A 56,779-nucleotide genomic window follows, 5' to 3' on the forward strand; every position below is an offset into this window, starting at 1 on the left:
TTGCACGTGGAGGACCACTGCCGGGGCGTCGAGCTGGTGCTCCGCCACGGCGTGCCCGGGGAGGTCTACAACATCGGCGGCGGCACCGACCTGACCAACAACGAGCTGACCGCGCTCGTCCTGCGGGCGTGCGGGGCCGACTGGGACTCGGTCGACTACGTGGCCGACCGCCGGTCCAACGACATCCGGTACTCCCTGAGCTGGGAGAAGATCGCGAACGACCTGGCCTACCTGCCCGTCACCTCGTTCGCCGACGGCCTGGTGGAGACGGTGGACTGGTTCCGCGCGAACCCGGACCGGTGGGCGCCCACCCGGCCGAGGGCGAACGCGGACCGGCTCCCGGCGATGCGCGGGCCGGGGCCGGACGCGGGGTGAGGGGACCGGCCGACATACGGCGGACCGCTGACCGCGTCCGAGGCCCTGCCGGCGCGGTCGCGGTGCCAAGGCCCTGCCACAAGCACGATCGCGCAGGGTCGAGGCCCTGCCGGCGCGGTCGCGGCAGGGCCTCTGACGCGGTCAGCCGAGAACCCTGACCTCCGCGCCGATCCGGTGGGCCTCGCGCAGGACGGCGTCCCCCCAACGCCCCCACAGCTCCCCCAACCTCGGGGTGATGACGACGAGGTCGACGGAGTCGTCCGGCAGCGGGGTGCGAATCCCGATCGCGTGGCGCACCCCGTGCCCGGCCGCGGCGACCACCTCCGGGTCGAAGTCGAACAGCACCGCCGACGCCGGCCACGCCCGGAGGTCGCGGCCGCAGCCGAAGACCGCGACCTTCCGGCCGGCGGGCGCGGTGAACGGGTCGGCCGCCCCGCCGACGTCGGCCGAGCGAGACCTGTCGAGCGCGTCGAGGAAGAGCAGGTGCTCGTCCTCCACGTTCCACTCGTGGTCGACCACCAGCCCGGCCCGGGGCCGGGTGAACCAGGCCCACAGCAGCTCGACCACCGGTTCGGGGTGCAGGCGCAGGAACAGCAGCACGTTCGCGGCGTTGCTCTCCGGGTTCGACGAGCTGTCCTTGGGGTGGGGGGCCTCGACCGCCCAGGCGTCCCGGCTCACCTCGAAGCCCACCCCGTGGCGGAAGAGGCGGAAGGCGAGCTCCAGGTCCTCGCCGCCCCAGCCGCGGAACCCCTCGTCGAAGCCGCCGACCGCGTGGAAGTCCTCCGCGCGCACCGAGCAGTTCACCGACCAGAACCACTGCCACGGCACCGTGCAGCGGCCCAGGTCGAACCCGAAGCGCTCGAACGCGAGGTGGCGGGCGTCCCGGAAGTCGGGCGCGTCGCGGTGGTGGCGGACCAGCTCCTCGGGGGACGTCGGCCCCGCGCCGGTGGCCGGCGCCGGTTCGTCGGGCCGGTAGCCGAAGGTGTAGCCGATCACGGCCGCGGGCCTGCCGGGGTCGGACTCGTGGACGGCCAGGTGCGCGGCCAGGAAGTCCGGTCCGGGCACCACCCCGGCGTCGACGAAGACCAGCACCGGCGCGGTCGTGAGCCCGACCCCGGCGTTGCGGGCGGCGGCGGCCCGGAAACCGAGGTCCTCCTGGAAGGAGTACCGGACCCGCAACCGGTCGGCGAACCCCTCGACCACGCCGCGCGTGCCGTCCGACGAGCCGTCGTCGGACACGACCACCTCGAACTCGCTCGCGGGCACCCCCTGCCGCGTCAGGGCTTCGAGGGTGGCGCGCACCAGGGCCTCGCGGTCGTAGGTCGGGACCACCACCGCGATGCGCGGCCCGTTCGCGCTCTGCGACGACATCGTTCCCCCGGTCCTCACCCTCGACGCGCGCGGTCGGGCCGCGTCGCGTGCACGACGAACGTCCGGATCTCCTCCGGGATCAGCGGCGACGGCCGCGCGGCGACCTCGAAGCCCCGCGCGCGCAGCAGCGCGTCCACCTCGGCCAGCCGCCCGTCCAGGTCCTGCACCTCCAGCACGAGCCGGTCGATCAACGCCCACTGGCCGGGGTCGACCCCGCGCAGCACGTCCAGCTCCGCGCCCTCGACGTCGACCTTCACCAGGTCGACGCGCTCGCCGGCGGTGAGGAACGAGGACAGCCGCCGGACGGGCACGCGCACCGGTTCGCCGACGTAGTGCGAGCGCACGTGCTCCTCGGCGCCCAGCCGGGACAGCACCGCGATCTGGAGCTCCTTGTCCGCCGGGTAGCGGGTGGAGTTGCCGGGCGCGAGCGGGTAGTAGTGGAACAGCACCTCGTCCTGGTCCTCGCCGCCCAGGGCGCACTCCTCGACCACCACGTCCCGCAGGCCGTGGCGCGCCACGTTGCGGCGCAGCGCCCGCACCGGCGCGGGCATGGGTTCGAAGGCCCGGACGCGGGCCGCCGGGTGGTCGCGCTTGAGGAAGTAGGTGAACAGCCCGATGTTGGCCCCCACGTCGAGCACCAGCGCGTCGGGGCGCAGCCGGATGCCGTCGTAGCAGCCCTGGTCGAAGATCTCCTCGTACTGCCAGCGCGCCTCGTCCGCGTGCGGCGTCCAGAAGTCCAGGCCCTCGTCGAGGGGGATGTCCAGCAGGTCCGTCATGCGTGTCCTCCCGGGTGCGGCGGTCGGGTCCGCCGGGTTCACGGCGCGGCGAAGGTGGTGGTGGCGTCGAGGTAGCCGGTGGGGTCGGCGATCCCGGCGTCCCGGAACGCCTCGCGCCGCTCGTAGCAGGTGCCGCAGAGCCCGCAGTGCACCTCGCCGCCCTTGTAGCAGGACCAGCTCAGCTCCAGCGGCGCGCCCAGCGCGGCCCCGTGCGCGGCGATCTCGGCCTTCGTCCAGGCCATGAAAGGTGCCTGCACCTCCGGCGCGGGGAAGCCCTCGTTGGCCACCGCGACCAGCCCGCGCAGCGCCTCGACGAACGCGGGGCGGCAGTCCGGGTAGATGAAGTGGTCGCCGGAGTGCATCCCGAGCGCCACCACGCCCGCGCGGCGCGCGACCGCGATCGACACCGCCACGTTGGCCAGCACCGCGTTGCGGTTGGGCACCACCGTGGCGCGCATCGACTGCTCCGCGTAGTGGCCCTCGGGCACCTCCACCGCGCTGTCGGTCAGCGCGGAACCTCCCAGCAGCGCCCCGAACCCGCTCAGGTCCACCACCTGGTGGACCGCGTCGTAGTGCGCCGCGACCCGGCGGGCCGAGTCGATCTCGCGCCGGTGCCGCTGCCCGTAGTCCACCGTCACCGCGACGATGTCCTTGCGGAGTGCGGCGTAGTGCGCCATGAGGGTGGTGGAGTCCATGCCGCCGGACAGGACGACCACCGCGACGAACGGGTCCGACCGGCTCTCGTCGTGTTCCATCTGACCTCCTGGTGCGGGGTGGGCCGGTGCGCCCCCGGCGCCGGTGCGGCGGGGCCCGGCACCCGAGTGTGGTTCGCGGGCGGGGTCCGGCACATCACGGACGGGGCCGAGAGACCCGGACCGCGACGCCGAGATCCGCGACGCCGAGGTCCACGCCACCGGGAGCCACGCCACCGGCCGCCGCGCCGTCGGTGAGCAGCTCCCACACACCGGGGTGGCCCAGCACGTCCGGGAGGTCGTCGCGGCCGGTGATGTCGAGCTTGCGGTAGGCGCTGGACAGGTGCAGCTCCACGGTGCGGCGGGTGATCCGGCGGGCCGCCGCGATCGCCTTGTTGGTCAGGCCGCGCACCGCGTCGAGCAGGATCTCGCGCTCCCGGCGGGTCAGCGCCACCACCCCGCGCAGCGGCACGTGCTGCACCGCGTGCCCGCCCGCGGCGCGCAGGTGCCGCCGCGCCTGCTCGCCCAGCGCGACCGCGCCGCAGTGCTCCGCCCGCCGCACCGCCTCGGTCAGCGCGGTCACCGCGTCCTGGTGCCTGCCGGCCCGCGTGAGCAGCCGCCCCAGGTCGCAGTACGCCCGAGCCGGTTCCCAGCCGCCGGGGGCCTGCTGGAGCAGCGCGATGCCCTCGCGCAGGAGCCGCTCGCCCTCCGCGCCGCCGCGCACCCAGCCCCACACCCGCAACGCGCGCCCGCGCTCCTGCGGCGAGCCGGCGTCCTCGGCGTGGCTGACCTGCTCGGCCGCCGCCCGCGCGGCCTCCTCCGCCGAGCCCAGCGCGTCCAGCAGGGCGACCCCGTGCAGCCGCCACAGCAGCGAGCCGACCCGGGGCAGCTCCAGGGCCTCGTTGAGCGCGTGCAGCTCGGCCAGGTCCCGGCGGGCGCGGGGCGGGTCGCCCTCGGCGATGCGCAGCCGGGCGCGGACCAGCAGCACCTCCCGGTGGTACCAGGCGGGGCGCAGGGCACCCGCGTACCCGTGGTGCTCCAGCACCGCCGCGGCCCGCTCCCGGTCACCGCGGCTCAGCCACACGTCCGCGGCCAGCGCCACCAGGTTCGCCCGGACCGGGGCCAGCGCACCGGCCGTGCGGACCGGCAGCGCGTCGAGCCCGTCGGCCAGCCGCCGCCGCGCGGTGTCCAGGTCGCCGTCGGACACGGCGATCCTCCCGGCCACCAGCGCCAGGCCGGCGCGCAGGGCGGTGGACGGGCGCGGCACGAGCTGCCGGAGCCGCCGCACGCACGCCCTGGCCTCCTCGCGCTGCCCGCCTTCGACCAGCACGGCCAGGACCGCGATCAACGCCACCGGGTGCGGGGTCAGCTCGTCGAGTTCGCGGTCGAGCACCCGGTGCGCCCGCCGCAGCGCCTCGTCGGGGTCGCGGTCGAGCAGGTGCAGGCACAGCGCGCTGACCGCGACGACCGCCGGGTGCGGTTCCACCCCCGGGTCGGCGTCGGCCAGGAAGCGCTCGGCCAGCTCCACCGCCGTCGCGGGCGGGCTGTCCAGGACCGCCGACAGGAGGCGGTGCAGGTCGGACCAGCCCTGCGACTCGGTGCCGGTCACGGCCACCGCCACCCGGCGCAGCACGTCCTCCTCGGTGTCGCCGACCTGGAGGGTGCCGGCGATGCGGGCCAGCAGCCCGCGCCGGGTCGGCTCGTCCGGGGCCTGCCCGAGCGCGGCCACGGCCAGGTCCAGGCCCGCAGCCCGGTCGAGGCGCAGCCGGGTGTCGACCAGCTCCAGGCAGGCGTGGCCGCGCTCGTCGCCCGACGCGGCGCGCACGGCCGCCTCCAGGTAGCGCACGGCGTCCTCGTCCCGGTCGGCGGCGCGGGCCGCGCGCAGCAGGACCCCGGCCGACCAGTTCCCGGTCGGGGGCACCGTGGAGGCCACCAGGTGGTCCGCGACCCGGTCCGCCGGCGCGCCGCGCTCGTGCAGGTGGGCGGCCGCGGCGAGGTGCACGGCGTTGCGCGCCACGAGGGTCGTGGCGGCGGCGACGGTGTTGCGCAGCAGCGGGTGGCGCAGCACCACCGCGTCGTCGTCGGTCACGATCCCCATGCGGGCCAGGACGTCCAGCGCGTCCAGCGCGCGGTGCTGGTCGAGCCCGCTCAGGCGCACCAGCACCGAGGTGTCGGTGCCGCGGTGGCGGTCGACGAGGGCCAGCACCTCGACCAGCCCCCCGGCGTCGGAGTCGACCCGGTCCACCCAGTCGAGCACCCGCTGCACCACCTGCGGCAACACCGCCGCGCGCACCTCCAGGGGGGTGCGCGTGCCCTCCGGCCCGGCCGCCACCCAGGCCGCCAGCCCGACCAGCAGGAGGGGGTTGCCCGCGCTGAGCCAGTGGCACTCCGCCACCAGCCCGTCGGGCCGGCGCGCGCCCGTGCGGGCCTCGAACAACTGCCCGGCCTCGGACCGCGACAGCCCGCCCAGCGCCACCCGCCTGGCCCCGTAGAGCAGCTCCCCCAGCTCGGGCACGACCGCGCCCGGTCTCAGCGAGGCGACCAGCAGGACCGGCAGGTCGGAGCACGCGGCCAGCACGCGGTGCAGCAGCGCCGGCCCGCCGGTCCCGGCCTGGTCCAGGTCGTCCACGGTCACCACGAGGCAGGACCCGCCGGCCGACGCGACCACCGCCTCGCGAACCGCCGCCACCAGCCCGCAGGTCGGCTCCGCGCCCGTGGCACGAGCGTCGTGCCACGCCGCGCGCAGCCGTCGCGCCACCTCGTCCGGGCACAGCTCTGCCAGGTCGCGCAGCAGGTCGTCCACCAGGGCCGCCGGCCCGCGCCGGTCGCGCCACCGCCCGCTCAGGCGCACCGCCGCGTTGCCCCGGGCGAGGGAGTCGGTGGCGAAGGCGTCGAGCAGCGCGGTGCGCCCCATCCCGGGTTCGCCGGTCACGACGCAGGTGACCAGCCCGTCCCGCGTGCTGTCGGCGCGCGCCGAGGCCAGCGCGCCGAGCTGCGCCCGCCTGCCGACGAACACCGCGGGCGGCCGATCCCTCACGACGGGGTTCCGGGACGGGCCACCAGCACCGTCGCCTGGTCCCCGATGGCGTGCGAGCGGTGCCGGAAGTGGCGGTGCACGCGGGGCCGCAGGGCCTCGCGCATCTCCTCGACGCGGGGGTGCCCCTCGTACCAGAAATCGCCGAGCACGGCGCAGGCGGCGTCCACCCGCTCGTCGACGGAGGGTTCCGGGAAGTGCAGCGCGGCCTCCGTGCGGTGCAGCGAGAAGCGGCCGAACCCGGAGTCGGCGAACACCGCCGCGGCGGTCGCCAGCAGGTAGCCCTGGTGGTCGGGCTCCTCGCCGGCCAGGGGGACGCAGACCTCGTTGAGCACCGAGACCAGCTCGTTGTCCGGGGAACCGCCGATGAGCACCACCTTCGCGCCGGGGTCCGACGCGTCGCACACCCGCGCAATCTCCCGCGCGGCCCGCTCCGGGTCGTCCACGTACGGCAGGACCCAGGTGGCGTACACCGCGTCGAAGGCGCCGTCCTCGAACGGCAGCGACTCGGCGTGCCCGGGGTGCACGTCGACGACGCCGTGGCCGGAGTCCTGCAACGAGGCCACCCGGTCGGCGTGGGGCTCGACGGTCGTGCACCGGCCCACCTGCGCGGCCACCGCGCGGGCGATCTCCCCGGTGCCGCCGCCGACGTCGAGCACCCGCCGGTTGTCGGCCACGGCGGCGCGGATGATCGCGACCTCCTCCCCGCGTTCGAGCCTGGTCACGAAGTTCACCCACCCGTCCCGGCCCAGGCCGTGCGGACCGCGGTAGCGGGTGGGCATCCGGTCCGCGGGACCGCACCACGGGTGCTCCCTGACCTCCGTCGCGGTCAGGCCCCGGGTCGGCGCGGACAGAACTGGTTCCCTCGTCGTCACGGTGTCTCCAGGTGTGGGGAGGTTCGACGGTTCTCCGGCGCGCACACCGCATCACTGCGCGCGATGGGGTTGGCGCCGGATTCGAGACCGATATTTTCACAACTACTTAATGGAGTATGCGGTGTCAATGCCGGGCAGCACCTGAGCGGCTTCGCGAAATTCGTGGATCCCGCCGGCCGCACCCTGATATACTTCCTCCCCCGCCGTCGTGAACCACATCTACCAATCGACTAGCCCGGCCGGAGCAGGGAAAATGCCGTCCACCGGCCCCTCGATCCGCAGTTTCGGCAGGCCGGCCGCCGAATTTCCCGCTCGGCCGGAATTACCGTTGACGTAATTGTGGCGCACCACTGCGGCACCAAGGCTGCCCTTTGAGGCAAAACAGCCCTGCCCGGATCGAGCGGTGTGATCATGGGGCCAATGAATTGAGACACCGAAACCACGACCGGCGGCCGTTCGTGTGGTCTTGCGGCGATTCCCCGCGATCCGCGGTGCGGAACCGCTGTGCACGTCCGCAGGGGGTGTGGTCGTGCGGTTGTGCTTGCCGGGTGAGGTGGCCGTCCACGTGGACGGCCGGTAGGCGCGTCGGGCCGGTCCCGGCCGCCGCCGCTTGCAGCCCTCGCCCCGCCCCGACCCCAGGGGCGCGGGCCACCCTTTCGGCCCATCCGCCTTCCGTGATTCTGACTGTGCGTAGCTTGGTGTTGCTGCGTTGGAGTGACCCTCTTCACCGGCGTGCGGTTCACGGATGCGGTCATTAGTTTCGGACGTGCCGGTGCCCGAGGGTGCGCCGGGTGTGTGCCGGACGCCGGGGGTGTCCGGTTCCGTGAGGGGGAATCGTTGTGAGACGCAGTCTTCTGCGTGGTTCTGCGCTGCGCGCGTTCGGCAGCACCGTGATGGCCGTGGCGCTGGCGGCGGGTGTGGTGACGGGTGTGGCGGAGGCCCAGCCCGCAGCGGGTGAAGTGGTGCAGGCGCCGCAGACGTGGACGCCGCCGGCGGAGGTGAACCGGACTCCGACGGGCGGCCTGCCGCCCGAGGTCCCGGCCGCGCGGGAACAGGGGCAGGTCGGGACCAGGACGGTCCAGTGCAGCTCGTCGGGCGACCGACCGGGTGCGCTGCCCTCCTACCCGATGGAGCGCCACCGCATCAGCGACCGCCTGGAGTTGGCGGTCAACCTGAACAACGGCAACCTGCTCGTCATCGCCCGTGACCTGACGCTCAAGGGCACCGGGATGAACCTGTCGATCGACCACGTCTACAACAGCAACAACTGGGGGACCAACGGCTTCGACAACTGGCAGTTGAACACCGGCCGCGGCGTGTACCTGTCCCTGTGGGACAGCGGCTCGGTGGAGATGCACGGCCCCAACGGCTACTGCGTGCTGTTCAGCCCCAACACCGACGGCAGCTACAAGCGCGTGCCGGGCCTGAACGCCGCGCTGACCAAGGGCTCCGACGGCACGTTCACCCTGGTGTTCGACTCCTCGCAGGAGAAGTGGCGCTTCAACGCCAACGGCTGGCTGCTCTCGCAGTCCGACCGCAACGGCAACACCAACACCATGGCCTACACGGCCGACGGCAACACCGCCTCGATCACCGACTCCCAGGGGCGGGTCACGACCTTCGGCCACAACTCGCACCGCATCAGCTCGATCACCGACCCGGCGGGGTTGACCTTCGGCAACTTCACCTACACCGGTGACAAGCTCACCGGCTACACCGACCGCGACGGCAAGGTGGTGTCGCTGACCTACCACGGCACCACGCGCCTCAAGTCCATCACCGACCCCCGTGGCGGCACTTACACCATCGGCTACACCGACGACTACCGGGTCTCGTCCTTGACCAAGCCTCTCGCCGGCGGGACGACGGCCACCACCACCTACGCCTACGACCGGCCCAACCGCAAGACCACGGTCACCGACGCCAACGGCAACCCGGCGGTGCACGAGTTCGACGACAAGGGCCGCCAGATCAAGGCCACCGACGCGCTCGGGCACGAGCAGTCGCGGACCTGGACGGCCAACAGCGACGTCAACACCACCACCGACAGCCTGTCGCACTCCACGACCTACTCCTACGACCCGCTCAACAACCTCATCGGCACCCAGTTGCCGACCGGCGCGAAGAACGTCGTGGGTTACACCAGTTCGGCGCACCCGCACCTGCCCACCCAGGTCACCGACGCCTCGGGCAACCAGGCCACCCGCGAGTACGACACCCGCGGCAACCTGACCAGGACCCGCTCCACCGGCCTGAACGCCGACATCGAGACCTACACCTACGACAACCGCGGCCTGGTCACCACGCGCAAGGACGGCAAAGGCGCGACGACGACCTACACCTACGACACCGCGGGCAACCTGACCAAGGCCGCCCCACCCGCGCCCGCCGGCGCGACCACCTACACCTACGACTCGCTGTCGCGGATCACCAGCGTCACCGACGGCAACGGGGTCAAGATCGACTACGGCTACGACAAGCTCGACCGCGTCGTGTCGGCCGAGCACGGGGCGACCGTGGTGCAGGCCAACGACTTCGACGCCAACGGCAACCTCACCTCCACCCGGGTCCCCGGCGTCACCCGGACGCTGGCCTACGACCCGCGCAACCAGCTGACCAAGGTCACCCGCGGCACCGAGGTGGTGTCCTACACCTACGACGAGGTCGGCAACCTCAAGACCCTGACCACCCCGACCGGCACCGCGACCTACGCCTACGACGTCGCCGACCGGCTGACCTCGTTGGCCGACGCCTACAGCGGCACCACGACGTTCGGCTACGACAACGCCGACCGGCGCACCACCACGAACTTCCCCGGCGGCGCGGTGCAGACCACCGGCTACGACAACGCCGGGCGCCACACCTCCATCACCGTCACCAAGCCCGGCGCGGAGCTGCTCAAAGCCACCTACCGCCACACCCGCCCCGACGGCAGCGACACCGACAAGCTCCAGTCCAAGACGATCAAGGGCGTCACCACCGACTACACCTACGACGGGCTGGGCCGCCTGACCAAGGCGGGCACCGGCTCCTACACCCTGGACAACGCCGCCAACCTGCTGTCCGGCGAGGGCCGCACCTACACCGTCAACGCCGCCGACCAGTACACCAGGTCCAACGAGACGACGGTGGCCTTCGACGGCGCGGGCAACTACGAGTCCACCACCAACCCCGACTCCGCTGTCACGCACAGCCCCACCAACCAGCTGCTCACCGGCAACCTGGGCACCACCGAGGTGCTCGACTTCCGCTACGACACCAGCGACCAGACCCAACCCCGCACGGTCACCGAGACCCTCACCAGCGGCACCACGACCACGCACGTGTTCACCCGTACGGCGCTCGGGGTAACAGAGACCGTGGACAACGGGACGCGCTCCAGCTACACCCGCGACACCGAGGGCCTGCTCGTCGGCCTGAAGGACAAGGTGGGTTCACGCTACGGCGCGATCACCGACCACCAGGGCAGTGTCCTGGCGCTGGTCGACACCAACGGCAACCTCGCCGCGGAGTACAGGTACACCCCTTACGGCGCGGTGACCGCCACCGGCGCTGCGGCGGCGTCCAACCCGTTCCGCTACCTGGGCGCCTACCAGCTCCAGCGCGGCCACTACCTGCTCGGCTACCGCGTCTACGAACCGAGCTACGCCCGCTTCTTCTCACCCGACCCGACCGGCCAGGAACCCAACCCGTACAACTACGCGGGGGGCGACCCGATCAACAACAGCGACCCCACCGGCGGGAGCTTCAGCTCGAGCGGTGGTGCCACCATCGGCGGCGGTGTCGGCGGGCTCGCGGCAACGGCATTCGTCACCGCCGCCTGCGGCACCGGCGTGGGATGCCTGCCGGCCTTCGCGCTCATGGGCGGCTTCCTGGGCGGAGCCGGAGCGGCGATCGGGTCCCAGGTGGCCGGCGGAACGCAGAGCGACGTTTCCACCGATGGCTTCTGGGGCGTTGTAGGCGGGGCGGCGTTCACCTCACTGGGCGCCGGGTTGGGCAGGCTCGTCAAGCCCGCACAACAATAGTTTCGCCACATCGCAGGGGGTCCTCCGGTGGTTCACGCGGTCACTCCGGAGGACCCCCCGCGCGCGGCACCGTCGTCAGCCGAGGACGGACCCGTCGATCCCGAGGAGGGTGTCCCGTGGTTGTGAAGCGCCTGCTGCTCGGAGCGTTCTGGCTCGTGCTGCTGATCCTCGCCGTCGTCTTCCGGCACGAGGCACCCGGTGCGCTACCGGCCGTCCTGGCCGGAGGACTGATCCTGCTCGGCGCGGGAACGGTCATGCGCGCCGTCGAAAAGCGGAAGAACCGGTCCCCGGGTCGCTGATGACGGCGACGGCGGGCGCGTTCGACGGCGGCGCTGCTCGGGCGCTCACACGACGGTTGACCGGCGAGGTCCACCTCCCTCCGGTCGCCGGGGACAAGGCGTACTCCAGTCGCGCCAACCGGAAGAAGGGCCGCCGGCTCCAGGCAGCCCTAGTGGTGCGCGAGCCGGTAGCCGCTCCACCCGGAGCCGACCTGCACGGCCACGGCGAAGCCGCCGGTGCCGTTGCCGAGCCAGCGCCACAGGGTGTTGTCGTCGGTGCGCACGGCGACGAGGTCCGCCTTGGCGTCACCGTTGATGTCCATGACGTTGAACGGACCGAATCCGCCCCACCCGGAGCCGACCTTCCGGCTGCTCGAGAACGTCCCGTTGCCGTTGCCCTCCCAGAAGTAGAGCTCGCCCGCCGCGTTCGTCCCCCACAGGTCACCGTCGCCGTCACCGTCGGCGTCACCGCCCGCGAACTCGGGGAACGTCGCCCAGCCCTCACCGACGAACGCCCGCTCGGAGAACGCGCCCCTGCCCTTGCCCGGGTACCAGTACAGCCTGTCGCCGTCGCGACCGACGACGTCGGCGCGGTTGTCACCGTTGACGTCGAGCACCGCGAACCACTCCACCGTGTGCCAACCCGAGCCGATGTCGGGTATGCGCTCGAACGTGGCCTGACCGGAGTTGTGCCAGTAGTGCAGCGACCCGTCCGCCTTCGTCGCGAGGATGTCGGCGGAACCGTCGGCGTTGGTGTCACCGACACCGATGCGGTTGTACGGCGACCACCCCGGGCCGATGTCGCTGGAGCCGCCGAACGTCCCGGTGGCCGTGCCCGGGTAGATGCGCAGCGTGCCATCGGGGTCGACCGCGAGCAGGTCGTCGTACTTGTCGCCGTTCACGCTCTCGGCGGCGAGGCTGCGCGGCGTGGACGTCCACCACGTGGTCTGCTTGCGCGCACCCGCCCAGCTGAAGCTGAAGTGGATGTGGTCGGTGTGGGGGTTGGCGCCGGTGTAGGTCTGCCAGCCCTTCGACGACTCGTACGCCCGCCAGATCTGGTGGTTCCAGATGATGTACATGATGCCGAACCGGCGGACCCTCGCATGGGTGTTGCCGTGCTGGTCGGTGGCGAAGAGCCAGTTGAGCACCTCGGCGGCCTGCGCCTTCTGCGTGGCGTTGGTCGCGTCGAACCAGGCGTCGAGCGCGCGGCCCTCCTTGTGCTCGCTCTGCCCACCCTGGTCGCACTCGCGGCTGATGCCGCCACCGCGCCCGTACTCGGCCGTCAGGATGTCGCGGAACCCCACGACGCCCGGCTTGGCGTCCGGGTCGCACGTCGACTGCCCCACGTACTGGGCGTAGGCGTCGATCGCCGACCCGAACGCCGGCGCGGGCAACGCCGCCGACGCGGGCGGCGTGAGCAGGACCACCATCATGACGGCGGCGCCCAGTACTGCGAAGAACCTTCTCATCATTCCCTCCCTTTTGCGCGACCGGCGGCTGACCGATGCCGCGCACGAGACGATCCCGACCGCCAACGACCTGGACCTGCACGGGAACAAGACCTTGAGAACGCACGGAATCCACTCCTGTGGCAACCCTGCGAGCGCACCCCGCTGTCACGCACCACAGTCGACGTGGTCTTACCCGGATAGAGCCACGCGAAATTCCGTCTCATGACGAAGATGCGGAATCGCAGGTGCGGGTGATCGACCGCAACACCGGCAGACCGTGCGCTTCCCCGAAAGCGCACAGGGATTGCGGAGGCCCCCCTCGCGACGCCCGACGGTCGGGCAGTCACCCCATACTGGGCGGTGCCCTTATGTCGAACAATCTGCCGTTCGAGTGAAGCAGTCACAACCTCTGGGTTCTACGCCCGCAACATCACGGCGGCGGCCAGCTTCAAGGTTCCCGACCTTGAATCACCCCGCCTGCACCCTGATCCGCCTTGTCGGAGAAGGTGGCGGCGAGCAGATCAACTTCTTCCCGGACGTATCGACAGGCGGTGCTGGAGGAGATGCCGAATCCGGCGGCCAAGCGGGCGGGCGTGTTCCCGGTCGGGGCGTCGGATCTTGGTCGACTGCCGCATCCGGAACACCGGACACCCGGGCGATCACGCGTCGGTGGGCAGCCATTCCTCCCGGTACCCGGGGTGATCACGGAACGACACGGACAGCCTCCGCAGAAGGCTTTCGGCCAGTAGGCGCTCATCGGCCACACCCGTGTACAGGTCCAGCGTCGAGACGAGTTCCTCCAGGACACCGCTGTACCCGTCGTACAAAGCCCGGAAGCCACCGGTGCCGACCTCGGACGCCCCCACTCCCTGCCCGTGTTCGTGAGCGAGCTGGTCAAGTCTGGCACGCAACCACTCGGCGAGATCCTCCACGACGGATACCGTACGCCCGTTCGAAGCCGGTGATGGAGCGGCTGCTCAACGCGGCGAGTTGGGATGTCGACGGCATGCGGGACGATTTACGAGCGCAGCGGCAGTGCTCCGGCACCGCAGGCCGGTGGAGAACCGCCAGGTCGGAGTGTTTCTCGCTTACGCCACAACGGCAAGCCACACCCTGATCGACCGGGAACTCCGCCTGCCCAGGTCCGGGACCGCCTACCGTGCCAGGTGCCGGGCAGCGGCCGTCTCGGACACGGTCCCCTTCGCCACCAAGGCGACCCTCGCCCGCCGCACGCCGGAACGGGCGTTCGCGGCAGGTGTCCCGGCCCGGTGGGTGACTGCCGACCCGGCGAAAACGGGTAGCGCCCGCCGACGGCCTTGGTCGACAGTGGGGTGGTGCGGCTGGACGACGGGGAGGGCCTCCTCGCGGGTTACGTGACCGGCCCGGCGGCCGCGACCGAGGCGACCGCCGCGGCGCTGGTGCGGGCGGACAGCGCGCGCGTCGTCGTGCTGGTCGAGGGCGTCAGCGACCAGATCGCCGTCGAGACCCTCGCCGCACGGCACGGGCGCGACCTGGAGGCCGAGCAGGTCGTGGTGCTGCCCGTCGGCGGCGCCCACGGTGCCGCCCGCTACCTGCGTCGGTTCGGCCCGCGGGGAACCGGAGCACGGCTGGCCGGCCTCTGCGACGTCGGTGAGGCGCACGTGGTCGGCCGCGGTCTGGCCCTGGCCGGTCTCGGCGCGCACGGTTCGCGGGAAGACCTGGAGCGGTCGGGTTTCCACGTCTGCGTCGAGGACCTGGAGGACGAACTCATCCGCGCCGCCGGGCCGACGCGGGTGATCGAGGTCTTCGCGGCCCACGGGGATGTCGGCGCGTTCCGCAAGATCCAGCGGCAACCCGCGTGGCGGGGGAAGGACGAGGCGGCCCAACTGCGCCGCTTCCTCGGCTCCGGCTCACAGCGCAAACTCCGCTACGCCCGCCTGCTGACCGAGGCGATCGCCCTGGACCGCGTGCCGCGACCGCTCACCGGTCTGCTCGACGCCATCTGATCCGGTCGTGGGTCGGGACCGGACGCCGAACCGGTCACGGGGTGATGATCTCCAGCACCACCTGGCCGTACAGGGCGGACAGGGTGCCCAGACCCAGGTTGCACAGCAGGATGTTGGTGCTGGGGTAGATGATCGTGTGCACGAACGTCGCTCCCGCGAACACCCCCGAGGTGACCGTGCCGGTCGTGACCACGGTCAGGGCGAGGCCGCTCAGGCTCGACACGTTGTTGCCGGACAGGGTGGACGTCTCGCCGGTGTTCCAGGTGATCGGGATGGTGATCGCGTTCGCGCCGAGCAGGCTCAGGCAGGTCGCGCCCTGAGAGGTGCCCGTGGCGCTGGAGTGGCCCGAGGTGATGTCCGGGCGGGTGGCCGAGACGCACGGGCCGTACTGCCGGGACACCGAGAGCGCCATGGTCTGCGGGGAGTTGGTCGCGGGCGGGTCGAAGAGCAGGCTCGCGCTGCTGGGCGGGGTGCACGTGAGGTCGAGGCCCACGGCGGCGGCCGTGCCGGGTGCGACGAGCGGGATGGACGCGACGGTCATCAGGACGGCGGCGAGGACGGAGGCGACTCGGGACATGGCGGTTCCCCTTTCCGAACACGAATTCCGCAGAAATGCGGATTCGATGGTGTCGGCATTGATCTATCGCGCACCCCGGGGCTTCGTTACCGCGATTCCCGCACCCGCCTCCGCTCCCCGTCAGCCGGCGGGCCGAACCCCGGTGGCGTCGACGACGCCCGTCTCCACCGAGGTGAAGCTCAGGACGGTGCCCGGCGGGTAGCCGTCGGCGTCGCTCGTGGCGGTCCGGCGCTCACCGATGAACCGGCCGGTCGCCGGGTCGATGATGATCTCCTGCCGCACGTGGCCGTCGTCCAGGCCCAGGGCGGTGCCGATCCGGCCGTCGACGTTGGCCTGCCGGTCGGTGACCTCCAGGCCGGGAACCCCCGTCATCGCCCGGTAGAGGGCAGCCCGCACGTCCTTGCCGACCAGGCCGCTGCGCAACGCGTCGGCGACGTAGACCAGCAGCTGGTCGTGGCGCCTGCCGTCGGGGATGTCGTCCTCCAAGCGTTCCAGCAGCGCGTCCGGGTCGGTGGGCAACCCCGCCTGCCACTCGGCCGTGGGGTGGCTCCAGCTGCCGGGCACGCGGCACTGGCGCTCGGGCTCGACGTCGAAGTCACCGCAGCGGGCGCGCTCGTCGCCCTCGGGCCAACCCCCCCGGGGCCAGGTGTTCCCGGTGGGCACGCCGGCCGCCCGCGCCTCCTCCTCGGTGCCGAGCACCCACCTCTGGTTGCCGGTGACGTCGCGGCGCAGCAGCCACTCCCCGGCGGGGTCGGCCGGGACCCAGGTCTCCAGCAGGTTCTCCGCGAGCCGGGCGAACTCCCGGCCGTCCACCGACGCCGACGCCATCCACCAGGCCCGGGTGGCGACGTAGCGGTAGCGGCCCGGCCCGACCGGCTCGTCCACCGCGCCGATCGCCCCGGCCGCCGCCCGGTCCAGGGCGGCCACCGCCTCCGCGCTCGCCGGCGCCGAGCCGCCGAACGGCACGGTCTGGGCGACCAGGGCCCCCGCCACCAGCACGCCCACCGCCGCCGCGCCGACCACCAGCCGCCGTCCCGACCACCCCGCCGGTCGACGCGCCGACCACTGGCCCGACCACCCCGCCGACCGCCGTCCCGGCCATCCCGCCGATCGACGCGCCCGCGCCGGGGCCTCGTGCGGTAGGACCGCACCCGGCGGGACCGCGCCCGCCCGCCGGTCGGCCGCACGCCCCTGCCCGGCGCTGGTCAGCAGCGCCGTCCGGGCCCGGCCGATCACCCGCTCGTCGGTGCCCACGTCGGCGTTGAACTCCGCCAGCGCGACGTCCAGTTCGTCCTCCGCCCAGGTGCGGTGGATGTTGTTCTCACTCATCGCCGGTCCTCGAATCCTCGGTGTTCGACGCGTGGGCGCGCAGCCGCGTGCGGGCCCGGTGCAGGCGGGAGCGGACCGTGCCGACCGGGATGCCGAGCGCCTCGGCCACCTCGTTCGAGTCCAGTCCCGCCCAGCTGGTCAGGAGCAGCACGTCCCGATCACCGGCCTCCAGCGCGGCCAGCGCGCCCGCCAGCCGCACGGCCCGCGCCGAGGCGTCCACCCGGGCGGCCACCCGGTCCTCGTGCCCCTCGCCCCCGGCGACCGACCCGACCGACCGGGCCGCCGCCCGCAGCCCGCGCACCTCCTGCCGCAGGTGCCTGCGCAGCAGGTTGGTCGCGATCCCGTACAGCCAGGACCGCGCGGTGCCGCGCCCCGGGTCGTACCCGGCCCGCGTCCGCAACGCCACCAGGAACGTCTCGCCCACCAGGTCGTCGGCCAGGTCACCGACCCGCCGGGCCAGGTAGCGGTGCAGCGGCCGGGCGTGCCGGTCGAACAGCACCTCGAAGGCCGGGGCGGGCTGTGCCCCGGACAGGTCGGGCCGGTCCTCGGCCTCGTCGTCGCCCCCGTCGTCGGCCACTCGGCCCCCGGCGGTGCGCTCGCTCGTCATCCTCACACCCGCTGTTGCCCGCAGCGGCCCTCCGCGTTCACGGGCACCCGCCTCGTACCGACCGAGTTCAGTCGTCGAACCGCACCTTGACCCAGGTGGTGGTGCTGCCGGCCAGCGGCACGACGCCCCACTGCTCGCTCAGCGCCTCGACGATCAGCAGCCCGGCCGCCGGCACCGGGTCGACAGCCCCGCCGGTGGCCCGGTTGCGGAGCCTGATCGTGAGCGTCCCGGTCCCCCGGTCCAGCACCAGCTCCAGCACGTAGCGGGGCAGGCCGTGGCGCTGCGCGTTGTCCAGCAGCTCGACCACGATCAGCCCGACCCGCAGGACGTCGTGCTCCGGCCAGCCGGCCAACCGGTCGCGCAACCACAGCGCGACCTGCTCCCGCGACAGCGCCCTGTCGTCCCGGATCAGCAGCAGGGCGGTGTCGTAGCCGGCGCTGTCGTAACCCGCGCTCATCGTCTCCCCTGGTCCGCCCCGGGGCGGTGGGGACGCGTGGCTGCGGCTTCTCGGGGCACGGCATCGAGTCTGCCACCGACATGTCCCGTTGCACCTGACGATCACCTTGCGCCACCCGGTCGCACCACGGGCACGTGATCGGGCGGACCGGGCCCGCCTCACCCGGGGCAGCGGGTGCAGCGGTGCGGGCCGATCGCGCGGTCCCGGCCGCGCCAACCGGTGCCGATCGCCTCCGACCACAGGACAGTCCACGGCCGGCGCGTGTCGCCCTCGTAGGCGCGACCGCAGCTGTCGCAGATGAGGAGCAGTGCCACGGGGTCCTGCTCACCGGGTATGGCGGTCACGGTTACCGGCCGTCGTCTTCCTCGGTGGCGGCCCGGGGCGGGGTCCCGGAACAGCGGCGCGCCCTCACCCGGCGCCCCACCGCCGGGCAGCCGCCCTCGCGGACGCGCCCACCCCCGCGACCACCACGACGGCGCCGGTGACCGCCTCGTTGACAGCCGCGATCCCCACCTCCGGGGAGCGTCCCGCGAACGGCGCGACGACCAGCCACGCCCCGACCAGCAGCAGGACGGGCCCCAGCCACGGCGTCTCCCGCGGCGCCATGGCGTGGACCAGGGAGCACACCGCCACCGCGAAACCGGCGAGCACGCCGTGCCAGCGGGGGTCGAAGTCGCCGACGGCGGTCTGGTAACCCAGCGCGAAGGGGGCCATGAGCAGCCACAGGCCGGCGAAGAAGCCCAGCACGACCCCGAGCGAGACCACCGCGTCCCACCCGGGCCCGCGCCGCGCCGCCGCACCGCGGCCCGTCGCGGGCGACCGCGTTCCCACGGACGTCACGGCGTCCTCCTCCCCCTGCACCGATGGCGGCCGCACGCCGTTGCGCGGCCTCCCCCGATCGTGGCACCGTCCGGCGGCGGTGGACCTGACGCTTGTCTTGCGATCGCACCGCCACGGGGTCGGTCGGCCCGCCCCCGGAAGGGCTCAGGCGCCCGCGCACCTGCTCGGGCCGACGACCGCGGACGTGACGGGGACGGTCACCCTCAGTTCACCTGAGCGGGCGAAGCCGAACTCCACGGTCACCGTCGAGCCGACCGTGACCCCCTCCCCCAGGTCGACCAGCACGACCCGGTAGTCCGTGCCCGCACCGCCGCCGGGCACCACACCGTCCTCCAGGGGCAGCGTCGCCACCGGTTCGGCGGCGCCGTCGCAGTCGCGGTCCCAGCGCAGCTCGACCTGCCGCGCCTCGTCGCTGCCGACCGAGACCAGCTCGTCGTCCGCGCCGTGCTGGGCGAAGACCCTGAACCTGACCACGGCGTCGTCCCCGGGCCGCAACGGCGACCCGCCCTCGGTCACCGCCGGGGCCACGCGCAGCACGACGTCGCCGACCCGGCCCCGCACGCCGGTGCCGGCGGCCGAGCCCAGCCCCCCGGCGATGACCACCAGGCAGAGCCCGATGCCCACCGCACCGGTCCCGATGCGCGTCACGACGTCCGGCATACCCGATCGGGCCGCCCGGTGGGGGGTCGCCGGCGAGCTGTCAGGTGATCGCAAGGTGGCGGCCGCCCGGGACGAGGCGCGCTCGGCCGGCTTCGGCCCGCAGCAGCCGACGATGGCCGGGTGGCGCGGGCGGTGGTGTTCGCGGCCGGCGGTGCTCGCGGCCCGTCCGGGGCGCGCGGACCATCCGCGCGCCGGCCGGCCGACCCGTCATCCGGCCGCACCACGCGCGACCCCGTCACCGGCAGTCCGTTGTGGACCGGCGCACGGGTGACCAACTGTTCACCGGCTGTTCGCGCCCGAGCCCCGCCACAACACGTAGCGGAATCACGATACTTCGGTCCGCCGCAGTTCGGTTCAGGATCGGAGCCGCCAGGATGTCGCACCACCACCACGGCCACACCCACGAGCACCACCACGAGGAGGTCGAGGGCAGCTGGCGCGACGCCGAGGACGACCGGCCGCTGTCGGTGGCCCGCCGCAGGTTCCTGACCGGGTTGGGCGCGGCCGGGGTGGCCACGACGCTCGGTTCGCTCCCGGCGCACGCGCACGACGACCGCCCGCCGCACCCGGTGAACCCGTGGCACGGCCGGTCCCGCTGGTACGCGGGTGACCACCACATCCACACCAGGTACTCCTCCGACGGCCAGTACGAGGTCGCCCAGCAGGTGGCCAAGGCGCGCGAGCACGGCCTCGACTGGGTCGTCATCACCGACCACGGCGGGGTCGCGCACGAGAAGCTGTCGATCGACCAGGTCGCGCCGGACATCGAGCGGGCCCGGCGGGCGCACCGCGACGTGCTGGTCTACCAGGGGCTGGAGTGGAACATCCCGGGCGCCGAGCACGCCACCGTGTTCCTGCCGCCCGGTCGGTCCACGGTGGACATCCTGCGGGCGTTCGAGGCGGCCTACGACGGCGGCGTGCTGTCCACGCCGGTCGCCCAGGGCGGCACGGGCCTGCTCACCCGCTCCACCTCCGCCGACGGCGAGCCGTACGCGCTGGCGGCGCTGCGGTACCTGGAGGCGCAGGTGCTGTCCGGCCGCACGGAGATCGCGCTGATGTTCGCCAACCACCCAGCGCGGCGCGGGGTGGACAGCCCGCACGAGATCCGGGGCTGGCGCGACGCCGCGCCCGGTGTGGCCGTGGGCATGGAGGGCGCGCCCGGCCACCAGGCGGCGGGCATCCGGCGCGAGGCGGGCGGGCGCGGCGGCGCGCGCGGCTACTACGACGGCTCGCCCAACCAGGACAGCTTCCCCGGCTACGCGCCCACCGCCACCGAGAACCCCTACCGCACCTACGGCGGGTTCGACTGGATGACCGCCAAGGTCGGCGGCCTGTGGGACTCGCTGCTGGCCGAGGGCCGGCCGTGGTGGGTGACGGCCACCTCCGACGCGCACCAGGTGCACCTGGACACGCACACACCGGGCAGCGGCGACCACAACGCCACCGGCAGCCGCGGCAAGCCCGTGGACACCGGCAAGCCCCAGGTCTACGGGGACTACTGGCCCGGCTTCTACAGCTCCACGCTCGTCGGCGCGGATTCACAGTCCTATGTGGACATCATGCGCGGTATGCAGGGCGGCCGCGTGGTGGCCGTGCACGGCCGCGTGGTCGACGGGCTGAACCTGCGGGTGCGCTCGCTCGGCGGGGGCGACAACCGGGGCGTGACGATCGGCGGGCGCACGTTCGTCCGGCGCGGCGACTCGGTGGAGGTGGGAATCGAGGTCGACCTGGCCCGGGGCGCGAACTTCGGCGGCGCGGTGCCGCGCCTGGCGAAAGTGGACCTGATCGCGGGCCCGGTCACCGGTCCCGCCAGCGACCGCGACGCGCTCGCCGCGCCGCTGACCCGGGTCGTCAAGACCTTCGAGGTGGCCCGCACCGCGCGCGGCACGGTGCGGTTCACGCACACCTTCCGCGACGTGGGTTCCGCGTTCTACCTGAGGCTGCGCGGCTCGGACGGCAACCGGCTCACCTCCGACGGCGGCCCGGTGATGGACGTGATCGGCGACGCGGACCCGTGGTCTGACCTGTGGTTCTACGCGAACCCGGTCTTCGTCGACGTCGTCTGATGGTGTGGCTCGACGCCGTGCCCGCACTGCCCGGCGGGCACGGCGCGGCGCACCGGGACGCGCTGCTGCTGGCCGCGCTGGACTCGTGCGCGACGGCGGACCTGGTGTTCACCCGGGTCGACCGCAGCGGCCCGGTGGCGGTCACCGCGGTGTCCGCGCGCGTCACCGGCCCGTTCGAGGTGGCCGCCGCGGCGGCGGCGCTGGGCGGCCCGGTGACCGTGACCGACTCCCCCGCCCTCGACCGCTGCGTCCGGTTCCCGGGGCAGGCCGCGCTGACCGGGACGCACCCGGCCGGCGAGGTGGTCGCCTCGTCGGCGATCGACCGCGTCGTGGGCGTGGGTGTCCCGGTCTCGCCCGGCGACCCGGTAGAGACGCTGGGCTTCCTGCGCCCGGTCCACCGGGACGGGGCGCTGGTGCTGCTGGTGGAACCGGCCGTGGGCGGGGTGCTGCGGCCGATCGAGGCGGAGGACCCGCACGAGTGCTGCGGCGGCGCGCACTGACGGTGCGCTTGTCGTCGCACCCGAGACAGGACCAAACTACGCCGGGCAATCCACGGCAACAGCCCGTTCGAAGCGCTCGACAGTCCTTCACGACGGAGGACCGGTGATCGATTCGAGCGGGTGGCGCGAGCTCACCCGCCGCGGTGGGTGGGTTGTGGCCGGACCGCGAGCCCGACCGCCTGCAAGCCACGACGACCGGTCGGCACGACCACCACCCGCCGAGTCGGCGTACGCGGGCCCGGCCGCGACCACCACCACGACGATGCGACGACCTCAGGGGAAGTTCTGCTGCGGGGTCCGCACCTCACCGAGGAACGTGCCGGAACAGTTGTGGACGCGCCACACAGCGCGTGCGGTCTGCCCCGACACCCTCGAAACCCCATGCGAGGACCGGACGACGTAGCCAGTACCGTAAACGATGGAAAATCCGTCATCCAGCAAATTCCCGTTCAACAGCCAATTGCGGTCGATCTGCAAGCAGGAGTTGCCGCCCAGGCTGTTGATGTACCCATCAACCAGGATGGACGAGGCAGATCCGCTGTAGCTGATGCAGGGCCGGACGGAGGTTCCTCCCGGGTTGCCCGTGGTGCACCCGCCACCGCTCGCAGCGCTTGCCGTTCCAGGAAGAGCGATCGAGCACACCATCAACGCGCCAACCGTCGCGATCGCCGTGAGCATCCTTTTGCCGATCATCCACATCTCCTTTCCCTGCCGCCTGTGCCAAGGCCCGACGGTCTGCCGCGGTCGGGCTCCGGTACCCCGGTTGAAGACTGCCGGCAGGCCGCCGGTTCCTTTCCGCCCTGATCGGCATCCCATCGGGTGATGAACGGGCCTCCGTACGCCGGTGGCGGGCATGGACGTGGTCTTCTTGCCGGAACGCCGAACCAGAGGCGCCCTGTCGAGGTCGGATCCTGGGCCAGGCACACCGGCAGCGGGCCGCCCTCCCGCCATTGCGAGGTTCCGCAGGCGCGGACTGCACTTTGCGGGCCGAAGCCCACTGTCGGTCGCTTCGGCCCGAAGTCCCGGTAGCCCCACGAGAGCAGCCGTGTGCGGTGGTGTGCGGGTCACGGGGGCCGGCGGCGTCGACGCAAAGTTACTCACCGGAACGGCCTAGTAACCCCCGGGTCACGGTCCTCGATTCCCCATCGACGCGTACGAAGGGAAAACGAGGGACATGAGACCCAGACAACTGGCCGGGACGGCGGCGTTGGCCGTCGCCGTCCTGGTCGCGAGCCAGATCCAGGCCCACGCCACCGACGGCAACCTGCCGGGCGGCACCAGCATCTCCGTGGACATCACCAGCCCGGCCCCCGACACCGTCGTCCCGCAGGGGCCGGTGACGGTCACCGGCACCGCGTCCGTCGGCACGGGTGTCGCGGTCAAGGACACCGCGCTGACCTACGTCGTGGACGTGTCGGGCAGCACCGCGAGCCCGTGCGCCGGCGGTGACGTCCTGTCCTGCGAGCGCACCGCGGTGGCCAACCTCAACACCGTCGCGGCGGCGCCGAACACGGTGGTCGGCAGCGTGGGCGCGGTGGTGTTCGGCAGCGCCGCCGCCACCGTGGACGTGGGTCCGGCGGGCGGCGACCAACTGCTGACCGCGCCGGAGACCGACGCCAACGGCAACGGCGTCCGGGACGTGCAGGAGGCCGTCGGCTCGGCCGTGCAGGGCGGCGTGAGCCAGTTCACCGCCAGGTCCGTCGGCACCGGCACCAGCTTCGTGCCCGCCGTGCAGTCGGCGACCACCGTCACCAACGCCCAGCCGCAGGCCCGCAAGGTCGTGCTGTTCCTGTCCGACGGCTTCGCCGCGGGCGACGTGACCGGTGTCGCGGGCGCGGTGCCGGCCAACGTCGACTACTTCACCTTCGCCGTGGGCCCCGGCTCCGCCTGCAACAGCGGCGACTACAACGCCAGCCTCCAGGCCATCGCGGACCTCACCGGCGGCACCTGCACGTCGGTGCCCGACCCGGCCAACCTGCCGAACGTGGTGCCCGGCGTCATCGCCTCGCAGCTGACCGACCTGACCCTGAGCGTGGACAACGGCGCGCCCACGCAGATCACCAACGTCACGCCGGCGCTGCCGCGGACCGGCCCGGCCTCGGTCACCTACACCGCCACCACCGGCACCCTGACCTCCGGCACCCACCAGCTGTGCGTGACCGCCCGCGGCACCGACGGCGGCGGTCCGGGCACCGTCACCGAGTGCACCACGGTCATCGTCAACGACCCGCCGGTCGTCGAGGCCGGTGGCCCGTACGCGGGCCAGGAGGGCACCCCGGTGACGCTGGCCGGCAGCGTCGTCGACCCCGACGGCCCCTCGCTGACCACGCAGTGGAGCGCGACGCCGCAGTCCGGCGTCGACCCCGGCACCACCTGCGCCTTCTCCGCGCCCACCGCGCCGAACACCACCGTGACCTGCAACGACGACGGCGTGTGGACGCTGACCCTGACCGCGAACGACGGCCTCAACCCCGCCGTGGTCGCCACGACCACGCTGACGCTGACCAACGTCGCCCCGCAGGTGAGCATCTCCTCGCCGGCCAACGGCACGCTGGTGCTGCGCAACACCCCGGTCACGGTCACCGCGCCGTTCACCGACATCGCCACGCACGACACGCACACGTGCACGGTCGACTTCGACGACGGCACCCCCGTGGTGACCGGCACCGTCGCGCAGGGCGCGGGCTCGGGCACCTGCACGGCCACGCACCCCTACGCCGGCGTCGGCTCGCACGACGTGCTGGTGACGGTCACCGACGACGACGGCGGGTCCGCCACCGCCGTGGTCACGATCGTGTCCCACGTGCGGGCGGAGGCGTGGTCGCTGAGCGCCTCGGGCCTGATCACCGTGGCCAAGATCCCGCACGCGACCTGCCCGCCGTCCTCCGACCGGACCACGGCCTCGGTGAACGTGCTCGGCCTGGCCTCGGTGCAGGCGCTGCACGCCGACTGCTTCCTGGACCCGGCGACGGGCCGCACCGACGCGGGCGCCGAGGTGTCCAGCGCCAGCCTGCTGGGCGGCGCGATCACCGTGTCCGACATCGAGACCAGCTGCGTGGCGAACGAGCAGGGCCTGTCCAGCTCCTCGCGCGTCGGCACGCTGAACGGCCAGCCGATCGGCACCGGTCCGGTCACCATCGGCGTTCCCGGTGTGGCGACCGTCCACCTGAACCAGACGGTCGTCGGGCCGAACGGCCAGCGCGCGCAGTACGCGGTGCGGGTCGTGACCCTGCTGGGCCAGGAGATCGTCCTGTCCGGCTGCCGGATGGGCTTCTGAGCCCGTGACGCGCGAAGGGCCCGGCCGCTCGGGTGAGCGGTCGGGCCCTTCGTCGCCGGGATCAGGACGCCGGCGGGGATCAGTACCTTGCCGGGATCAGGACGCCGGCGGGGTGTCCGACAGGTCCAGGCTGGAGCGCAGCACGATCGGCTTGAGCAGCAGGGCCGCGACCACACCGACCACGGCGATGCCCGCCGAGATCAGGAAGATGTGCCCGGTGGCGTCGCCGTAGGCGGCGCGGACGATGTGCTGCACGGCCTCGGGCAGCGCGGCGAGGTTCAGGCTGCTGCTGCCGTCGCCACCGCCGGCCGGGATGCCCGCGGCGGTCAGGTCGCGGGTGATGGCCGAGTCGACCCGCCGGGCCAGCACCGCGCCCAGCACCGACACGCCGATCGTGCCGCCGAGCGAGCGGAAGAACGCCACGGTCGAGCTGGCCGCGCCGATGTCCTTGAGCGGCACGGTGTTCTGCACCGCGAGCACCAGGTTCTGCATGCTCATGCCGACCCCGGCGCCGACCAGCAGCATCGCGCCGCCGACCAGCACCAGCGAGGTGGCGTGGTCGATCTGGCCGAGCAGCAGGAACCCGACCACCAGCAGGGCGGCGCCCGTCACGATGTAGGGCTTGACCCGACCGGTCTTGGTGATCAGCCGCCCGCTGATGATCGACGCGCCGAGCACGCCCGCCATCATCGGGATGGTCAGCAGGCCCGCCTCGGTGGGGCTGTAGCCGCGGCCGATCTGGAAGTACTGGCCGAGGAACACCGCGCCGCCGAACATCGCCATGCCGACCGCGAGGCTGGCCAGGATCGCCAGCGCCGTGGTGCGCTGCTTGACGATCCCGAGCGGCACCACGGGTTCCGCGGTGCGCGCCTCGACCGCGACCGCGAGGGCCAGCAGCACCACCGAGGAGCCGACCATGGCGAAGGTCTGCCACGACAGCCAGGCGAACGACGAGTCCACGAACGAGATCCAGATCAGCAGCACGCTCACGCCGATCGCGATCAGCGACGCGCCGAGGTAGTCGATCTTGACGTGCTCGCGCCGGGTGGTCGGCATCCGCAGCGTGGCCTGGAGCACGAACAGGGCGATCACCGCGATCGGCACGCCGATGAAGAAGCACCAGCGCCAGCCCAGCCACGAGGTGTCCACGATCAGGCCGCCCAGCAGCGGGCCGCCGACGGTGGCCACGGCCATCACGCCGCCGAGGTAGCCGTTGTAGCGGCCGCGCTCGCGGGGCGCGATCATCGCCGCGATCACCACCTGCACCAGCGCCTGGAGACCGCCGACGCCGATGCCCTGGAAGGCGCGGGCGGCGATCAGCTGGCCGGCGCTCTGCGCGAGGCCGGACACGATCGACCCGGCCACGAACACCACGATGGCGACCTGGACCAGGGTCTTCTTGTTGAACAGGTCCGCGAGCTTGCCCCAGATGGGCGTGGTGGCGGTGGCCGTCAGCAGGGTCGCGGTGACCACCCAGGTGTACTGGGTCTGCGAGCCGTTGAGGGCGCCGATGATCTGCGGCAGCGCCGTGGACACGACGGTGCCGCTGAGCATCGCGACGAACAGCACCAGCAGCAGGCCGCTCAGGGCCTCCAGCACCTGGCGGTGGTTCATCGTGCCGGTTGTCGGCGCGGGGGCGGGTGCGCCCAGCGCGCGGGGTGCGCTCATCGCGCGGCCTCCCAGGTGGAGCCCAGGGCTCCTTCGACGTCGGTGGCCAGTCGCCCGATCGCGGTGGTCAGGGCGCTGACCTCTTCAGGTGTCCAGTCGGCAAGGGCACGGCCCACCAGTGCGCCGTACCGGTCGCGGGAGTCCGCCAGCGCGGTGTGACCCCGTTCGGTCACCACCAGCACGCTGGCCCGGCCGTCGTCGGGGTCGGCGCGCCGCTCCACCAGGCCGTGCGAGACCAGCGCGGCCACCGCGCGGCTGACCGTGGACGGGTCCAGCCCGGCGCGCACGGCCAACTGCTTCGCGTGGCAGCCCGTGGGGTTGCCGCCCTCGCGCTCGATGAGCCCGAGGATGCCGACGAGACCGGCGGGCACGGCGGAGTGGTGCTGCTGCTTGACCATGCGCACGACCCTGAGCAGGTCTCGCATCCGGTCCTCCAGCTCCTGCGCGACGGCGTCCACGTCGCCCCCTCTCCCGCATTGCTTGCCACATACAAGTATCCACAATCTTGCGCGTCGTGCAAGTTTGCCCAGTGGGAACTTTCGGTAGGCTGGGTGGGGATGGACACACTCCGGGAGCGCAAGAAGGCCGCCACCCGCATGGCCCTGCACCAGGCGGCGCTGCGGCTGGCGCTGGAGCGCGGCCCCGACCGGGTGACGGTCGAGTCGATCGCGGACGCGGCCTCGGTGTCGCGGCGCACGTTCTCCAACTACTTCGCCGGCAAGGAGGAGGCGATCTTCTACGGCGACCTGGTCCGCCTGCGCCGCCTGCTGGACCTGGTCCGCGCGCAACCCGCCGGGCCGCCGCGACCGGCGCTGGTCCGGGCCGCCTCCGAGCTGACCGACGAGGGCTTCGACCCGGAGTGGCTGACCAGGCGGCGGCAGGTGTCCCGGCACCCGAGCCTGGTCGCGCACCAGGTCGCGGCCTACGCGGCGGTCGAGCGCGACCTCACCGCCGAGATCGCCCGCCGCCAGGCGGTCGACGACCCGCTGCGCGCCCGCGTGCTCGCGGCGACCTTCCTGGCCGCCCTGCGGGCCGCCACCCAGCACTGGCTGGACCACCCCGACCGGCCGCCGGCCGAGGTGATCGCCGAGGCGATGAGCCCGGCCTGGCCGACCGGGGAACAGAACTGACCGGGAATAAAAAGTGCACGGTGCGCACATTTCTGCGTACCGTGGGTGACGGGTACGCCGCCACGACGCCGAGCAACGGCCCGGCCACCTCCGGGTCGGGAACGGACCAGGTGATGACCACCGCTCCCCGACGGCCGAACACCAACCGCCTCTCGCTGGGCCTCCCGCCGGGGCTGACCGCGCGCGAGTCCGGCGCCTTCGCCCCACCCGAGCTGATCACCCGACTGGCCGGGCAGGGCCCCGTGCACCGCCTGACCCTGCCCGCCGGCGACCCGATGTGGCTGGTCACCGGCCACGACGAGGCCCGCGCCGCGCTCGCCGACCCCCAGTTGAGCTCCGACCGGTTCCGCAGCTCGCGCCTGGTCGCCAAGCTGCCCGAGGGGTTCCGGGCACTGGCGTCCGACCCCGAGCGGCGGGCCGGCAACTTCCTCACCCAGGACCCGCCCGGTCACACCCGCTACCGCAAGCTCCTGACCGGCCAGTTCACCGTGCGGCGGATGCGGCAGCCGGCGCCGCGCGTCGAGGCGATCGTCACCGAGCACCTCGACGCGATGACCGCCGCCGGCCCGACCGCGGACCTGGTGACCGCGTTCGCCCTGCCGGTCCCCTCGCTGGTGATCTGCGAGCTGCTGGGCGTCGACTACGCCGACCGGCACGAGTTCCAGGAGCGCAGCTCGAGGCTGCTGCGGCTGGACACCCCGCTCGACGAGGTGGCCCGGACCTCCGACGAGCTGCGGGCGTTCATGCTCGACCTGGTCCGGCGCAAGCGGGTCGAGCCGGCCGACGACCTGGTGTCGGGGCTCATCGAGGCCGACCCGGGGCTGACCGACGCCGAGCTGGTCGGCATCGCGAGCCTGCTGCTGGTCGCGGGCCACGAGACCACCGCGAACATGCTGGTCCTGGGCACCTTCGCGCTGCTGGAGCGCCCCGACCAGCTCGCCCGGCTGCGGGCGGACCCCGCGCTGGTGGACGACGCGGTCGAGGAGCTGCTGCGCCACCTGTCGATCGTCCACCTGGGCGCGCTGCGCCTGGCCCTGGAGGAGGTGGAGATCGCGGGCGAGGTGGTCCCGGCCGACTCGGAGGTCCTGGTGTCGGTGATCGCGGCCAACCGCGACCCGCGCCGGTTCGACCGGCCGGACGAGCTGGACGTGACCCGGCCGCGCGGGCCGCACCTGGCGTTCGGGCACGGCGTGCACCAGTGCCTCGGCCGGCAGCTGGCGCGGGTGGAGATGGCGGTGGGGTTCACCGAGCTGCTGCGCCGGCTACCCGACCTGAGGCTCGCGGTGCCCGCCGATCAGGTGCCGCTGCGCAGCGACATGCTCGTCTACGGCGTGCACTCACTGCCGGTGACCTGGGGTTGGGGACCGCCGGGCGGCCGGGAAAAGGTCCGACCAGGCGGCGGGAAAGCCCGACCGGGAGGCCCGGGGGGGAAGGCCCGCCAAGACGGCCGCGGCCCCCGGTCACGGCTCGGCGAACCCCGTGCGCAACCGGTGGACCAGCGCGTCGATCAGGTCGACCAACCGGGGCGGGTCGGCGCTGTCCAGCCACCGGCCGACGACCACCCGCAGGGTCGCCATCACGGTGGCCGCCAGCAGCGCCGGGTAGGGGTCGGTCCCGGGATCGAGGCCGACCCGCTCGGCCACCGCGGCGGTCAGCTCCCGCTCCCGCGCGGCGAAGGCCGCGATCTGGTGCGGCAGCAGCGCCGGCGTGCCGCGCAGCGCCCGCAGCTGGGCGACCTTGCCGGGGTCGACGTGCTCCGGGACGACCTCGACCAGCGCCCGCCGCAGGGCGTCCAGCACCGGCTCGCCGGCGGGCCGCTCGGCGAAGGCGCGGACGAACGCGGTCGCGGTGGCCACGTCACCGGCGACCACCGCCTCCTCCTTGGAGGAGAAGTAGTTGAAGAACGTGCGCAGCGAGACGCCCGCGTCGTGGGCCACCTGCTCGACGGTCACCCCGTCCAGGCCGTGCGCCACGCACAGCCGCAGCGCCGCGTCGGCCAGCGCCGCGCGCGTGGCCTGCTTCTTGCGTTCCCTGAGCCCGGACACGGCGAAAGTGTCGCACCCGCCCGGGACGATCCGGACAGGTGCGACACCTCGTGTCTCGATCAGGGCCGACGAGCAGACCCGGCGAACGACCTCAGTGCAGCGGCGCCATCTCGGCCTCGGCCGCCAGGCGCTCGTCACCGCTGAGCGTCTTGAGCGGCTTCTCCTTGATGAACAGCACCGCGAGCAGGGCCAGCACCGCGATCGGCGCGCCGATCAGGAACAGCTCGGCGGTGGCGGTGGCGTAGATGTCCCGCACGATCACCCGCATGGGCTCGGGCAGCAGCGACAGGTCCGGCACCTCGTTGGTCTGACCGGCGGCCGCCGGGCCGAACTTCTCCTCGGACAGGCTGGTCACCCGGGTGGCGAGCACCGCGCCGAGCGCGCTCACGCCGATCGCGCCGCCGAGCGAGCGGAAGAACGTGAGCGTGGACGTGGTCGCGCCCAGGTCCTTGGCCGGCACGTCGTTCTGCGCCGCCAGCACCAGGTTCTGCATCAACATGCCGACGCCGACGCCCAGCACCGCCATGTGCACCGACACCACGAACACGGTGGTGTTGGCGTCGATCGTGGCCAGCAGGAGCATCCCGGCGACCATGATCGCGCCACCGGCGACCAGGAACACCTTCCACCGGCCCCACTTGGTGATGAGCTGACCGGCCACGGTGGAGGACACCAGCAGGCCGAAGATCATCGGCAGGCTCATCAGGCCGGCCTCGGTCGGCGTCTTGCCCAGGCCGATCTGGAAGTACTGGGACAGGAACACCGTGCCGCCGAACATCGCCACGCCGACCAGGGCGCTGGCGAGCGTGGTCAGGGCGACCGTGCGGTTGGCGAAGATGGTCAGCGGCACGATCGGGTCGGTCGCCCGCGACTCCACCCACACCGCCAGGCCCAGCAGCACCACGCCCGCGGCGACCAGCACCGCGGTCCACGTCGAGGCCCACTCGAACTGGTGACCCGCCAGCGTCGACCACACCAGCAGCGTGGACACGCCGGACATGATCAGCACCGCGCCAGCCCAGTCGATGCTGACCTCCTTGCGCACCACCGGCAGGTTCAGCGTGCGCTGGAGCAGGAGGACCGAGGCGAGGGTGAAGGGCACGCCGATGAAGAAGCACCAGCGCCAGCCCAGCCACGAGGTGTCGACCAGCAGGCCGCCGATGAGCGGGCCGGCGACCGTGCCGACGCCGAACACCGCGCCGAAGATGCCCGCGTAGCGGCCCATCTCCCGGGGCGGGATCATCGCCGCCATCACGATGGTGGCCAGCGCGGTCATGCCGCCCGCGCCCAGGCCCTGCACGATGCGGCTGCCGATCAGCACCTCGACGTTGGGCGCGAACCCGGCGATGAGGGAGCCCACCGCGAACAGGCCCAGGGAGAGCTGGATGAGCAGCTTGCGGCTGTAGAGGTCGGCGAGCTTGCCCCACAGCGGCACGGTCGCCGTCATGGCCAGCAGCTCGGTGGTGACGACCCAGGTGTAGACCGACTGCGAACCGTGCAGGTCGGAGATGATGCGCGGCAGCGCGTTGGACACGATGGTCGACGCCAGGATGGACACGAACATGCCCATCATGAGGCCGGACATCGCTTGGAGCACGTCCCGGCGTGAGTGGGTGCCGGTTTCGGTGGACATGATCCCCCCGGTGTTCTTCCTTCAGGACTGCGGTGGGTTGGCGAGGCCCGTGACGAGCAGGTCGAGGGCCTCGGTGAGCAGGGTCGGCAGCGGGGTGGAGCCGTCGGCGGACCAGCGGGCGACGGCGACCCGGAAGGCCGCGCCCGCGGCCGCGGCGAGCAGCATCGGGTAGGTCGCGTCCACGGGCAGGCCGACGCGTTCGGCGATGCCCGCCACGACCTCGCGCTCGACCTGCTCGCCGCCGGCGAGCACCCCGGCCAGCAGGACGGGGTGCCGCTGCACCACCGACATCCGCCGGGTCCAGAACTCCCGGTCCTCGTTGACCTCGGCGCCGAGTTCCGCGAGCAGCGCCTCGCGCACGGCCTCGGCGGCCGAGAGCCCGGCCGGCTGGGCGAGCACGGACGCGCGCAGCCGGGGACCGGTCTCCGGGTCGGGGGCGAGGACCGCCTCCTCCTTGCCGGCGAAGTAGTTGAAGAACGTGCGCGGCGAGACGTCCGCCGCCGCGCTGATGTCCTCCACCGTCACGCCGTCGAGCCCGTGTTCGGCGACCAGGTGGACGGCCGCGCGGCTGAGCGCCTCGCGGGTCTGCCGCTTCTTGCGGTCGCGGAGACCCTCACCCGCCGCCTTGCTCACTCGATCAGACTAGAGAAAAAGATGCACTCACTGCAACTTTGCAGGGACTGCACGATTGTGATCCGACTCTCCCGCGAACCCGACCGACGCGCTCACCCGGTGACCAGGTGGCCGGTGACGGGTTCGCCCCGCTCGGCCGCGTCGAGCAGCAGGGCCGCGGCCACCGCCGCCCCGTCGGTGCGGATCGTGCCCGCCACCGCGCCCGCGCGGGCCCGGACCCCGGGGGCCAGGGCCGCGTCGAGCGCGACCGACAGGGAGTCGGAGGTCGGCGTCGGGCCGTCGTGCGCGACGCCGATGCCCAGCGCGGCCACCCGCGCCGCCCAGTAGGGCTGGTCCGCGACCTGGGGCACCAGCACCTGGGGCGCGCCGGCCCGCGCCGCCGTCGTGGTCGTGCCCGCGCCGCCGTGGTGCACGACCGCGGCCACCCGGCGGAACAGCTCCTGCTGGTTGACCTCGCCGACCACGAGGCAGTCGTCCCGCCCGTCGACCGGCGCCAGGCCGGCCCACCCGCTGCCGAGCAGGACCCGGCGCCCCCGCGCCCGCGCCGCCCCGACCACGGCCCGGGACAGCTCCTCCGCGCTCGCGCCCCGCATCGGCATGCTGCCGAACCCGACGTACACCGGCTCCTCCCCGGCGGCCAGGAACGCCTCCACCTCGGCCGGGAGCGGGCGCCCGTCCCGCCGGGTCCAGGCGCCGGTCTGCGCCACGTCCGGGTCCGCCGTCGCCCGCCACGGGCCCAGGACCGGGTCCGCCGCCAGGAACGGGTGGCCGGTGAACACGTGGTCGCGGACCCGCTCCACCGGCGGCAGGCCGACCGAGGCCCGGTGGGTGTTGACGATCCCGCCGAACAGCGCGTCCATGTGCTCGGCGTTGAGCTCCCACAGCACCCGGTTGTCGGTCTCGCCCGCCGGGACCGCCTGGCCCGGCCACACGGCCGGCGGGTGGTGCGGCGACGGCAGGAAGGACGGGGAGAAGGACGCGAACGCGTAGGGGATCCCCAGCCGCTCGGCCGCCGCCCGCGCCCCGGCCGCGGCCGGGAACGAGCCGGTGGCCACCACCGCGGCGCAGCCCCCGGCCGCGGCGCTGACCGCCTCGTGGGCCGAGGCGGTCAGCGCCGCGGCGATGTCGGGCAGGGTCGCCCGCGCCTTGCCGGGGACCGCGCCCGTCGCCAGCGCGCGGATCGGCCAGCCGACGGGGGTCAGCGGCACGGCCACCTCCTCCAGCAGCCCCGCGAAGTCCGGCGGCGCGCACACCCGGACCTCCGCACCGAGTTCGCGCAGCGCCACCGCGAGCCCCACCGGCGGCTCGACGTCCCCGCGCGACCCGTACGACATCAACAAAACCCGCACTCCGCGACTCCCCGTTCTTTTCGCAGCTCCTGGCTTCGGGCGGCGATTCTGCGCCACGACCGGGGTCTTGCCGCAAGACCCCCTGTGCGCTATAAGTTAGAAGTGGCGAGGAGTGCGATCTCCTCGCTTTTGCCTTGTCCCCGCCCGATCCGGTCGCGTCGTCACCACCGGGCCCACACCCACCGGGAGTTCGCGCGGGCCTGGGCGCTGCGCGGGGACGACCGGCGCGCCCTGGAGCAGGCCTGGCTCGCCCTGGACCTGTTCCGCGCCCTCGACCAACCGGTGTGGCAGGCCCGCGCGGTGTGGCAGGAGGCGCGCGAGCTGTTCCGGCAGCAGGGGCTCGACCCAGCAGGCCGAGGCGGTGCAGGGGCGGCTCGACGCGCTCGACCGCCCGGCTCCGGCGTGACGGCGTAACGGCGTGACCGGCGCGCAGAGCCGGGTAGGGGTGGACGCGCCGCCGAAGGCCGATCGGCTTCGAGCCGACCACCCCGGGGGTCACCGGGGTCCGAAAGCGGCGGCCAGCACCGCGTCGACCTCCGGGTCCCCGGTCGGGGCGGTGTGCCCGGTGGGCGCGCCGGCCGCCACGAGCACCGCCACCGTCGCCGGGTAGTCGCCGTCGGCCGCGCGGTTGTGGCGCACGCCCCACAGCGCGCAGTCCAGCGGTGTCGGGCCGTCGTCGTCGAACGCCTTGTCCGCCAGGTCCGCGCCCCGCGCCACGAGCAGCCGCACCACCTCGACGCGGCCGTTCATCGCCGCCTGGTCCAGTGGGGTGAACCCGCTCCAGCCCCGGGTGTCCACGGCCCTGCCCGCGTCGAGCAGGGACCGCACCACCTCCACCCGGCCCAGGGCGGCGAACTGGCCGACGACCCAGCCGAAGTCGTCGCCGTCGGGCGTGCCGAGCACCGGCGCGGGCGCCCGCGGCAGCCGGGTGGACCCGCCGCGCGCCACCGCGAGCACGGCCTCGTCCACCGGGTCGAGCGACGCCTCGGCGCCGTGCGCCAGCAGCAGGTCGTACGCGGCGAGGTGCCCGCACCGGGCGGCCAGCGCCAGTGGGCGGCGGCCGACGTCCCAGCGGTCCCACGGCAGGTTCACGTCCGCGCCCGCGTCGAGCAGCATCCGCAGGACCGCGGTGCTCCGGCCGCGGCCGATGGCGTGGTGCAGGCAGCGGTGGGCGTTGACGTCCACGCCGCGGTCGAGGAACCAGCGCAGGCCGGCCGCGTCCTCGAAGTCGAGCTTGTGGTTGACCATCCGCTCGAAGCCCGGTCGGTGCAGCGCGTCGAGCAGGGCGGTGCCGGACTGCTCGCACGCGTGGTAGAAGGCGTCCTCCTCGGACGCGGTGACGTGCGCGACGAGCTTGGGCCAGCTGGGGAAGCCGTAGGAGCGCGCCAACTCGCGCTGCGCGGCGGCGAGCGGGATCGCGCGGTCGCGCTTGAGGGACTTGGCCCGCTTGCGCAGGTGCGCCAAGGACGGCCGAGGGGGAAGGTCGGGCACGGCGAACCTCTCCTGCTGCCCGTGTCCGCGTGGCGGGCGGAGGTCCGTCGGCTGGTGCGGTGCTCCGGTGCCGGTGGGATGCTCCCTGCCCGCGGACCGGACGCGCCCGGCGGCGCGCCACCGAGCATAGCGCCCTCCGGGGTCACCCGGAGGCAGGCGTTCCGACTCGGGGAACCGGACCCCGTCCCGAGCCCCCTCACCCGGACGTGTGACCGTCCACTTGAAACACCGGCCCATCGCGGGGAAGCTGTCAGCGCCTCCAGCAAGATCAACCCGCAGGGACCGCGATGCTCCGCAGCACCCGCCTGTTCGGCGGCAAGCGCCACGTGACCTTCTCGCTGCCGCTGGACGACCCGCACGGCCCGGTCAGCGTGGTCGGGTCGTTCAACGACTGGACGCCCGGCGTGCACGAACTCATCCCCCGCCGCGACGGCACGCGCACGGTGGCGCTCGTCCTGCCGCCGGGCACGCACCGCTTCCGCTACCTCGCCGCCGACGGCCACTGGTTCGACGACGACGACGTCCCGCACGTCGACGGTGAGGGCGGGGTGATCACGATCGAGGTCTGAGCAGCCCCGGTTCAGTCGGTCGTCGGGGCGAGCAGGCGGTTGAGCACCTGCTTCACCGCGACCGTGAAGCGCCCCATCACCGTGTCCCGCGAGCCGAGCACGACCAGCAGCAACGTCCCGCTCAGCGGCTGCACGCCCACGCAGCCCCGCTCGCCCTCCAGCACCACGGACTGGAGACGACCGTGGTCGGACGCCTGGACGAAGCGCTGGCCGATGCCCGCCGAGGCGGCGGCCATCGCGGCGGACTGGTCGGCCGCGTCACCGGGGTTCGGGGTGCCGGGGTCGAGGTCGGCGGCGACCACGATCCCGTCGCGGCTGGTCACCACCAGGCCGGCCACGCCCGCGACGTCCGCGCGCACCCGGCCGAGCAGCTCACCCAGGGCTTCGGGGTCCTGGAGGCGGATCTGGACGCGGTCGGTGGTCATACGACCAGGGCCTGCTCGATCCGGCGCAGGTGCAGCCGGGCCAGGGCGAGGTTGGCGCGGGCGCGGTCGAGCACCAGGTAGAGGAACAGGCGCGAGCCGTGCGTCTCGGTCAGCGGCCGGATGATGTGGTACTGGCGCTGGAGGGTGATGAGGATGTCCTCGATCGTGTCGTCCAGCTGGAGGGCCGCGATGGTGCGCAGCTTCGCCCGCACGACCTCGGTGTTGCCGGCGCCGGCGGTTTCGAGGTCCAGCAGCGCGTTGCCGCCCTGCGCGCCCAGCGTCATGCCGCTGTCGTAGTCGACCAGCGACACGCCGACCGCGCCTTCCACGGACATCGCCTCGCGCAGCATCTCGTCGATGTTCACCCGCCGGACCTCCAGTCGACCACCTGATCGACACGCACGGTAACCCAGGCTTCGGGCGAACGGGCGACCAGTTCCTTACGCGGCCGATGAAAACAGCGAAAAGTTACGAGAAGCGCGGAGATCACTGCTCCATTCGGAGGTAGGGCCCAGGTCCGTGGGTGGGACCGGCATCCTGGGGCGCGCCCGAATATCCGCTCCCCTCCCGGGTCCGACCGGGTTAACGTAACAGCACTGTTGTATCTCTACGAGGAGGTGGGTCGTGCTGTACCCGGAGATCGAACCCCACGACAGCGGGATGCTCGACGTCGGCGACGGGCACCGCGTGTACTGGGAGGTCAGCGGCAACCCGGACGGCAGACCCGCCCTGGTGGTCCACGGCGGGCCGGGCGCGGGCTCCACCACCCGGGCGCGCCGCTTCTTCGACCCGGAGGCGTACCGGATCGTCCAGTTCGACCAGCGCAACTGCGGGCGCAGCACGCCCCACGCGAGCGACCCGGTGGTGGACCTGTCCACCAACACCACCGACCACCTGCTGGCCGACGTGGAGCGGCTGGGGGAACACCTGGGCATCGACCGCTGGCTGCTGTTCGCCGCGTCGTGGGGGTCTGTGCTCGCCCTGGTCTACGCCGTGCGGTACCCGCACCGGGTCAGCGGGATGGTGCACGCCGGCGTGGCGGTCGGCCTGCGCGAGGAGACCGACCTGCTCACGAAGGGGCTCGCCCCGATGTTCCCCGGGGCGTGGGCCCGGTTCCGCGCGCACGCCCCCGAGGGCGACGACCTGTCGGCCGCCTACCTGGCCCTGCTCCTCGACCCCGACCCGGCCGTGCACCAGCCCGCCGCCGACGAGTGGTGCCGGTGGGAGGACGCGGTGGTGCCGCCGCCGAGCGGCCCGAGCCGCTTCGACTCCCCGGAGTACCGGCTGGCGTTCGCCCGGATCGTCACGCACTACTGGGCCCACGGGTCCTGGGTGCCCGACGGGCTGGTCCTCGACCGGGCGTCGCGGCTCGCGGGCATCCCGGGCGTGATCGTTCAAGGGGTGCTGGACCTGGGCAACCTCACCGGGGTCCCCTGGCGGCTGACGCACGCCTGGCCGGACGCGGAGCTGGTCATGATCCCCGCCACGGACCACGGCGGGAACGACGCCATGACCGCGGCCAGGGTTCGGGCCACCGACAGGTTCAGGTAACACCCGGCAACTCCGTGCGATGGTCTGGTGACAGCCCGAGCGCGGAGGGCGTGCCCGAAGCGGTGGCGAGGGGTTGACGGTGGATCGGTTCACGGAGGGGGCGCGCCGCGTCTCCGCGCTGGCGCTCCGGGAGGCGCGGGGGTTGAACCACACCGCCCTCGGCACCGGGCACCTGCTGCTCGGCCTGCTGGGCGAGGGCGGTGCGGCGGCGTCCGTGCTGGCGTCGTTCGACCTGTCGCTGCCCGGCTGCCGCGAGCACGTCCGGGGGGTGGAGGGGCGCGGCACCGCGCGGGTGCCCGGCCACCTGCCGTTCACGCCGGGCGCGAAGCGGGCGCTGGCGGCGGCGGTGCGGGAGGCGTTCGCGCTGGGCCGGCGGCAGGTCACGACCGAGCACCTGCTGCTGGGCCTGCTGACCGAGGAGGAGGGCCTGGCGCTGGACGTGCTGGCCCGGTGCGGGGTGCGGGCCGACGAGGTGCGGGACCGGGCGTTCGCGGTGCTGGCCGGGATCGAGCTGCCGCCCGCCTGGGGGCCCGCGCGGCTGTTCCTCAGCCACCCGCCGCAGGACCTGCACGTGGCGGGCCGGATCGCGGACCGGCTCGGGGACATCGGCCTGCCGGTGGTGGACGACGTGGCGCGGTGCGACGTGCTGCTGGCCGTGGTCGGGCCGGGGTGGGCGCCGACCGAGGCGGTGCTGGACCACGTCGAGTCGGCGCGGACGCGGTCGGTGCCGGTGATCCCGGTGCTGGTCGACGGGGCCGAGCTGCCCGCCGACCGGCTGCCGGGCACCGGGTGCGTCCCGGTCCGGCACGAGACCTTCCGCGAGGACGTGGCGCGGCTGGCCGACGCGGTCCACTACGCCCGGCTGGGCGCGGGCTGACCGTCGTCGGGGGCGTACCGGTGGGCACCGGAGGCCGGGAAGCGCAGCCGCCCTTCTCCCCGGTTTGAAGGTTTCGACCGCTGCTCCTGGTGCTTTCCGCCCGAAGCCTCACAAAGCAGTTCAATGGAACACTTGAAGCATGGAAGCCGGTGAGGTGCAGCGGTACATCAGCGAGACGTTCGAGGGGGTCAACGCGCTGGAGAGCGACGGCGACGCGTACTTCCTCTACGACCCCGACCGGGACCTGCCGCCGGAGCGGCAGACGCCCTTCGCCACCCTGGTCACCGGCGACCGCCACGACCGGGTGTCGGACCTGGACCACCCCGGCGCCTACCGGCTCAACATCGGGCTCACCAAAGCCACCTACACATCGCTGTTCGGCGCTCCGCCCACGCGGCGCGACGAGGACCACGTCCTGGACACCGGGTACGACCACGCCGAGCGGGACCGGCTGGTGCCGCACCCGGTCTACGCCTCCCAGCACTGGGTGTGCGTGGTGATGCCCAGCAGGGCGACGTTCGAGACCCTGCGGCCCCTGCTGGCCGAGGCGCACGGGTTCGCCGCGCGCAAGCACGCCAACCACGTCCGGCGCGCGAGGTCCGGGCACGCCGCCGACCCGGAGGGCTGACGCGCGGCGAGAACCGCTCGGCCACGGCGGTCCCGCGCGCCGGAACCCGAGAGCCCGCCGCCGGAACCCGAGAGTCCGCCGCGAGAGCCGGAGAACACGCCGCCGGAACCCGGGAACACCCCGCTGGAGCACCCCACTCGTTCCACCGGAGCACGACCGCGCGAGCCGGTGCGGGGCCGCGTTCGGCCCCGCACCCGCGACCTCAGGCCCAGCCGGGCATCGGGTAACCCGACATCAGCTCGGCCACCTCACCGGCGATCCGGTCCAGCTCCCCCTCGTCCCCGATCGCGGCCACCGCGCGGTCGATCCACTCCGCGACGCGCGGCATCTGCTCCTCGGTCAGACCGCGCGTGGTGACGGCGGCCGTCCCGAGGCGCACACCCGACGGGTCGAAGGGCTTGCGCGGGTCGAACGGCACGGTGTTGTAGTTCGCCTCGATCCCGGCCCGGTCCAGGGCCTTGGCGGCGGGCTTGCCGCCCACGCCCCTGCCGGTCAGGTCGAGCAGGACCAGGTGGTTGTCCGTGCCGCCGGACACCAGGTCGAACCCGCGGTCGAGCAGGGCGGCGGCCAGCGCCCGCGCGTTCTGCACGACCGCGTGCGCGTACAGGCCGAACGAGGGGTCCAGCGCCTCACCCAGGGCCACCGCGATCGCCGCCGTGGTGTGGTTGTGCGGACCGCCCTGCAACCCCGGGAACACGGCCTTGTCCACGGCCTTGGCGTGCTCGGCGTCGCTGAGCACCATCGCGCCGCGCGGGCCGCGCAGGGTCTTGTGCGTGGTCGTGGTGATGACCTGGGCGTGGCCGACCGGCGACGGGTGCGCGCCGCCCGCGACCAGGCCCGCGATGTGCGCGATGTCGGCCACCAGCACCGCGCCGACCTCGCGCGCGATCTCGGCGAAGCCCGGGAAGTCGATGGTGCGCGGGATGGCCGTGCCGCCGCAGAAGATCACCTTCGGGCGTTCGGCGCGGGCCAGGTCGCGGACCTCGTCCAGGTCCACCACGCCGGTCTCCTTCCGCACCCCGTACTGGGCGCTGCGGAACCACTTGCCGGTGGCCGAGACGCCCCAGCCGTGGGTGAGGTGGCCGCCCGCGGGCAGGGCCATGCCCATGACGGTGTCGCCGGGCTCCAGGAAGGCCAGGTACACGGCGAGGTTGGCCGGTGAGCCGGAGTAGGGCTGGACGTTGGCGTGGTCGACGCCGAAGAGGGTCCTGGCCCGCGTGACGGCCAGCTCCTCCACCGGGTCGACGACCTGCTGGCCCTCGTAGTACCGGCGGCCCGCGTAGCCCTCCGAGTACTTGTTGGTCAGCACCGAGCCGGTGGCCTCCAGCACCGCGGTGGACACGTAGTTCTCCGAGGCGATGAGCCGGACCTTCTCGAACTGGCGGCGGGCCTCGGCCTGGACCAGGCGGGCGATCTCGGGATCGGCTCCGGTCAGGGACGGGATGGCGGGGTCGTGCACGACGTCCTCCACGCGCGCGGGGGCGCTGCCGTGGCACCCAGGCGCGCGGTGCGTTCCGGCCTCACGCTCCCCGGTGGTCCGTCCCACCCTCGACACGCCAGTCGCGAACGGCGCCGATCCTACCCGCTCCCGCGTTCACGTCACGCCTTTTCCGTGGACGCATTGGGCGGAACGGTCCATTGCCCTCCCCCGTGCCCAACCCAATACTCAGGGTTGGAAATCTTCCAACCGGCCCTGTGCCACGTCAGCACTTCCCCCTGCCCCGAAAGGACTGACGTGCTCGATCGGCGAACGTTCGTGCTGGGTGCCGCCGCGACAACGGCACTCGTCACCGCAGTACCGGCCCACGCGACGGCGGCAGCCGCCGCGCCGGGCAAGACCGCGGGCGCCCTGCTCGCCCCCGACGGAAACCCTCACCTCCTCACGTGGACCGACGGCCAGTGGGTGCTGCTCGACGAGCGCGGCTCGGTGCGCATCACCCGGGGCCTCGGCAGCGCGGCCCTGGTGGACGTGGCCGCCGACGGTGACCGGCTGGTCGCCGTCGGCTCGCTCGGCGGCGCCGACCCGACCGCCGCGATCTGGGAGTCCACCGACGGCACCACCTGGCGCGAGGCGCGCCGCCTGCACGGCGTGCGCTCGGAGTTCACCGCCGTCGGCGGCGGGCTGGCGCTCGGCTCGGTGGTCAAGACCGAGCGGGCCTCCGTGGTCCGCATCGCGGCCCGCCGCACCGGGTCCGGCTGGGCGACCGTGCCCGTGCGCGGTCTGGAGTGGACCGACGGCCTGGCCGCCACGGCGGTCGCCCGCACCGCCGACGGCTGGGTGGCGGCGGCGGTCGACCAGGCCGGCACCGTCCTGCACACCTCGCGCGACGGCGTCTCCTGGACCGCCCGGCCCCGGCTGGACGGGGTCGCGGTGCGCGCCCTGGCCTCGCTCGGCGGCGGCGTGCACTGGGTCGGCAACGAACTGGTCGAGGCCACGCCGCTGACCGGTGTGCTCGACGCGGGTCAGCGGCAGCCTGCCGTGCCCGCGGACGCGAAGGCGCTGGGCGTCGTGGGCGCCCGCTCGGCCTGGCTGGCCGGTGGCCGCCTGATCACCGCGGAGGCGACCCGATGATCACCTTCCAGCGCATCGACGGCACCCCCGTCTACTACTGGCGGTCCGGCCGCGGCAACACCACCCTGCGCAACTGGCAGGTGACCCAGGGGTTCTACGACACCCTGGTGCTGTGGATGCGGGACCTGCGGTCTCTGTCGTCGGCCTACGGCAGCATCACCTACCTGGTGTCGGCGGGCTTCTACGTCAACAAGCCCGGCGAGCACGGCGCGGGCACCGCGATGGACCTCGACCACGTGCGGTGGAGCGGCGGCCAGACCTGCTCGCCGCTGGACCGCGAGCACGCCTCCGGCACCCTGGCCACGCGCCGCCGGTACCTGGCGGTGGACGCGGTGTGCCGACGGCGGTTCCGGTTCGCCCTGGACGGCTGGTACAACGCCGCCCACGAGGACCACATCCACTCCGACTTCGGCGGGCTGCCGGTCCGCTGCGTGACCGGGTCGGAGAGCGACACCAAGTTCGTCCAGGCGCTGTGCAACAACTTCATGAGCTCCGGCCTGGTCGTGGACGGCATCTGGGGCCCGAAGACGCAGAGCGCGTTCACCACCGCCAGGTCGCGGCTGGGCGTGACCGGCGACCCGCACTCCAGCAGCGCGGCGTGGCAGTCGTTCCTGTCCGCGGCGGCCCGGCGCGGTTTCGCCAACCAGGCGTTCTGAGCAGCACCCGGCCCGGGGGCGCGACCCCGGGCCGGGTGCTCCCCCTCCTGGCGGCACCCCCTCGCACCCGCGCTCGCACCCGCGCTCGCACCCGCGCTCGCACCCGCGCTCCGGACCTGCCGTGGAACCCACCGAGGACCGGTGGTCCGATTCCCCGGTTCATCATGCGGCCCCCACCCTCCTGCCCTATACCTTGTGCTTGCGGTGACAAGGGGTTGAGGAGGCTCGCTGGTGACGGCACCGGGTGACCCCGACCGGGCGCGCGGCGTCCCGGCCGCGGGCGGCGAGGCGGGACGGCTGGTCCGCGACTTCGACTGGGCGGCCGGTCCGCTCGGACCGAGGAGCGGGTGGCCGCAGAGCCTGCGCACGGCCGTCGACGTCTGCCTGTCCTCCCGGTTCCCCCTCGTGCTGCTGTGGGGCCCGGACCTGGTGATGATCTACAACGACGCCTACCGGCCGATCCTGGGCACCTCCAAGCACCCGGCGGCGCTGGGCGCGCCGGCCGAGGTGGTGTGGCCGGAGATCTGGCCCGTCATCGGCCCGATGCTGCACGGCGTGCTGGCGGGCCGCGGCGCGACCTGGTCCCGGGACGAGCTGCTCCCGCTGGACCGCAACGGGTTCCTGGAGGAGTGCTACTTCACGTTCTCCTACAGCCCGATCGCGGACGAGACCGGCGCCACCGGCGGCGTGTTCTGCGCGGTCACCGAGACCACCCAGGAGGTCGTCGGGGCCCGCCGGCTGGCCACGCTCGGCGCGCTGGCCGCCGAGCTGGTGGACACCACCGACGTCGACGAGGCGTGCGCGCGGGCCGCCGCGGTGCTCGGCAGGCACCCCGAGGACGTCCGGTTCGCCGAGATCCACCTGGTCGACGAGGCGGGCCCGCGCCGGGCGGCGTCCACCGGACCGGTGGGCGAGGTGGCCGAGCTGGTCGCCGACGTCGCCGCCACCGGGCGGACGCGGGTGCTCGACCGGGTGCGCGCGACGCCGGTGGTCGAGCCCGGCGCGGCGGGGCCGAGCGCGGTGCTGGTGGTGGGGCTGAGCGAGCGCAGGCCGTTCGACGCCGACTACCGCTCGTTCGCGGACCTGATCGCGGGCCACGTCGGCACCGCGATCAGCGGCGCCCGCGCCTACGAGGCGCAGCGCCGCCGCGCCCAGGCCCTGGCCGAGCTGGACGCCGCCAAGACCGCGTTCTTCGCCAACGTCAGCCACGAGCTGCGCACCCCGCTGACCCTGATCACCGGTCCCGTCCAGGACGCCCTCGCCGACGCCGAGCACCCCCTGCCCGCCGTGCAGCGGGCCCGGCTGGAGCTGGTGGGGCGCAACGCCGAGCGGCTGCGCCGCCTGGTCAACGGGGTGCTCGACTTCGCCCGCGTCGAGGGCGGCCGGCTGCAACCGGAACCGGCGGCGGTCGACCTGGCCGCGGCGACCCGCGACCTGGCGGTCAACTTCGCGCCCGCCGCGGAGCGGGTCGGCCTCGCGTTCACCGCGCACTGCCCGCGGCTGCCGCGACCGGTGCGCGTGGACCGGGACATGTGGGACCGGGTCGTGCTCAACCTGCTGTCCAACGCGGTGAAGTACACGCTCGCCGGCGGCGTCCGGCTGGAGCTGTGCGGCGGGGACGGGCACGTGCGGCTGACCGTCGCCGACACCGGCGTGGGCATCCCGGCCGACGAGCTGCCCCGGCTGTTCGAGCGGTTCCACCGGGTGCGCGGCGCGCACGGCCGCTCGCACGAGGGCAGCGGCATCGGCCTGGCGATGGTCGCGCAGCTGCTGGACCTGATGGGCGGCTCGGTCCGGGTCGAGTCCGAACCCGGTCGCGGCTCGGTGTTCACCGTCCTGCTGCCCTACGGCGAGGGCGCGCCCGCCGCCGCGCCCCACGACGCGCCCCACGACGCGGGCGAGGCCGTCGCGCCCTACCTCCAGGAGGCGCTGACCTGGACCGCCCCCGCCGGCGCGCCGCCGACCGCCGACGGGGACCGGCCGCGGCTGCTGGTCGCCGAGGACAACGCCGACCTGCGCGACTACCTGCGCGACCTGCTCGCCGGGCACTTCGCGGTGGAGCTGTCCGGTGACGGCGAGGACGCGCTCGACCGGGTCCGCCGCAGGCCGCCCGACCTGGTGCTGGCCGACGTGATGATGCCGCGCCTGGACGGTTTCGGGTTGCTGCGCGAGCTGCGCGCCGACCCCGCGACGCGGCACCTGCCGGTGGTGCTGCTGTCCGCCCGCGCGGGCGAGGAGGCCGCCGCCGAAGGGCTGGCCGCGGGCGCGGACGACTACCTGGTCAAGCCGTTCTCCTCGGTGGACCTGGTGGCCCGGCTGCGGTCGAACCTCGCGCGCGCCACCGAGCGCACCCGGGACGCCGCGTGGCAGACCGCCGTGGTGGGCGCCTTGCACGACGGGGTGTTCATCGCCGACGCGTTCGGGGTGGTGCTGGAGGTCAACGACGCGTTCGAGCGCATCACCGGCTGGGGCCCGGCCGACGCGCCCTACTCCCCGCCGCTGCCCTGGCTGCCCGGCGGGAGGGAGCCCGCGCGGCCGACCGACGAGGTGGAGTTCCGCCGGCGGGACGGCGGTGTGGCGCGGGTCGTGGTGACCACGGGCACCGTGGCCGACGAGCGCGAGCACCGGGAGCTGGTGGTCGGCACGGTCCGCGACGTCACCCGGGACCACGACGCGCGGGCCCGGCGCGCCACCGCCGTGGACCTGGCCGGCCGGCTCGCCTCGCTGCTGGACCCGGGCGAGCTGCTGGAGACCGTCATCGCCGGCCTGGGCGAGGTGTTCGGCGGCGAGGTGGTGCCGCTGGGGGCGGACATCGCGGTGCCCACCGCGCCGAGCCGCTCCCCCGTGCCCGGTCTGCTGCTCGAAGCCGGCGGGCGGCGGTTCTGGGTCACCTTCCCCCGGCCGCGCGTGGTCGGGGCGGACGAGCGCATCCTGGCCGACGTGCTGGCCGCGAACCTGGCCACCGCCCTGGACCGGGCCGGGCGGGCCGCCGAGCACGCCGACGTGGAGCGGCAGCTGCGCCAGGCGGTGCGCAGCCACCAGGTCATCGGCCAGGCGGTCGGCATCCTCATGGAGCGGCACCGGTTGACCGACCAGGCGGCGTTCGACCACCTCGTGACCACCTCGCAGCGCCGCAACACCAAGCTGCGCGACCTGGCCCGGCGGCTGGTGGAGACCGGGGAGGACCCCGGCCTGCCGGAGGGGCCGCCGCCGCACCGGTGAGGACCCCTGCCTGGCGCAGGGGCCACCGTCGCACCGGTGACGAGGGGGCCGCGGCGGTGGCGGCCCCCTCGCGCCCTCAGCCGAGCCGGTACGCGCGGATCACGGTCTGCCGCAGCTCGCGGCCCCGGCCGTCGGTCGCCGCCACCCGCAGCGAGGCGTACGCGCCCTTCGCCGCGCCGTTGCGGACCAGCGCGGTGGAGCCGGCCACCGGGACCGGGCTCCACCGCCCGCCGTCGTCGAAGGACACCTCCACCCGGAACCGCCGCAGGTCGACCCGGTCCGGGCCCTCCTGCCGGTCCACCACCAGCGGCACGCGCAGGACCCCGCCGGCGGGCGCCGCCCCGGACGCGTCCAGGCGCGGCGTGAAGCGGACCACCGACAGCGGCAGCGCCCGGTAGCCGTTCCCCGGCACCGTGCCGGAGCGGAACGTCCAGCTCAACCCCACCCGCGTGGCGAACTCCGAGATGCCGGGCGCGCGGTCCGCGCCGACCTCCAACCGGTAGTCGGCCGGGCCCGGCGGCACCGGGAACGTGGCGAAGGTCGGGTTGTCCGACTCCCCCACCAGCTCGCCGTCGCGGTACAGCGCGGTGCGCGCGGACGAGGTCAGCGAGAAGCCCCGGTTCCCCTGACCGTCGCCGAACAGCGGCAGGCCGATGTCGACCAGGTCACCGGCCCGGGACAGGTACGGGTAGCGCGCCGGCGGCAGCGCGGGCCCGAAGACCGGGTGGTTCGACGACCGGTCGTAGGTCCGGCCGGCCCGGTAGCGCTCCGCGCCGGAGAACAGGCCGGTCTCGCTGAGCGCCTCGCCGTCCTGGAAGAACGCCCGCCGCCACGGGTTGCCGTCGGTGGTGACGTAGTCGACCGCGGTGCCGGACGGCGGCGCCCCGGTCAGCCAGGAGATGCCGCCGATGCCGGAGGAGTCGTCCATGGCCAGGCCGTGGAGGTGGACCTTCCCGGGCAGCGCCGGGCCGAACGAGGTGCGGACGCGCGCGAGGTCGCGGGCCGCGGGCGCCCGCTCGAACCCGGTGGGCACGTGCCCGAGCACCTCCCAGGCGAACCGGTGGTGCACCGGCGTGGAGCCCACCGGGGGCGCGGCGAACTCCGCGCCGATCACGGTGCTCACCTCGTCCTCGGACAGCTCCGGGCCGACGTGCCCGATGGTCGTGCCCGCCGGGAAGCCGCCCGGGTAGATGCCGGCGATCCCGGTGAGGTCGCCCGGCCGGCCGCCGAGGCGCCGGGAGAGCTGCACCGAGCCGAGGAGGGGTTCGGCGGCCGGGTCCGGCGCGGTGACGCGCAGCGGTTTCGCCCCCCTGGCGTCCAGGGTGACCGTGCTCGTCGCGGTGACCGCCAGGTCGGGCCGGACCAGCAGGCTGAGCTGCCCGTCGGTCCAGAGCTCGGACACGACGAAGTAGCTCCCCGCGGGCAGCCGGACGGTGTCGCGGCCGGCGGAGAGGGTGGCGGTGCGCTGGTTGGACAGGCCGATGACGTAGGTGTGGTACTCGTCCTCGGGCCCACCGGACCGGTCGAGGTGCGCGAAGGTGGTGTCGTAGCTCTCCGCCTCCCGGTCCACCGCCACCGGCGTGCGCAGCGGCTCGTCGCCGCCGGTCGCCACGACGGCGCCCGAGTAGGCCCCGCCCAGCGCGCCGAGCCGGGTGTCCGCGGTGACGCTCGCCGCCGCCTCGCCGCCCGCCGGGACGGTCAGCGCGGTCGGGGTGACGGCGAACATCCCGGCGGGGGCGGGCGTGCCGTCCGGGCCCCGCGCCCGCACCGCGAGGGCGAGGGTGACCGGGGCGTCGCCCGCGTTGCGGTAGGTGTACCGGCGGGTGACCGGGGCGTCGTCTTCGTGCGGCCACAGCTGCACGCCGAGGTCGACCGCGACCGGGTCGGTGGTGAGCGTGGTGGTGATGGCGCGGGCGAGGTCCAGCCGCCCCGAGCCCTGCTCGAACGCGGTCAGGTCGGCGTTCGGCTCGGCCGACGCGGTGAGCACGGCCTTGATCCGCGCCCCGGTCCAGTCCGGGTGCTGCTGGGCGATCAGCGCCGCCGCGCCCGCGACGTGCGGGGTCGCCATGGAGGTGCCGGACATCGCCAGGTGCCCGTCGCCGCCCGCCTCGGCCGCGACGATGTCCACGCCGGGCGCGGTGAGGTCCGGCTTGACCGCGCCGTCGCCGACGCGCGGGCCGCGGCTGGAGAAGTGGGCCAGGGCGTCGTCGCGCCCGACCGCGCCCACGGTGAGCGCGGCGTCCGCGCTGCCCGGTGAGGTGACACCGCCCGGCGCCGGACCGGCGTTGCCCGCGGCGACCACGAACAGGGCGCCGGTCCGGGCGGACAGCGCGTTGACGGCCTCCTCCAGCGGGTCGACGCCGGGGCTGTCCTGGTAGCCGAGGCTCAGGTTCACCACGTCGGCGCCCTGCTCGACCGCCCACTCCATGCCCGCCAGGACCGCGGACTCCCGGCAGCCGCCGCTCGCCTCGCACACCTTGCCGTCGAGTATCCGGGCGTCCGGCGCGACGCCCCGGTACCTCGCGCCCCCGCCGGCGATGGTGGCGGCGACGTGCGTGCCGTGACCGGCCCGGTCGACCGCGTCCGGCTCGGCGCTGAAGTTGCGCTCCGCGACCTCCCGACCCGCCAGGTCCGGGTGGTCGCCGTCCACACCGGTGTCCAGCACGGCGACCCGCACGCCCGCGCCGGTGTGGCCCGCGGCCCACGCGGCGGGCGCGCCGACCTGGGCGGTGGAGCGGTCCAGGAGCACCCGGCGCACGCCGTCCAGCCAGACCTTCCGCACGCCCGGGTCGGTGAGCAGCCCCTGGAACACCGGGACCGCCCCGGTCTTCGGCGTCCCGGTCTTCGGCGTCCCGGTTTTCGGCACTGCGGTGGCGGTGAAGTCGTCCCCGCGGGCCACGACGAGCGGCACGCTGTCGCGGCGGGCGTCGTCGTAGCCCGCCTCCACCAGTCCGGTGACGTCGAACAGCCGGGGGTCAAGCCGGTCCTGGGCCAGCGGCCGGGCGGCGTCACCCGGGACCACGTGCACGTGGTCCGCGCGGTGGAACGCGTGGAACGACACGCCCCCGCGCCCCGCGCCCGGCCGGACCGCCACGACGCGGCCGCGGTCGAGCACCACCCGGTCACCCGTGACCAGGGTGACCGTCGTGGTCGGGCCGCCGGCGGTGGTGGTGGCCGGGGTGGTGGAGGTGGCGGCGGTGGTCGCGGCGGTGCTGCCCGTCAAGAGGACCACCACGAGGGCGGTCGCCGCGCGGGCGGCGCGCCGACGTGTTCGAGGGTGCGACACGGTTGTCTCCTGATTTCGTCCGACATCGGGAGGAACCGGTTCGACGTTAGGGTCCCGGCCGCTGTTCAGGTCCGTGCCCCCGGCGCTGAACAACGTTGTGTGGACAACGGAATCGCGAGAGGGGTGCCTGGATCCGCACCGCGGCGGGACCGGGTGGCGGGGCACCGTAAGGCGCGATGTCCGGCCCCGCGCGGGGTGTGCCTCGGTCGGGTGGGCGTCTTCGCCCGGTGGTGTGCGCCGTGTCGCGGCGGTGGTCCCGCCGTGGTGCTGTGGCGGTGCAGTTCGATTCACCGATGAAGGAGATATGACATGCGAGGACTGATCCTCGGGGCCGTTCTGCTCGCCGCCGGCGCCGCGACGGGCACGGTGGCCGGCACGGCCGGCGCAGCGGTCGAGGCGCCCTCCGCCGCGGTCGCGCGAGCGGCCGAGTTCTACTGCGACGAGATCCGCGAGCAGAGCGACCGGATCGCCGCGAACCACTGCGATCCGGCCCCGTTCGAGGAGATCAACGACATGTTCGTCGTGCGCGACTCCGAGAACGCGTACGAGTGCTGGCACGGCGCGCCGTACCGGGAGAACGGGATCGTCGCGGAGGACTGCGAGCAGATCGGCTGATCCACGAGGACGTGGTCCGGGTCGGCGCGGCGCGGCGCCGGCCTCCCGTCCGGTCAGAAGGCGTAGCGCACCCGCAGGTACGGGGCGTGCCGGTCGATCAGCGCGAGCAGCTCGTCGAGCAGCCCCCGCTTGAGACCCGCCCGGTACCGCACGTTGACCCCGCCGCCCTCGCTGCGCTTGACCTCCTGGAGGTCGGGCCGCCACAGCAGCTCCTCCGCCTTCGGGTGCCAGCGCAGGTTCACCTCGTGCAGCGCCCGGTTGTGCGTCAGCATGATCACCTCGGCGGCCAGCTGCGCCCGGGTCTCCGGCGAGGCGGCGTCGCCCAGCGCCTCCAGCAGCTCGCGCCAGTCGTCCAGCCAGCCGTCGTGCACCACGACCGGGCTGAGGTTGACGTGGACCTCGTAGCCCGCGGCGCGGAAGTCGTCCAGCGCGGCCAGGCGCTCGGCCACGGGACTGGTGCGGATGTCGAGCAGCTTGGCGGTGCGCTCGGGCATCAGGGAGAAGCGCACTCGGGTGCGGCCGCGCGGGTCCCAGTCGAGCAGGTCGCGGTTGACGTGCTTGGTCGCGAACGACGCCTTGGCCGTGGGCAGGTCGCGGAACAGCTCCACCAGGTCGCGCACGTTGTCGCTGACCAGCGCGTCGACCGCGCAGTCCGAGTTCTCCCCGATGTCGTAGACCCACGCGTGGTCGTCGACCTGGTCCGGTTCGGTCAGGGGGCCCTGGCGCGCCACGTGCCTGGCCAGGTAACCGGTGATCTGCTCGATGTTGGCGAACACCGTGATGGGGTTGGAGTAGCCCTTGCGCCGGGGCACGTAGCAGTAGGCGCACGCCATCGCGCACCCGTTGGCCGTGGACGGGGCGATGAAGTGGGCGGACCGGCCGTTGGGCCGGGCGCTGAGCGACTTCTTCACGCCGAGCACGAGCGCCTCCCGCTTGATGCGCACCCAGCGGCGCGCGTTCGCCTCGTCGCCGTGCAGCTCGGGGATCTGCCAGTGGCTCGCCACCTCGACCAGCTCGGCGTCGGGGAAGCGGTCGAGCACCGCGCGCCCGCGGGGCAGTGCGGCGGCGGCGGGCTCCACGTAGATGCGGGTGGGCGAGATCAGCGGTGGTGCGGTCACCCCTCCAGTGTCCGAGCAGGACCGACGAACCCGCACGACGAGCGGCCCCGTGTGCCGGGCCTCACCGCCGTGAGCCGGGCCACCCCCGGGAGTTCCCCGTTACGCGTTGGGGTCGGTGGTCGGGGTGGGATCGGTGGTGGGGCTGCCGGTGGCGGGGTCGGTGGTGGGGCCGCCCGTGGTGGCGTCGCCTGTGGTGGGGCCGCCCGTGGTGGGGCCGCCCGTGGCGGGACTGCCGGTGGCGGGGCTCCCGGTGGTGGCGTCGCCCGGGGCAGGGCTGCCCGTGGCGGGGCTGCCGGTTCGCTGGACGACCGAGCCCAGCGCGTCCAGCGCCTCGGCCCGGGAGGCGTAGATGTCGAGCACCGCCGTGACGCCGGTGACCTCCAGCGGCCGCAGCACGGGCCTGCGGTCGGCCACGACGGCGACCGCCCCGCCCGCCCCGAGCGCCCGCTCGTGGGCCCCTAACAACAGCGACAGGCCCGGCGAGCCGAAGAACACCACCTCGCTCAGGTCCAGGACCAGCAGCGGCGGCCCGGCCCTGAGGGCGTCGTCCACGGCGGCGTGGACAGGCGGCGCGCTGTCCACATCAAGTTCACCCGAAAGAGCGACAACATGAGCATCGCCCGCGCGACCGACGCGCACGTCGAGGTCGAACGGTGGCGGCTCGATGGGCTCGGTCACGGCGTCTCCCGCTGTGGGCTGCGGTGTTCACCCGACGTTCTACCAGTGCCGAGGCGTCGCACAGCAGCCACTATGTCACGGTTGGGCGCGCCCTTGACGATGTACTCGGTGACCCCGGCCGCCCGGATGTCCTCCACGGCGGCCAGGTCGGCGTAAGCCGAGAGCGCCAGGATGCCGGTGCCCGGCGCCAGCCTGCGGATCTCCCGGGCGGCGCGGCCCCCGCCGCCGCCGGGCATCCGGACGTCGAGGACCACGACCGCGGGGACGTGCCGCCTGGTCAGGTCGATGGCCTCGTCGGCGTCGGCGGCGACCCCGACCACCTCCAGGTCCGGTTCGGCGTCCAGGACCTCGCGCAGCGCGTCGCGGATCATGGCGTCGTCGTCGGAGATGACCACGCTGAGCTTGGCGGGCGTCACCGCTCGGCCTCCACCGTCGTCGGTACCCAGAACTGCACCACCGCGCCACCGCCGGGTCGGTCGGTCAGCGACCACCAGCCGCCCGCCGTCTCGGCCCGCTCGCGCATCTCGATGGTGCCGAAGTGCTCCAGGGCGTTGGGGTCGGACAGCCGCCCGACCCCGACGCCGTCGTCGGAGACCTCGACCAGCGTGCCCTCGTCGGCGGAGGACAGGCTGATCTCGACGGTGGTCGCCCGCGCGTGCTTGCGCACGTTGTTGACCGCCTCCTGGCAGATGCGGAAGATCGTGATCGCCGTGTCGGCGGGCGGTTCGTGGTCCAGCGAGTGCCGCAGCCGGTAGTCGATCCCCCACGAGCCGGTCGCGTCGGCGAGGTAGTGGTCCAGCGCCTCGGCCAGGCCGTGCCGCTCGAGTTCCGGGGGCCGCAGCCGGAACACCAGGCCGCGCAGGCGGCCGATGGTCTCCCGGACCGTCTCGTCCAGCCGGTGGACCACGGCGGCGTGCTCGGCGGGCAGGCGGCCGGCCAGCAGCTGGAGCCTCATGCCGACCGCGACCATGGCCTGGATCGAGTCGTCGTGCACGTCCCAGGCGATGCGGCGGCGCTCCAGCTCCTGGGCCTCCACCAGGTGGCCGACCAGCCTGCGCTGCTCGCGCAGCGCCTGCTCGGACCGCCGCCGCTCGGTCAGGTCCCGGGTGACCTTGGCGAACCCGCGCAGCCGGCCCTGGTCGTCGAACAGGGCGGTGATCACCACGTTGGCCCAGAACCGCGAGCCGTCCTTGCGCAGCCGCCAGCCCTCGTCCTCGAACCGACCGACCTCGCCGGCCACCTCCAGCTCGTGCCAGGGCTTGCGCGTGGCCAGGGACTCGGCCGGGTAGAACACCGAGAAGTGCCGGCCGACGATCTCCTCGGCCAGGTAGCCCTTGATGCGCTCCGCGCCAGGGTTCCAGCTCACCACCCGGCCCAGCGGGTCGAGCATGAAGATCGCGTAGTCCACCACGCTCTCGACGAGCAGGCGGTAGTCCTCGACCGGAGGCCGCTCGTAGGGGTCCAGGGGGTGGGGCGGGTCCGCGGTCATGACGACACTGTCCACCACCGGGCCCACCGACCGCACCGGCCACGCCGCCCGGGGTGGGGTGGCGGCGCTCAAGACGCCGTGGCGGGCATCTCGCACCAGACGACCTTGCCACCGGACCGGGGCTCGGTGCCCCAGCACGCCGTCAGCCGCTGGACCAGGGGCACTCCCCAACCCCCGGAGGAGCCGGGGGGACGCGACCTGGGCAGCACGGGGCTGCTGTCCGCGACCTCGATCCGCAGCCCGCGCGCGGCGCCGACCAGCCGGAGCAGCGGGACGCCCGAGGCGTGCCGCAGCGTGTTGGTGACCAGCTCGGAGACCACCAGCACGGCGTCGTCGTGGTCGCCCCGGTAGCCCCAGTCGGCGAGGGTCCTGCGGACGAAGTCGCGGGCCAGCGCCGCCCCACCCCGGCCCGGAGGGGCGCTGAACTCCGCCACCGGGTTCGTCACCGAAACGTCCACGAGGACACCGTGCCGCACGGGCACCGGTCCGCCCAGACGCAGCGGCACCCGGCGAACTGGTGCAGAAGCATCAGTCGAGCAGGCCGTCACGGCGGGCGATGGCCACCGCCTCCAGCTTCGACCTGGCGCCCAGCTTCTCCAGCACCCGCTGGACGTGGTTGCGCACGGTGTTGCGCGCCACGCCCATGCGCTCGCCCATCTCCTCGGTGCTCGCACCCTCCGCGAGCAGGGACAACGCCTCGCGCTCCCGGGTGGTGAGCGCCACGCCCGGCGGGGCCGACCTCCCGGTGAGCTTGTCCAGCACCCCGGCGAGCAGGCCGCCGTCGAACACGACCTCGCCCTCCGCCACCCGCCGCACCGCTTCGGTCAGCTCGTCGAGCCGGGAGGACTTGAGCACCAGGCCGGACGCGCCGGACTCCGCCACCCGGGAGGCCGCCGACACGGTCGCCTCGCCGGTCAGCACCAGCACCCGGGCCCCGAACTCGACGAAGCTCGACACCGCCCGGAGGCCGTCGCCGTCGGGCAGGCGGCGGTCGAGCAGCACCACGTCGGGGCGGTGCCGCCGGACGTCGGCCAGGGCGTCGGTCACGGACCCGGCGGTCGAGACCACCTCGACCTCGTCGGAGTCCTCCCAGGCCAGCCGGATCACCTCGGCCACCAGGTGGTGGTCCTCGACCAGGACCACGCGAACGGGAGCGCGCGGAGCGTCTTGGTGCGGCATGGCGGTGCGGTCCCTACGTAGCCGTGCGGAGCCAGCAGCCCACCCTAGTCGGTCTGCGGCCCGGCCCCCGATCGGCGGCTTGCTGTCGGGGGATGAGCGCTCAGGGGTGGAACGAGCCGGAGGTGTCGGCGGTCGAGGAGCCGCGGGTGGCGGCGTGCACGCTGCCGACGGCGGAGCGGCCGCTGCGGTTGGCGGAGTTCGACGGGCCGGCGGCGCGGGCGGGGGTGGATCGCGCGGGCCGGTGAGCGCGGGCCGGTGCTCACGGGCCGGTGCTCACGGGCCGGTGAGCACCGGCACCGGCCGTTACCGCGCCCGGGGCAGCTTGGCGGGCGCCACGACGATGTCCACCCGCCGCACCCGGTCGCCGGCGGCGGTGATCGAGCAGACGAAGCGCGTCGTGCCGTCCGCCCGCAGCACGGCGAACCCCGGACCGCCGTTGACCGCCAGCGGCACCAGGCGCTCGTCGGCGGCGACCTTGCGGCGCACGCCGAGCACGAAGCGCGCCACGTGGTCGGGCCCGTGCACCGGGCGGCGCGCCACGCCGAGCAGGCCGCCGCCGTCGCTGGTGAGCACCACGTCCGGGTCCAGCAGGCCGACCAGCGCGGCCAGGTCGCCGCCCTCGACCGCGCCGAGGAAGGCGTCCACCACCCGGCGGTGCTCGGGCGCGGCCACGTCCACGCGGGGCGCGCCGGCCGTGACGTGCGCCCTGGCCCGCACCGCCAGCTGCCGCACGGCGGCGGGGCCGCGCCCCACCACCGCGGCGATCTCCGGGAACGACATGCCGAAGACCTCGTGCAGGACCCACGTGGTGCGCTCGGCCGGGGTGAGCGTCTCCAGCACGACCATCAGCGCGTAGCTCACGGTGTCGTCCAGGGTCACGCGCTCGGCCGGGTCTGGCGAGCCGGGGTCGACCAGCGGTTCGGGCAGCCACGGCCCGACGTACTCCTCCCGCCGCACGCGCGCCGACCTCAGCACGTCCACCGCCCGCCGGGCCACCGCCACGACCGCCCACGCCTCCACGTCGAGGACGCGCTCCCGCGCGTCGGCGTCGGCCAGCTTCAGCCAGCAGTCCGAGACGACGTCCTGCGCCTCGGCCAGGGTGCCGACGATGGAGTAGGCGACCCCGACCAGCCGGGGCCGCACGCGGGTGTACTCGGCGGCCAGCTCGGCGACGCGGCTCACGCCCCCACCGAGTCCAGGTACTCGGCCCAGGTCCGCCCGCCCCCGGTGTACTCGCCCCGGGGGGTCAGGCCGCCGGTGGCCAGCCCGGCGGGCCCGCCCTCGGCCTCCTCCACCCGCAGGTCGTCGCCGCGCCGGGCGACCAGCTGCCGGGCCATGTCCACCACCCGCAGCCGCTCGGGCCCGGCGATGGGCAGCACGAACCCCCGCGGCTCACCGGCGGCGAGCTCGACCAGCCGGCCCGCGACGTCCTCGGTGGCCACCGGCTGCGACAGCATGGCGGGCACCCGCGCCACCGGTCCGCTCGCCTGCGCCAGCACCTGCCCGGCGAACTCGAAGAACTGCGTGGCCTTCAGCACCGTCCACGGCACCCGCCCGGCCGCGACCAGGGCCTCCTGGCGGCGCTTGCCGAAGTAGTAGTCCAGGTCGACCTCGTCGGCGCCGACGATCGACAGCACCACCAGGTGCCGCACGCCCGCCCGTTCGGCCGAGTCGAGCAGGTGGGTGGTGGCCGAGGTGAAGAACCGCTCCGCCTCCTCGCGCGTCCACGCCGGACCGTTGGAGACGTCGATCACCGCCTCGCACCCCGCCAGCGCCTCGTCCAGGCCCTCCCCCGTGGTCAGGTCGGCGGTGGACCGGCTGATCACCACGGCCTCGTGCCCGGCCCGCGCGACCTCCTCGACGACCTTGCGCCCGACAACTCCGGTGCCACCCGCAACCGCGATCTTCATCCCCGCGTCCCAACGATCGTGCGAATTCCGTCATCACCAGGACGATCCGGCCCGACGAACTGTGACATCCCCGGCGGCGTCCCGCCCCGACCGGGCGTGAAGATCCTCCTGGCAGGACTGTTGGCCCTGGTCACGGGCTGTGCCACGACCGTAACGGGCTCGGGCGCCGCAGTCAGGACCACGACCGGTGAAGCCACGACCACGACCACGAGCACCGCCGAGCCGGACGAGCCGACGCCCGTGGAGCTGCCCGAGATCGACGAGGGCGCCCCGGCCCGCTACTGCGACCAGCCGTTCCCGGGCGCCCTGGGCAAACCGATGCTGGCCGTCGTGGTCGAGACCCCGTCCGGCCGCCTGGACTGCGACGGGGCGGCCGCCGTCCTCGTCGACTACTACGCCGAGCGCCACGACCCGACCCCCGGCCTGCCGCCGCTGGTGGTCGCCGCGATGACGTGCAACCAGGTGCCGGAACCGGCGCTGCCGCAGGTGGTGTGCGCGGACGGGGACGACGTCGTCTACTCCATGTGGCCGCAGACCTGAGGTGCCGGGGCCGCCGGCGCACGGGTCGCACCGGGCGCGGCGATCACCCCACGCGCCCCATCCACCAGTTGCCGGGCGCGGACGGGTCCGTGCTCGACCAGAACTCCACGCACGCGCGCGTGAACTCCTCGGCGGTCAGGCGGCCGTCGCCGTCCGTGTCGAGGTGCTCGAACGCCTCCGCGGCCTCGGCCTCGCTCAGGCCGGGGAAGTGGCCGCGCTGGAAGACCAGGAACTCGGCGGGGCTCAGGCTGCCGTCGGCGTCGACGTCGGCGACGGCCAGGAACGCCTCGGCCAGCGCGCCGATGGTCGACCTGGCGGCCCCCGGGTCGTCGGAGAGGGA

54 protein-coding genes, 3 pseudogenes and 1 riboswitch (2 of these 58 cut by a window edge) are annotated in these 56,779 nt (G+C 73.9%); of the genes and pseudogenes, 21 read left to right on the plus strand and 36 right to left on the minus strand.

Annotation, left to right across the window (positions count from 1 at the left end):
• Positions 1–375, plus strand: the final stretch of a protein-coding gene (rfbB, locus tag Q5530_RS27120) for a dTDP-glucose 4,6-dehydratase (RefSeq protein WP_415365606.1). Its footprint begins 642 nt before the window's first position; 375 of the gene's 1,017 nt are visible here — the last part of the coding sequence; its start codon lies off the left edge, out of view; its stop codon occupies positions 373–375.
• Between the two features lie 141 nt (positions 376–516).
• Here rfbB and Q5530_RS27125 read toward each other — a convergent pair whose 3' ends face one another.
• From Q5530_RS27125 to Q5530_RS27145, 5 genes are all read right to left on the minus strand, one after another.
• A complete protein-coding gene (locus Q5530_RS27125; RefSeq protein ID WP_415365607.1) occupies positions 517–1,746 on the minus strand; it encodes a glycosyltransferase in 1,230 nt (409 codons plus the stop codon).
• Between the two features lie 14 nt (positions 1,747–1,760).
• Complete coding sequence (locus tag Q5530_RS27130) at positions 1,761–2,522, minus strand: FkbM family methyltransferase (RefSeq protein ID WP_415365608.1); 762 nt, start codon at positions 2,520–2,522, stop codon at positions 1,761–1,763.
• Between the two features lie 38 nt (positions 2,523–2,560).
• A complete protein-coding gene (gene queC, locus Q5530_RS27135) occupies positions 2,561–3,277 on the minus strand; it encodes a 7-cyano-7-deazaguanine synthase QueC (protein ID WP_415365609.1) in 717 nt (238 codons plus the stop codon).
• Between the two features lie 94 nt (positions 3,278–3,371).
• A complete protein-coding gene (locus Q5530_RS27140) occupies positions 3,372–6,251 on the minus strand; it encodes an AAA family ATPase (protein ID WP_415365610.1) in 2,880 nt (959 codons plus the stop codon).
• A complete protein-coding gene (locus tag Q5530_RS27145; RefSeq protein ID WP_415365611.1) occupies positions 6,248–7,123 on the minus strand; it encodes a class I SAM-dependent methyltransferase in 876 nt (291 codons plus the stop codon). Before Q5530_RS27145 ends, Q5530_RS27140 begins: the two co-directional genes overlap by 4 nt.
• 839 nt (positions 7,124–7,962) lie before the next feature.
• Here Q5530_RS27145 and Q5530_RS27150 point away from each other — a divergent pair.
• Positions 7,963–11,148 carry an RHS repeat-associated core domain-containing protein gene (locus Q5530_RS27150; RefSeq protein WP_415365612.1) on the plus strand — a complete coding sequence of 1,062 codons (3,186 nt, stop codon included), beginning with the start codon at positions 7,963–7,965 and terminating at the stop codon, positions 11,146–11,148.
• A gap of 122 nt (positions 11,149–11,270) precedes the next feature.
• Positions 11,271–11,447 (plus strand): hypothetical protein, encoded by a 177-nt coding sequence (locus tag Q5530_RS27155; protein ID WP_415365613.1) that lies wholly within the window; start codon positions 11,271–11,273, stop codon positions 11,445–11,447.
• A 149-nt stretch (positions 11,448–11,596) separates the two neighbouring features.
• Here Q5530_RS27155 and Q5530_RS27160 read toward each other — a convergent pair whose 3' ends face one another.
• The 3 genes and pseudogenes from Q5530_RS27160 to Q5530_RS27170 form a co-directional block, all read right to left on the minus strand.
• Positions 11,597–12,895, minus strand: coding sequence for an FG-GAP repeat domain-containing protein (locus Q5530_RS27160; protein WP_415365614.1), 1,299 nt, complete (start codon positions 12,893–12,895; stop codon positions 11,597–11,599).
• Between the two features lie 478 nt (positions 12,896–13,373).
• A pseudogene (locus tag Q5530_RS27165) lies at positions 13,374–13,478 on the minus strand (transposase family protein); the annotation flags it as partial.
• A gap of 58 nt (positions 13,479–13,536) precedes the next feature.
• Positions 13,537–13,809: a hypothetical protein gene (locus Q5530_RS27170; RefSeq protein ID WP_415365730.1), complete on the minus strand. Its 273-nt coding sequence runs from the start codon at positions 13,807–13,809 to the stop codon at positions 13,537–13,539.
• 32 nt (positions 13,810–13,841) lie between these two features.
• Here Q5530_RS27170 and Q5530_RS27175 point away from each other — a divergent pair.
• Both Q5530_RS27175 and Q5530_RS27180 read left to right on the plus strand, forming a co-directional pair.
• A pseudogene (locus Q5530_RS27175) lies at positions 13,842–14,197 on the plus strand (transposase); the annotation flags it as partial.
• Between the two features lie 14 nt (positions 14,198–14,211).
• Positions 14,212–14,862 (plus strand): TOPRIM nucleotidyl transferase/hydrolase domain-containing protein, encoded by a 651-nt coding sequence (locus tag Q5530_RS27180; RefSeq protein WP_415365615.1) that lies wholly within the window; start codon positions 14,212–14,214, stop codon positions 14,860–14,862.
• A 34-nt stretch (positions 14,863–14,896) separates the two neighbouring features.
• Here Q5530_RS27180 and Q5530_RS27185 read toward each other — a convergent pair whose 3' ends face one another.
• The 7 genes from Q5530_RS27185 to Q5530_RS27215 form a co-directional block, all read right to left on the minus strand.
• On the minus strand, positions 14,897–15,439 hold the full coding sequence (locus Q5530_RS27185; RefSeq protein WP_415365616.1) for a hypothetical protein: 543 nt from the start codon (positions 15,437–15,439) through the stop codon (positions 14,897–14,899).
• A gap of 120 nt (positions 15,440–15,559) precedes the next feature.
• On the minus strand, positions 15,560–16,768 hold the full coding sequence (locus Q5530_RS27190; RefSeq protein ID WP_415365618.1) for a CU044_5270 family protein: 1,209 nt from the start codon (positions 16,766–16,768) through the stop codon (positions 15,560–15,562).
• On the minus strand, positions 16,761–17,375 hold the full coding sequence (locus Q5530_RS27195) for an RNA polymerase sigma factor (RefSeq protein WP_415365619.1): 615 nt from the start codon (positions 17,373–17,375) through the stop codon (positions 16,761–16,763). Before Q5530_RS27195 ends, Q5530_RS27190 begins: the two co-directional genes overlap by 8 nt.
• 67 nt (positions 17,376–17,442) lie before the next feature.
• The gene (locus tag Q5530_RS27200; RefSeq protein ID WP_380631531.1) at positions 17,443–17,832 is read right to left on the minus strand and encodes an ATP-binding protein; all 390 of its coding nucleotides are present in this window, start codon (positions 17,830–17,832) and stop codon (positions 17,443–17,445) included.
• Between the two features lie 158 nt (positions 17,833–17,990).
• A complete protein-coding gene (locus tag Q5530_RS27205) occupies positions 17,991–18,146 on the minus strand; it encodes a hypothetical protein (RefSeq protein ID WP_415365621.1) in 156 nt (51 codons plus the stop codon).
• Between the two features lie 94 nt (positions 18,147–18,240).
• Positions 18,241–18,672 carry a hypothetical protein gene (locus tag Q5530_RS27210; RefSeq protein WP_415365623.1) on the minus strand — a complete coding sequence of 144 codons (432 nt, stop codon included), beginning with the start codon at positions 18,670–18,672 and terminating at the stop codon, positions 18,241–18,243.
• A gap of 144 nt (positions 18,673–18,816) precedes the next feature.
• Positions 18,817–19,320 carry a hypothetical protein gene (locus Q5530_RS27215; RefSeq protein ID WP_415365625.1) on the minus strand — a complete coding sequence of 168 codons (504 nt, stop codon included), beginning with the start codon at positions 19,318–19,320 and terminating at the stop codon, positions 18,817–18,819.
• 386 nt (positions 19,321–19,706) lie between these two features.
• On the opposite strand from Q5530_RS27215, the gene Q5530_RS27220 reads away from it, so the two are divergent.
• On the plus strand, positions 19,707–21,398 hold the full coding sequence (locus Q5530_RS27220) for a PHP domain-containing protein (RefSeq protein ID WP_415365627.1): 1,692 nt from the start codon (positions 19,707–19,709) through the stop codon (positions 21,396–21,398).
• Entirely contained in the window at positions 21,398–21,898 is a 501-nt protein-coding gene (locus Q5530_RS27225) for a hypothetical protein (RefSeq protein WP_415365629.1), read from the plus strand. The genes Q5530_RS27220 and Q5530_RS27225 overlap by 1 nt, the downstream gene beginning before the upstream one ends.
• A 273-nt stretch (positions 21,899–22,171) precedes the next feature.
• On the opposite strand, the gene Q5530_RS27230 is transcribed toward Q5530_RS27225, so the two are convergent.
• The gene (locus Q5530_RS27230) at positions 22,172–22,591 is read right to left on the minus strand and encodes a hypothetical protein (RefSeq protein WP_415365630.1); all 420 of its coding nucleotides are present in this window, start codon (positions 22,589–22,591) and stop codon (positions 22,172–22,174) included.
• A gap of 481 nt (positions 22,592–23,072) precedes the next feature.
• Here Q5530_RS27230 and Q5530_RS27235 point away from each other — a divergent pair, with 481 nt between their 5' ends.
• Positions 23,073–25,175 (plus strand): PKD domain-containing protein, encoded by a 2,103-nt coding sequence (locus Q5530_RS27235; protein WP_415365632.1) that lies wholly within the window; start codon positions 23,073–23,075, stop codon positions 25,173–25,175.
• 96 nt (positions 25,176–25,271) lie between these two features.
• Here Q5530_RS27235 and Q5530_RS27240 read toward each other — a convergent pair whose 3' ends face one another.
• Together Q5530_RS27240 and Q5530_RS27245 are read right to left on the minus strand one after the other, a co-directional pair.
• Positions 25,272–26,843, minus strand: coding sequence for an MFS transporter (locus Q5530_RS27240; protein WP_415365633.1), 1,572 nt, complete (start codon positions 26,841–26,843; stop codon positions 25,272–25,274).
• On the minus strand, positions 26,840–27,301 hold the full coding sequence (locus Q5530_RS27245) for a MarR family winged helix-turn-helix transcriptional regulator (protein ID WP_380631513.1): 462 nt from the start codon (positions 27,299–27,301) through the stop codon (positions 26,840–26,842). Before Q5530_RS27245 ends, Q5530_RS27240 begins: the two co-directional genes overlap by 4 nt.
• Positions 27,302–27,400: 99 nt before the next feature.
• Here Q5530_RS27245 and Q5530_RS27250 point away from each other — a divergent pair, with 99 nt between their 5' ends.
• Positions 27,401–27,973, plus strand: coding sequence for a TetR family transcriptional regulator (locus tag Q5530_RS27250; RefSeq protein WP_415365635.1), 573 nt, complete (start codon positions 27,401–27,403; stop codon positions 27,971–27,973).
• Positions 27,974–28,716: 743 nt separating this feature from the next.
• Positions 28,717–29,223: pseudogene (locus tag Q5530_RS27255) on the plus strand (cytochrome P450); the annotation flags it as partial.
• A gap of 210 nt (positions 29,224–29,433) precedes the next feature.
• Here the strand turns inward: Q5530_RS27255 and Q5530_RS27260 are convergent.
• The 4 genes from Q5530_RS27260 to Q5530_RS27275 form a co-directional block, all read right to left on the minus strand.
• The gene (locus tag Q5530_RS27260; protein ID WP_415365728.1) at positions 29,434–30,156 is read right to left on the minus strand and encodes a TetR family transcriptional regulator; all 723 of its coding nucleotides are present in this window, start codon (positions 30,154–30,156) and stop codon (positions 29,434–29,436) included.
• Entirely contained in the window at positions 30,110–31,651 is a 1,542-nt protein-coding gene (locus Q5530_RS27265) for an MDR family MFS transporter (protein WP_415365637.1), read from the minus strand. Before Q5530_RS27265 ends, Q5530_RS27260 begins: the two co-directional genes overlap by 47 nt.
• Positions 31,652–31,672: 21 nt before the next feature.
• Positions 31,673–32,284: a TetR/AcrR family transcriptional regulator gene (locus Q5530_RS27270; RefSeq protein ID WP_415365639.1), complete on the minus strand. Its 612-nt coding sequence runs from the start codon at positions 32,282–32,284 to the stop codon at positions 31,673–31,675.
• A gap of 92 nt (positions 32,285–32,376) precedes the next feature.
• Positions 32,377–33,633, minus strand: a complete 1,257-nt coding sequence (locus Q5530_RS27275; RefSeq protein ID WP_415365641.1) for a glycosyltransferase — start codon at positions 33,631–33,633, stop codon at positions 32,377–32,379.
• Positions 33,634–33,762: 129 nt separating this feature from the next.
• Here Q5530_RS27275 and Q5530_RS27280 point away from each other — a divergent pair, with 129 nt between their 5' ends.
• Positions 33,763–34,047 carry a hypothetical protein gene (locus Q5530_RS27280; RefSeq protein ID WP_415365642.1) on the plus strand — a complete coding sequence of 95 codons (285 nt, stop codon included), beginning with the start codon at positions 33,763–33,765 and terminating at the stop codon, positions 34,045–34,047.
• Between the two features lie 81 nt (positions 34,048–34,128).
• Here the strand turns inward: Q5530_RS27280 and Q5530_RS27285 are convergent, their stop codons facing one another.
• Positions 34,129–35,124 (minus strand): ankyrin repeat domain-containing protein, encoded by a 996-nt coding sequence (locus Q5530_RS27285; protein WP_415365643.1) that lies wholly within the window; start codon positions 35,122–35,124, stop codon positions 34,129–34,131.
• Between the two features lie 287 nt (positions 35,125–35,411).
• Between Q5530_RS27285 and Q5530_RS27290 the strand changes: the two genes are divergently transcribed.
• Positions 35,412–35,693, plus strand: coding sequence for a glycoside hydrolase family 13 (locus Q5530_RS27290; RefSeq protein ID WP_415365644.1), 282 nt, complete (start codon positions 35,412–35,414; stop codon positions 35,691–35,693).
• Between the two features lie 11 nt (positions 35,694–35,704).
• On the opposite strand, the gene Q5530_RS27295 is transcribed toward Q5530_RS27290, so the two are convergent.
• Both Q5530_RS27295 and Q5530_RS27300 read right to left on the minus strand, forming a co-directional pair.
• Entirely contained in the window at positions 35,705–36,118 is a 414-nt protein-coding gene (locus tag Q5530_RS27295) for a roadblock/LC7 domain-containing protein (protein ID WP_380631495.1), read from the minus strand.
• Positions 36,115–36,483 (minus strand): hypothetical protein, encoded by a 369-nt coding sequence (locus Q5530_RS27300; RefSeq protein ID WP_380631494.1) that lies wholly within the window; start codon positions 36,481–36,483, stop codon positions 36,115–36,117. Before Q5530_RS27300 ends, Q5530_RS27295 begins: the two co-directional genes overlap by 4 nt.
• Positions 36,484–36,742: 259 nt before the next feature.
• On the opposite strand from Q5530_RS27300, the gene Q5530_RS27305 reads away from it, so the two are divergent.
• From Q5530_RS27305 to Q5530_RS27315, 3 genes are all read left to right on the plus strand, one after another.
• Positions 36,743–37,669 carry an alpha/beta fold hydrolase gene (locus tag Q5530_RS27305; RefSeq protein ID WP_415365646.1) on the plus strand — a complete coding sequence of 309 codons (927 nt, stop codon included), beginning with the start codon at positions 36,743–36,745 and terminating at the stop codon, positions 37,667–37,669.
• Between the two features lie 79 nt (positions 37,670–37,748).
• Positions 37,749–38,546, plus strand: coding sequence for a Clp protease N-terminal domain-containing protein (locus tag Q5530_RS27310; RefSeq protein ID WP_415365648.1), 798 nt, complete (start codon positions 37,749–37,751; stop codon positions 38,544–38,546).
• Positions 38,547–38,685: 139 nt separating this feature from the next.
• The gene (locus Q5530_RS27315; protein ID WP_415365649.1) at positions 38,686–39,174 is read left to right on the plus strand and encodes a DUF6194 family protein; all 489 of its coding nucleotides are present in this window, start codon (positions 38,686–38,688) and stop codon (positions 39,172–39,174) included.
• Positions 39,175–39,376: 202 nt separating this feature from the next.
• Here the strand turns inward: Q5530_RS27315 and glyA are convergent, their stop codons facing one another.
• Positions 39,377–40,633, minus strand: a complete 1,257-nt coding sequence (gene glyA, locus Q5530_RS27320) for a serine hydroxymethyltransferase (RefSeq protein ID WP_415365651.1) — start codon at positions 40,631–40,633, stop codon at positions 39,377–39,379.
• Between the two features lie 28 nt (positions 40,634–40,661).
• A riboswitch (ZMP/ZTP riboswitch) is annotated at positions 40,662–40,748 on the minus strand.
• A 161-nt stretch (positions 40,749–40,909) separates the two neighbouring features.
• Here glyA and Q5530_RS27325 point away from each other — a divergent pair.
• From Q5530_RS27325 to Q5530_RS27335, 3 genes are all read left to right on the plus strand, one after another.
• Positions 40,910–41,746 carry a hypothetical protein gene (locus tag Q5530_RS27325; protein WP_415365653.1) on the plus strand — a complete coding sequence of 279 codons (837 nt, stop codon included), beginning with the start codon at positions 40,910–40,912 and terminating at the stop codon, positions 41,744–41,746.
• Entirely contained in the window at positions 41,743–42,402 is a 660-nt protein-coding gene (locus Q5530_RS27330) for an extensin family protein (protein ID WP_380631484.1), read from the plus strand. Before Q5530_RS27325 ends, Q5530_RS27330 begins: the two co-directional genes overlap by 4 nt.
• Positions 42,403–42,633: 231 nt before the next feature.
• Positions 42,634–45,624 carry an ATP-binding protein gene (locus Q5530_RS27335; RefSeq protein WP_415365655.1) on the plus strand — a complete coding sequence of 997 codons (2,991 nt, stop codon included), beginning with the start codon at positions 42,634–42,636 and terminating at the stop codon, positions 45,622–45,624.
• A 76-nt stretch (positions 45,625–45,700) separates the two neighbouring features.
• Here Q5530_RS27335 and Q5530_RS27340 read toward each other — a convergent pair whose 3' ends face one another.
• Positions 45,701–48,910 carry a S8 family peptidase gene (locus tag Q5530_RS27340; RefSeq protein ID WP_415365656.1) on the minus strand — a complete coding sequence of 1,070 codons (3,210 nt, stop codon included), beginning with the start codon at positions 48,908–48,910 and terminating at the stop codon, positions 45,701–45,703.
• Positions 48,911–49,219: 309 nt separating this feature from the next.
• Between Q5530_RS27340 and Q5530_RS27345 the strand changes: the two genes are divergently transcribed.
• A complete protein-coding gene (locus tag Q5530_RS27345) occupies positions 49,220–49,525 on the plus strand; it encodes a hypothetical protein (RefSeq protein ID WP_415365658.1) in 306 nt (101 codons plus the stop codon).
• 53 nt (positions 49,526–49,578) lie between these two features.
• Here Q5530_RS27345 and Q5530_RS27350 read toward each other — a convergent pair whose 3' ends face one another.
• The 6 genes from Q5530_RS27350 to Q5530_RS27375 all read right to left on the minus strand — a co-directional run bounded on the left by Q5530_RS27350 (position 49,579) and on the right by Q5530_RS27375 (position 53,989).
• Positions 49,579–50,643 carry a spore photoproduct lyase family protein gene (locus Q5530_RS27350; protein WP_380631478.1) on the minus strand — a complete coding sequence of 355 codons (1,065 nt, stop codon included), beginning with the start codon at positions 50,641–50,643 and terminating at the stop codon, positions 49,579–49,581.
• Between the two features lie 99 nt (positions 50,644–50,742).
• Positions 50,743–51,321 carry an STAS domain-containing protein gene (locus Q5530_RS27355; RefSeq protein ID WP_415365661.1) on the minus strand — a complete coding sequence of 193 codons (579 nt, stop codon included), beginning with the start codon at positions 51,319–51,321 and terminating at the stop codon, positions 50,743–50,745.
• Complete coding sequence (locus Q5530_RS27360) at positions 51,318–51,737, minus strand: response regulator transcription factor (RefSeq protein WP_415365663.1); 420 nt, start codon at positions 51,735–51,737, stop codon at positions 51,318–51,320. Before Q5530_RS27360 ends, Q5530_RS27355 begins: the two co-directional genes overlap by 4 nt.
• Positions 51,734–52,810, minus strand: coding sequence for a PAS domain S-box protein (locus tag Q5530_RS27365; protein WP_415365665.1), 1,077 nt, complete (start codon positions 52,808–52,810; stop codon positions 51,734–51,736). The genes Q5530_RS27360 and Q5530_RS27365 overlap by 4 nt, the downstream gene beginning before the upstream one ends.
• A 68-nt stretch (positions 52,811–52,878) precedes the next feature.
• Positions 52,879–53,268, minus strand: a complete 390-nt coding sequence (locus Q5530_RS27370; protein ID WP_415365667.1) for an ATP-binding protein — start codon at positions 53,266–53,268, stop codon at positions 52,879–52,881.
• Positions 53,269–53,338: 70 nt separating this feature from the next.
• Positions 53,339–53,989, minus strand: coding sequence for a response regulator (locus Q5530_RS27375; protein ID WP_415365668.1), 651 nt, complete (start codon positions 53,987–53,989; stop codon positions 53,339–53,341).
• A 92-nt stretch (positions 53,990–54,081) separates the two neighbouring features.
• On the opposite strand from Q5530_RS27375, the gene Q5530_RS27380 reads away from it, so the two are divergent.
• Complete coding sequence (locus tag Q5530_RS27380; RefSeq protein WP_415365670.1) at positions 54,082–54,234, plus strand: hypothetical protein; 153 nt, start codon at positions 54,082–54,084, stop codon at positions 54,232–54,234.
• 58 nt (positions 54,235–54,292) lie between these two features.
• On the opposite strand, the gene sigJ is transcribed toward Q5530_RS27380, so the two are convergent.
• Together sigJ and Q5530_RS27390 are read right to left on the minus strand one after the other, a co-directional pair.
• Entirely contained in the window at positions 54,293–55,171 is an 879-nt protein-coding gene (gene sigJ, locus Q5530_RS27385; protein WP_415365671.1) for an RNA polymerase sigma factor SigJ, read from the minus strand.
• On the minus strand, positions 55,168–55,899 hold the full coding sequence (locus Q5530_RS27390) for an SDR family oxidoreductase (RefSeq protein ID WP_415365673.1): 732 nt from the start codon (positions 55,897–55,899) through the stop codon (positions 55,168–55,170). Before Q5530_RS27390 ends, sigJ begins: the two co-directional genes overlap by 4 nt.
• A 96-nt stretch (positions 55,900–55,995) precedes the next feature.
• Between Q5530_RS27390 and Q5530_RS27395 the strand changes: the two genes are divergently transcribed.
• Complete coding sequence (locus tag Q5530_RS27395; RefSeq protein WP_415365675.1) at positions 55,996–56,439, plus strand: hypothetical protein; 444 nt, start codon at positions 55,996–55,998, stop codon at positions 56,437–56,439.
• 43 nt (positions 56,440–56,482) lie between these two features.
• On the opposite strand, the gene Q5530_RS27400 is transcribed toward Q5530_RS27395, so the two are convergent.
• On the minus strand, positions 56,483–56,779 hold the 3' portion of the coding sequence (locus Q5530_RS27400) for an EF-hand domain-containing protein (protein WP_415365677.1). It continues 261 nt past the right edge of the window; 297 of the gene's 558 nt are visible here — the last part of the coding sequence; its start codon lies off the right edge, out of view — the gene reads right to left on this strand; its stop codon occupies positions 56,483–56,485.

Source organism: Saccharothrix sp. BKS2 (assembly GCF_047689505.1).
In the GTDB taxonomy this organism is placed as follows: Bacteria; Actinomycetota; Actinomycetes; order Mycobacteriales; family Pseudonocardiaceae; genus Actinosynnema; species Actinosynnema lopnurensis.

What these genes read in the sequence shown, in the direction of transcription:
- Q5530_RS27125 (WP_415365607.1), bottom strand. Translation starts at nt 1,746, where the DNA reads ATGTCGTCGCAGAGCGCGAACGGGCCGCGCATCGCGGTGGTGGTCCCG.
- Q5530_RS27130 (WP_415365608.1), bottom strand. Translation starts at nt 2,522, where the DNA reads ATGACGGACCTGCTGGACATCCCCCTCGACGAGGGCCTGGACTTCTGG.
- queC (WP_415365609.1), bottom strand. Translation starts at nt 3,277, where the DNA reads ATGGAACACGACGAGAGCCGGTCGGACCCGTTCGTCGCGGTGGTCGTC.
- Q5530_RS27160 (WP_415365614.1), bottom strand. Translation starts at nt 12,895, where the DNA reads ATGAGAAGGTTCTTCGCAGTACTGGGCGCCGCCGTCATGATGGTGGTC.
- Q5530_RS27185 (WP_415365616.1), bottom strand. Translation starts at nt 15,439, where the DNA reads ATGTCCCGAGTCGCCTCCGTCCTCGCCGCCGTCCTGATGACCGTCGCG.
- Q5530_RS27190 (WP_415365618.1), bottom strand. Translation starts at nt 16,768, where the DNA reads ATGAGTGAGAACAACATCCACCGCACCTGGGCGGAGGACGAACTGGAC.
- Q5530_RS27195 (WP_415365619.1), bottom strand. Translation starts at nt 17,375, where the DNA reads ATGACGAGCGAGCGCACCGCCGGGGGCCGAGTGGCCGACGACGGGGGC.
- Q5530_RS27200 (WP_380631531.1), bottom strand. Translation starts at nt 17,832, where the DNA reads ATGAGCGCGGGTTACGACAGCGCCGGCTACGACACCGCCCTGCTGCTG.
- Q5530_RS27220 (WP_415365627.1), top strand. Translation starts at nt 19,707, where the DNA reads ATGTCGCACCACCACCACGGCCACACCCACGAGCACCACCACGAGGAG.
- Q5530_RS27225 (WP_415365629.1), top strand. Translation starts at nt 21,398, where the DNA reads ATGGTGTGGCTCGACGCCGTGCCCGCACTGCCCGGCGGGCACGGCGCG.
- Q5530_RS27230 (WP_415365630.1), bottom strand. Translation starts at nt 22,591, where the DNA reads ATGATCGGCAAAAGGATGCTCACGGCGATCGCGACGGTTGGCGCGTTG.
- Q5530_RS27235 (WP_415365632.1), top strand. Translation starts at nt 23,073, where the DNA reads ATGAGACCCAGACAACTGGCCGGGACGGCGGCGTTGGCCGTCGCCGTC.
- Q5530_RS27240 (WP_415365633.1), bottom strand. Translation starts at nt 26,843, where the DNA reads ATGAGCGCACCCCGCGCGCTGGGCGCACCCGCCCCCGCGCCGACAACC.
- Q5530_RS27250 (WP_415365635.1), top strand. Translation starts at nt 27,401, where the DNA reads ATGGACACACTCCGGGAGCGCAAGAAGGCCGCCACCCGCATGGCCCTG.
- Q5530_RS27265 (WP_415365637.1), bottom strand. Translation starts at nt 31,651, where the DNA reads ATGTCCACCGAAACCGGCACCCACTCACGCCGGGACGTGCTCCAAGCG.
- Q5530_RS27290 (WP_415365644.1), top strand. Translation starts at nt 35,412, where the DNA reads ATGCTCCGCAGCACCCGCCTGTTCGGCGGCAAGCGCCACGTGACCTTC.
- Q5530_RS27295 (WP_380631495.1), bottom strand. Translation starts at nt 36,118, where the DNA reads ATGACCACCGACCGCGTCCAGATCCGCCTCCAGGACCCCGAAGCCCTG.
- Q5530_RS27315 (WP_415365649.1), top strand. Translation starts at nt 38,686, where the DNA reads ATGGAAGCCGGTGAGGTGCAGCGGTACATCAGCGAGACGTTCGAGGGG.
- Q5530_RS27330 (WP_380631484.1), top strand. Translation starts at nt 41,743, where the DNA reads ATGATCACCTTCCAGCGCATCGACGGCACCCCCGTCTACTACTGGCGG.
- Q5530_RS27345 (WP_415365658.1), top strand. Translation starts at nt 49,220, where the DNA reads ATGCGAGGACTGATCCTCGGGGCCGTTCTGCTCGCCGCCGGCGCCGCG.
- Q5530_RS27365 (WP_415365665.1), bottom strand. Translation starts at nt 52,810, where the DNA reads ATGACCGCGGACCCGCCCCACCCCCTGGACCCCTACGAGCGGCCTCCG.
- Q5530_RS27375 (WP_415365668.1), bottom strand. Translation starts at nt 53,989, where the DNA reads ATGCCGCACCAAGACGCTCCGCGCGCTCCCGTTCGCGTGGTCCTGGTC.
- Q5530_RS27380 (WP_415365670.1), top strand. Translation starts at nt 54,082, where the DNA reads ATGAGCGCTCAGGGGTGGAACGAGCCGGAGGTGTCGGCGGTCGAGGAG.
- Q5530_RS27390 (WP_415365673.1), bottom strand. Translation starts at nt 55,899, where the DNA reads ATGAAGATCGCGGTTGCGGGTGGCACCGGAGTTGTCGGGCGCAAGGTC.